The organism is Chitinophaga sp. SVR4-12A, assembly GCF_056754765.1.
On record NZ_JBPGWP010000001.1, the window covers coordinates 3,056,589 to 3,114,259 of the forward strand.

Annotated in this window: 55 protein-coding genes (2 of these 55 cut by a window edge); 23 read left to right on the forward strand and 32 right to left on the reverse strand. The window is 49.5% G+C overall.

Annotation, left to right across the window (positions count from 1 at the left end):
- Window positions 1-1,395 carry the 3' portion of a cytochrome c oxidase subunit I gene (locus ACR9Y8_RS12435; protein ID WP_481213570.1) on the forward strand. It extends 423 nt beyond the left edge of the window, so only the last 1,395 of its 1,818 coding nucleotides appear in the window; the start codon falls outside the window, past its left edge; its stop codon occupies window positions 1,393-1,395.
- Here the strand turns inward: ACR9Y8_RS12435 and ACR9Y8_RS12440 are convergent, their stop codons facing one another.
- The 12 genes from ACR9Y8_RS12440 to ACR9Y8_RS12495 all read right to left on the reverse strand — a co-directional run bounded on the left by ACR9Y8_RS12440 (window position 1,396) and on the right by ACR9Y8_RS12495 (window position 14,163).
- Entirely contained in the window at window positions 1,396-2,343 is a 948-nt protein-coding gene (locus ACR9Y8_RS12440; protein ID WP_481213571.1) for a phosphatase PAP2 family protein, read from the reverse strand. It abuts the gene before it with no gap.
- A gap of 2 nt (window positions 2,344-2,345) precedes the next feature.
- Window positions 2,346-2,966 carry a sterol desaturase family protein gene (locus ACR9Y8_RS12445; RefSeq protein WP_481213572.1) on the reverse strand — a complete coding sequence of 207 codons (621 nt, stop codon included), beginning with the start codon at window positions 2,964-2,966 and terminating at the stop codon, window positions 2,346-2,348.
- Between the two features lie 8 nt (window positions 2,967-2,974).
- Window positions 2,975-4,249 (reverse strand): DUF4833 domain-containing protein, encoded by a 1,275-nt coding sequence (locus tag ACR9Y8_RS12450; protein WP_481213573.1) that lies wholly within the window; start codon window positions 4,247-4,249, stop codon window positions 2,975-2,977.
- 61 nt (window positions 4,250-4,310) lie between these two features.
- Complete coding sequence (locus ACR9Y8_RS12455) at window positions 4,311-6,878, reverse strand: DUF5686 and carboxypeptidase-like regulatory domain-containing protein (RefSeq protein WP_481213574.1); 2,568 nt, start codon at window positions 6,876-6,878, stop codon at window positions 4,311-4,313.
- Entirely contained in the window at window positions 6,875-7,261 is a 387-nt protein-coding gene (locus ACR9Y8_RS12460) for a GtrA family protein (protein ID WP_481213575.1), read from the reverse strand. Before ACR9Y8_RS12460 ends, ACR9Y8_RS12455 begins: the two co-directional genes overlap by 4 nt.
- A 5-nt stretch (window positions 7,262-7,266) precedes the next feature.
- On the reverse strand, window positions 7,267-7,725 hold the full coding sequence (locus ACR9Y8_RS12465) for a phosphatidylglycerophosphatase A family protein (protein WP_481213576.1): 459 nt from the start codon (window positions 7,723-7,725) through the stop codon (window positions 7,267-7,269).
- Window positions 7,722-9,047, reverse strand: coding sequence for an inositol-3-phosphate synthase (locus tag ACR9Y8_RS12470; protein WP_481213577.1), 1,326 nt, complete (start codon window positions 9,045-9,047; stop codon window positions 7,722-7,724). The genes ACR9Y8_RS12465 and ACR9Y8_RS12470 overlap by 4 nt, the downstream gene beginning before the upstream one ends.
- Window positions 9,048-9,152: 105 nt before the next feature.
- Window positions 9,153-10,142 carry an NAD-dependent epimerase/dehydratase family protein gene (locus tag ACR9Y8_RS12475; protein ID WP_481213578.1) on the reverse strand — a complete coding sequence of 330 codons (990 nt, stop codon included), beginning with the start codon at window positions 10,140-10,142 and terminating at the stop codon, window positions 9,153-9,155.
- A 57-nt stretch (window positions 10,143-10,199) separates the two neighbouring features.
- On the reverse strand, window positions 10,200-11,375 hold the full coding sequence (locus tag ACR9Y8_RS12480) for a hypothetical protein (RefSeq protein ID WP_481213579.1): 1,176 nt from the start codon (window positions 11,373-11,375) through the stop codon (window positions 10,200-10,202).
- The gene (gene spt / locus ACR9Y8_RS12485; protein ID WP_481213580.1) at window positions 11,372-12,562 is read right to left on the reverse strand and encodes a serine palmitoyltransferase; all 1,191 of its coding nucleotides are present in this window, start codon (window positions 12,560-12,562) and stop codon (window positions 11,372-11,374) included. The genes ACR9Y8_RS12480 and spt overlap by 4 nt, the downstream gene beginning before the upstream one ends.
- A 384-nt stretch (window positions 12,563-12,946) precedes the next feature.
- A complete protein-coding gene (locus ACR9Y8_RS12490) occupies window positions 12,947-13,522 on the reverse strand; it encodes a YceI family protein (RefSeq protein WP_481213581.1) in 576 nt (191 codons plus the stop codon).
- Between the two features lie 41 nt (window positions 13,523-13,563).
- Window positions 13,564-14,163: a TetR/AcrR family transcriptional regulator gene (locus tag ACR9Y8_RS12495; protein ID WP_481213582.1), complete on the reverse strand. Its 600-nt coding sequence runs from the start codon at window positions 14,161-14,163 to the stop codon at window positions 13,564-13,566.
- Between the two features lie 258 nt (window positions 14,164-14,421).
- Between ACR9Y8_RS12495 and ACR9Y8_RS12500 the strand changes: the two genes are divergently transcribed.
- The 8 genes from ACR9Y8_RS12500 (at window position 14,422) to ACR9Y8_RS12535 (ending at window position 23,595) form a co-directional block, all read left to right on the forward strand.
- Window positions 14,422-15,021 (forward strand): TetR/AcrR family transcriptional regulator, encoded by a 600-nt coding sequence (locus ACR9Y8_RS12500; protein ID WP_481213583.1) that lies wholly within the window; start codon window positions 14,422-14,424, stop codon window positions 15,019-15,021.
- 332 nt (window positions 15,022-15,353) lie between these two features.
- Entirely contained in the window at window positions 15,354-17,876 is a 2,523-nt protein-coding gene (locus ACR9Y8_RS12505; RefSeq protein ID WP_481213584.1) for a TonB-dependent receptor domain-containing protein, read from the forward strand.
- 2 nt (window positions 17,877-17,878) lie between these two features.
- Window positions 17,879-19,084 carry a PepSY-associated TM helix domain-containing protein gene (locus ACR9Y8_RS12510; protein WP_481213585.1) on the forward strand — a complete coding sequence of 402 codons (1,206 nt, stop codon included), beginning with the start codon at window positions 17,879-17,881 and terminating at the stop codon, window positions 19,082-19,084.
- Window positions 19,068-19,778, forward strand: a complete 711-nt coding sequence (gene pxpB / locus ACR9Y8_RS12515; RefSeq protein WP_481213586.1) for a 5-oxoprolinase subunit PxpB — start codon at window positions 19,068-19,070, stop codon at window positions 19,776-19,778. Before ACR9Y8_RS12510 ends, pxpB begins: the two co-directional genes overlap by 17 nt.
- Window positions 19,775-20,776, forward strand: a complete 1,002-nt coding sequence (locus ACR9Y8_RS12520; protein WP_481213587.1) for a 5-oxoprolinase subunit C family protein — start codon at window positions 19,775-19,777, stop codon at window positions 20,774-20,776. Before pxpB ends, ACR9Y8_RS12520 begins: the two co-directional genes overlap by 4 nt.
- A 13-nt stretch (window positions 20,777-20,789) precedes the next feature.
- Window positions 20,790-21,503: a 5-oxoprolinase subunit PxpA gene (locus ACR9Y8_RS12525; RefSeq protein WP_481213588.1), complete on the forward strand. Its 714-nt coding sequence runs from the start codon at window positions 20,790-20,792 to the stop codon at window positions 21,501-21,503.
- Complete coding sequence (locus ACR9Y8_RS12530; RefSeq protein WP_481213589.1) at window positions 21,500-22,678, forward strand: NRAMP family divalent metal transporter; 1,179 nt, start codon at window positions 21,500-21,502, stop codon at window positions 22,676-22,678. The genes ACR9Y8_RS12525 and ACR9Y8_RS12530 overlap by 4 nt, the downstream gene beginning before the upstream one ends.
- A gap of 44 nt (window positions 22,679-22,722) precedes the next feature.
- Complete coding sequence (locus ACR9Y8_RS12535; RefSeq protein ID WP_481213590.1) at window positions 22,723-23,595, forward strand: DMT family transporter; 873 nt, start codon at window positions 22,723-22,725, stop codon at window positions 23,593-23,595.
- Between the two features lie 4 nt (window positions 23,596-23,599).
- On the opposite strand, the gene ACR9Y8_RS12540 is transcribed toward ACR9Y8_RS12535, so the two are convergent.
- Window positions 23,600-24,001, reverse strand: a complete 402-nt coding sequence (locus ACR9Y8_RS12540) for a DoxX family protein (protein WP_481213591.1) — start codon at window positions 23,999-24,001, stop codon at window positions 23,600-23,602.
- A 76-nt stretch (window positions 24,002-24,077) separates the two neighbouring features.
- Window positions 24,078-26,207, reverse strand: a complete 2,130-nt coding sequence (locus ACR9Y8_RS12545; protein ID WP_481213592.1) for an alpha-ketoacid dehydrogenase subunit alpha/beta — start codon at window positions 26,205-26,207, stop codon at window positions 24,078-24,080.
- Between the two features lie 73 nt (window positions 26,208-26,280).
- Here ACR9Y8_RS12545 and ACR9Y8_RS12550 point away from each other — a divergent pair, with 73 nt between their 5' ends.
- Entirely contained in the window at window positions 26,281-26,715 is a 435-nt protein-coding gene (locus ACR9Y8_RS12550; RefSeq protein ID WP_481213593.1) for a MarR family winged helix-turn-helix transcriptional regulator, read from the forward strand.
- A gap of 54 nt (window positions 26,716-26,769) precedes the next feature.
- Here ACR9Y8_RS12550 and ACR9Y8_RS12555 read toward each other — a convergent pair whose 3' ends face one another.
- The 4 genes from ACR9Y8_RS12555 to ACR9Y8_RS12570 all read right to left on the reverse strand — a co-directional run bounded on the left by ACR9Y8_RS12555 (window position 26,770) and on the right by ACR9Y8_RS12570 (window position 29,728).
- Entirely contained in the window at window positions 26,770-27,381 is a 612-nt protein-coding gene (locus tag ACR9Y8_RS12555) for a fumarylacetoacetate hydrolase family protein (RefSeq protein WP_481213594.1), read from the reverse strand.
- A gap of 52 nt (window positions 27,382-27,433) precedes the next feature.
- Window positions 27,434-28,015: an aminoacyl-tRNA hydrolase gene (pth, locus tag ACR9Y8_RS12560; RefSeq protein ID WP_481213595.1), complete on the reverse strand. Its 582-nt coding sequence runs from the start codon at window positions 28,013-28,015 to the stop codon at window positions 27,434-27,436.
- A gap of 139 nt (window positions 28,016-28,154) precedes the next feature.
- Complete coding sequence (locus tag ACR9Y8_RS12565; protein WP_481213596.1) at window positions 28,155-28,745, reverse strand: 50S ribosomal protein L25; 591 nt, start codon at window positions 28,743-28,745, stop codon at window positions 28,155-28,157.
- Window positions 28,746-28,777: 32 nt separating this feature from the next.
- Window positions 28,778-29,728, reverse strand: a complete 951-nt coding sequence (locus tag ACR9Y8_RS12570) for a ribose-phosphate pyrophosphokinase (protein ID WP_481213597.1) — start codon at window positions 29,726-29,728, stop codon at window positions 28,778-28,780.
- A gap of 215 nt (window positions 29,729-29,943) precedes the next feature.
- Here ACR9Y8_RS12570 and radC point away from each other — a divergent pair, with 215 nt between their 5' ends.
- Window positions 29,944-30,669, forward strand: a complete 726-nt coding sequence (radC, locus tag ACR9Y8_RS12575; RefSeq protein ID WP_481213598.1) for a RadC family protein — start codon at window positions 29,944-29,946, stop codon at window positions 30,667-30,669.
- A 65-nt stretch (window positions 30,670-30,734) separates the two neighbouring features.
- Window positions 30,735-31,718, forward strand: a complete 984-nt coding sequence (locus ACR9Y8_RS12580) for a Gfo/Idh/MocA family oxidoreductase (RefSeq protein ID WP_029464717.1) — start codon at window positions 30,735-30,737, stop codon at window positions 31,716-31,718.
- On the opposite strand, the gene ACR9Y8_RS12585 is transcribed toward ACR9Y8_RS12580, so the two are convergent.
- The 4 genes from ACR9Y8_RS12585 to ACR9Y8_RS12600 form a co-directional block, all read right to left on the reverse strand.
- The gene (locus ACR9Y8_RS12585; RefSeq protein WP_481213599.1) at window positions 31,715-32,389 is read right to left on the reverse strand and encodes a 2-C-methyl-D-erythritol 4-phosphate cytidylyltransferase; all 675 of its coding nucleotides are present in this window, start codon (window positions 32,387-32,389) and stop codon (window positions 31,715-31,717) included. The two genes, ACR9Y8_RS12580 and ACR9Y8_RS12585, sit on opposite strands and share 4 nt — an antisense overlap.
- A gap of 88 nt (window positions 32,390-32,477) precedes the next feature.
- Window positions 32,478-33,527 (reverse strand): tRNA preQ1(34) S-adenosylmethionine ribosyltransferase-isomerase QueA, encoded by a 1,050-nt coding sequence (queA, locus tag ACR9Y8_RS12590; RefSeq protein WP_029464719.1) that lies wholly within the window; start codon window positions 33,525-33,527, stop codon window positions 32,478-32,480.
- 90 nt (window positions 33,528-33,617) lie between these two features.
- Complete coding sequence (locus ACR9Y8_RS12595) at window positions 33,618-35,372, reverse strand: ABC transporter ATP-binding protein (protein WP_481213600.1); 1,755 nt, start codon at window positions 35,370-35,372, stop codon at window positions 33,618-33,620.
- A 39-nt stretch (window positions 35,373-35,411) separates the two neighbouring features.
- On the reverse strand, window positions 35,412-36,182 hold the full coding sequence (locus ACR9Y8_RS12600; protein WP_481213601.1) for an AMP nucleosidase: 771 nt from the start codon (window positions 36,180-36,182) through the stop codon (window positions 35,412-35,414).
- Between the two features lie 58 nt (window positions 36,183-36,240).
- On the opposite strand from ACR9Y8_RS12600, the gene ACR9Y8_RS12605 reads away from it, so the two are divergent.
- Entirely contained in the window at window positions 36,241-36,687 is a 447-nt protein-coding gene (locus ACR9Y8_RS12605) for a type I restriction enzyme HsdR N-terminal domain-containing protein (RefSeq protein WP_481213602.1), read from the forward strand.
- 51 nt (window positions 36,688-36,738) lie between these two features.
- On the opposite strand, the gene ACR9Y8_RS12610 is transcribed toward ACR9Y8_RS12605, so the two are convergent.
- The 4 genes from ACR9Y8_RS12610 to ACR9Y8_RS12625 form a co-directional block, all read right to left on the reverse strand.
- Window positions 36,739-38,157, reverse strand: a complete 1,419-nt coding sequence (locus ACR9Y8_RS12610) for a Glu/Leu/Phe/Val family dehydrogenase (RefSeq protein WP_481213603.1) — start codon at window positions 38,155-38,157, stop codon at window positions 36,739-36,741.
- Window positions 38,158-38,215: 58 nt separating this feature from the next.
- Window positions 38,216-38,455 (reverse strand): CcmD family protein, encoded by a 240-nt coding sequence (locus ACR9Y8_RS12615; RefSeq protein WP_481213604.1) that lies wholly within the window; start codon window positions 38,453-38,455, stop codon window positions 38,216-38,218.
- Window positions 38,452-39,114: a cytochrome c biogenesis protein CcsA gene (gene ccsA, locus ACR9Y8_RS12620; RefSeq protein ID WP_481213605.1), complete on the reverse strand. Its 663-nt coding sequence runs from the start codon at window positions 39,112-39,114 to the stop codon at window positions 38,452-38,454. Before ccsA ends, ACR9Y8_RS12615 begins: the two co-directional genes overlap by 4 nt.
- Window positions 39,115-39,334: 220 nt before the next feature.
- On the reverse strand, window positions 39,335-40,033 hold the full coding sequence (locus ACR9Y8_RS12625; RefSeq protein WP_481213606.1) for a heme exporter protein CcmB: 699 nt from the start codon (window positions 40,031-40,033) through the stop codon (window positions 39,335-39,337).
- A gap of 282 nt (window positions 40,034-40,315) precedes the next feature.
- Here ACR9Y8_RS12625 and ACR9Y8_RS12630 point away from each other — a divergent pair, with 282 nt between their 5' ends.
- Together ACR9Y8_RS12630 and ACR9Y8_RS12635 are read left to right on the forward strand one after the other, a co-directional pair.
- Window positions 40,316-41,800, forward strand: coding sequence for an acetyl-CoA carboxylase biotin carboxylase subunit (locus tag ACR9Y8_RS12630; protein WP_481213607.1), 1,485 nt, complete (start codon window positions 40,316-40,318; stop codon window positions 41,798-41,800).
- Window positions 41,801-41,855: 55 nt separating this feature from the next.
- Window positions 41,856-42,347: a GtrA family protein gene (locus ACR9Y8_RS12635; protein ID WP_481213608.1), complete on the forward strand. Its 492-nt coding sequence runs from the start codon at window positions 41,856-41,858 to the stop codon at window positions 42,345-42,347.
- 4 nt (window positions 42,348-42,351) lie between these two features.
- Here the strand turns inward: ACR9Y8_RS12635 and ACR9Y8_RS12640 are convergent, their stop codons facing one another.
- Window positions 42,352-42,921 carry a thymidine kinase gene (locus ACR9Y8_RS12640; RefSeq protein ID WP_481213609.1) on the reverse strand — a complete coding sequence of 190 codons (570 nt, stop codon included), beginning with the start codon at window positions 42,919-42,921 and terminating at the stop codon, window positions 42,352-42,354.
- A 164-nt stretch (window positions 42,922-43,085) separates the two neighbouring features.
- Here ACR9Y8_RS12640 and ACR9Y8_RS12645 point away from each other — a divergent pair, with 164 nt between their 5' ends.
- Complete coding sequence (locus ACR9Y8_RS12645) at window positions 43,086-43,892, forward strand: hypothetical protein (RefSeq protein ID WP_481213610.1); 807 nt, start codon at window positions 43,086-43,088, stop codon at window positions 43,890-43,892.
- Here ACR9Y8_RS12645 and ACR9Y8_RS12650 read toward each other — a convergent pair.
- Window positions 43,862-45,151 (reverse strand): 3-deoxy-D-manno-octulosonic acid transferase, encoded by a 1,290-nt coding sequence (locus ACR9Y8_RS12650; RefSeq protein WP_481213611.1) that lies wholly within the window; start codon window positions 45,149-45,151, stop codon window positions 43,862-43,864. The two genes, ACR9Y8_RS12645 and ACR9Y8_RS12650, sit on opposite strands and share 31 nt — an antisense overlap.
- Before the next feature lie 125 nt (window positions 45,152-45,276).
- On the opposite strand from ACR9Y8_RS12650, the gene ACR9Y8_RS12655 reads away from it, so the two are divergent.
- Genes ACR9Y8_RS12655 through rfbD form a run of 6 tightly spaced genes read left to right on the forward strand, consistent with a single transcriptional unit; the run spans window position 45,277 to window position 51,175 of the window.
- A complete protein-coding gene (locus ACR9Y8_RS12655; protein WP_481216225.1) occupies window positions 45,277-46,389 on the forward strand; it encodes a DegT/DnrJ/EryC1/StrS family aminotransferase in 1,113 nt (370 codons plus the stop codon).
- Between the two features lie 9 nt (window positions 46,390-46,398).
- Window positions 46,399-47,712 (forward strand): UDP-glucose dehydrogenase family protein, encoded by a 1,314-nt coding sequence (locus ACR9Y8_RS12660; RefSeq protein WP_481213612.1) that lies wholly within the window; start codon window positions 46,399-46,401, stop codon window positions 47,710-47,712.
- 13 nt (window positions 47,713-47,725) lie between these two features.
- Complete coding sequence (locus ACR9Y8_RS12665; protein WP_481213613.1) at window positions 47,726-48,670, forward strand: UDP-glucuronic acid decarboxylase family protein; 945 nt, start codon at window positions 47,726-47,728, stop codon at window positions 48,668-48,670.
- 9 nt (window positions 48,671-48,679) lie between these two features.
- Window positions 48,680-49,735 (forward strand): dTDP-glucose 4,6-dehydratase, encoded by a 1,056-nt coding sequence (rfbB, locus tag ACR9Y8_RS12670; RefSeq protein WP_481213614.1) that lies wholly within the window; start codon window positions 48,680-48,682, stop codon window positions 49,733-49,735.
- Between the two features lie 7 nt (window positions 49,736-49,742).
- Entirely contained in the window at window positions 49,743-50,303 is a 561-nt protein-coding gene (gene rfbC, locus ACR9Y8_RS12675; RefSeq protein WP_481213615.1) for a dTDP-4-dehydrorhamnose 3,5-epimerase, read from the forward strand.
- A 5-nt stretch (window positions 50,304-50,308) separates the two neighbouring features.
- Complete coding sequence (gene rfbD / locus ACR9Y8_RS12680) at window positions 50,309-51,175, forward strand: dTDP-4-dehydrorhamnose reductase (RefSeq protein WP_481213616.1); 867 nt, start codon at window positions 50,309-50,311, stop codon at window positions 51,173-51,175.
- A 119-nt stretch (window positions 51,176-51,294) separates the two neighbouring features.
- On the opposite strand, the gene ACR9Y8_RS12685 is transcribed toward rfbD, so the two are convergent.
- Together ACR9Y8_RS12685 and hscA are read right to left on the reverse strand one after the other, a co-directional pair.
- Window positions 51,295-51,528 carry a hypothetical protein gene (locus tag ACR9Y8_RS12685; protein WP_481213617.1) on the reverse strand — a complete coding sequence of 78 codons (234 nt, stop codon included), beginning with the start codon at window positions 51,526-51,528 and terminating at the stop codon, window positions 51,295-51,297.
- 124 nt (window positions 51,529-51,652) lie between these two features.
- A complete protein-coding gene (hscA, locus tag ACR9Y8_RS12690) occupies window positions 51,653-53,482 on the reverse strand; it encodes a Fe-S protein assembly chaperone HscA (RefSeq protein ID WP_481213618.1) in 1,830 nt (609 codons plus the stop codon).
- Between the two features lie 126 nt (window positions 53,483-53,608).
- Between hscA and tyrS the strand changes: the two genes are divergently transcribed.
- Complete coding sequence (gene tyrS / locus ACR9Y8_RS12695) at window positions 53,609-54,892, forward strand: tyrosine--tRNA ligase (RefSeq protein ID WP_481213619.1); 1,284 nt, start codon at window positions 53,609-53,611, stop codon at window positions 54,890-54,892.
- 108 nt (window positions 54,893-55,000) lie between these two features.
- Here the strand turns inward: tyrS and ACR9Y8_RS12700 are convergent, their stop codons facing one another.
- Together ACR9Y8_RS12700 and ACR9Y8_RS12705 are read right to left on the reverse strand one after the other, a co-directional pair.
- The gene (locus ACR9Y8_RS12700; RefSeq protein ID WP_481213620.1) at window positions 55,001-56,305 is read right to left on the reverse strand and encodes an amidohydrolase family protein; all 1,305 of its coding nucleotides are present in this window, start codon (window positions 56,303-56,305) and stop codon (window positions 55,001-55,003) included.
- Window positions 56,306-56,315: 10 nt separating this feature from the next.
- Window positions 56,316-57,671: the 3' portion of an amidohydrolase family protein gene (locus ACR9Y8_RS12705; protein WP_481213621.1), read on the reverse strand. 1,689 nt of this gene lie beyond the right edge of the window; the window shows 1,356 of its 3,045 coding nt (coding positions 1,690-3,045); its start codon lies off the right edge, out of view; it ends in the stop codon at window positions 56,316-56,318.

Genomic DNA, 57,671 nt, shown 5'->3' on the forward strand with positions numbered 1-57,671 from the left:
CCCTTTATGAACATGCTGAGCTACTGGTTCTTTTTCCTGGCCAGCATCGTGATGATGAGCTCTCTGTTTGTTCAAACCGGGCCTGCTTCGGGTGGATGGACCTCCTACCCGCCGCTGAGCGCCCTGGGAGATGCATCCATCGGCTCAAAGATCGGCATGGACCTATGGCTGGCCAGCATGGCCCTGTTTGTAGTATCTCAGCTATTAGGGGGCCTGAATTACATCACTACCATCCTCAATATGCGCACAAAGGGGATGAGCCTGAGCCGCATGCCGCTTACCATGTGGGCCTTTTTCTTTACAGCGGTGCTGGGTGTGCTATCATTCCCCGTGTTGCTCTCAGGCTTTATCCTGTTGCTGATGGACCGCCATGCCGGCACCAGTTTTTACCTGAGTGATCTTTTCGTGGCAGGCAAGGCCTTGTCTAACCAGGGCGGCAGTGCGGTGCTCTATCAGCACCTGTTCTGGTTCCTGGGGCATCCGGAGGTGTATATTGTGATCTTACCGGCGATGGGCATTGTGTCTGAAGTATTGGCCGTTAATGCGCGCAAACCTATTTTTGGCTACCTGGCCATGGTGGGCTCGCTGTTCGCCATTGCCACCCTTTCCTTCCTGGTATGGGCACATCACATGTTTGTAAGTGGCTTGAACCCTTTCCTGGGATCATTCTTTGTGCTGCTCACACTGTTGATAGCCGTTCCGTCTGCCATTAAAGTATTTAACTGGCTGGCCACCATCTGGCGTGGTAATATACATTTTACACCGGCAGCCCTTTTCAGTATAGGGTTTGTGAGCACTTTTATTTCAGGAGGCTTAACCGGTATATGGCTCGGAAACTCTGCAATAGATATTCATGTGCACGATACTTATTTCGTTATTGCACACTTTCACTTAGTGATGGGCGTGTCTGCCATCCTGGGAATGTTTGCAGGTATTTACCACTGGTTTCCCAAGATGTATGGTCGTTTCCTGAATAATACCATGGGCTACATTCATTTCTGGATCACGCTGATAGGCGCCTACCTGATCTTCTGGCCGATGCACTATATGGGCCTGGCGGGAGTGCCCAGGCGCTATTATGATTTCAGTAACTGGGAGTCTTTCAAGCAGTTTGCGGATCTTAACCACTTTATCAGCTTTGTGACCATCATTGTGTTCCTTACACAGCTGCTGTTTGTGTTCAATTTCTTTTACAGCCTGTTCAAGGGAAGAAAGCTTACCAATCCAAATCCATGGAATGCCACCACGCTGGAATGGACCACACCCATTCATCCGGGGCATGGCAACTGGCCGGGCGAAGTGCCGGAAGTGCATCGCTGGGCCTATGATTACAACAAGGGAAATGCGGATTTCCTGCCGCAAACAGCGCCCGTAACGGCAGAAGAAAACAAATGATCAGGAAGCGTGCCTGTATAGATACTGAAGAAAACCCAGGAAGAAGTACCTCCTGCATAACACTTTCTCATAGAGCAGGATGCCTGCTGCGGCACATAAAATACCCGCCAGCACATCCAGGATATAATGGTGGCTGGTGTATACTGCCGCAAACCAGATACCCGGCGTTACAATAGCCGCCAGTACCTTGAAGAAGATGCTCCTGGTCCGCAAGGCAAACACCAGCACGATCAGCGGATAGGCGGAGTGCAGCGAAGGCATTGCAGCAAATACATTGGAGCCTTTGGCATACAGGCCCTGGAAGATACTTACCTGGAAGAACTGGTCAAACCTGATCAGGCCAGCCGTATTGCCCGGTGTATGGGGCTGCAGCTCAAAACCATGCAGCTGCACATACCAGGGCGGAGCAGCGGGGTAGATGTAATAGATCACAAAACCGATCAGGTTCACCAACAGGAAAATGAGCATAAAGTGAAAGAACTGCATCCTGTTGCTGTAGAACAGGTATACCGCAAACACCAGTGGCAGCGGTATCCAGCAGAGATAAAAGAAACCGCACAGCACGTCCAGGAAGGTGGTACTGTGCAGGCGCCAGTATTCATTAGGCGTTAACAATACCCCCTGAGAGCTAATGCCGAACATACTCTTTTCTGCATGATAGATGCTGGCGATATGTACATCCGCAAACTCATAGTTCGGGAAGGCCTTCATATAATCATACAGGATCCAGTAAACAATGAAAATGGAAAAACCTATGATGAACTTGCGCGTGCCGCGGGTAATATAGAACAGGGCGTTGAACAGTCCCACCAGTACCAGCTGATCTGTTTTAAAACCCACCAGCAATGCCGACAGCAGCAGGTAACCTACGCTGATCAGGCTGGTGAGCAGTATTGTTTTACGACTATAGAAAGGAGTTGTGCCAGTTACCGTTGAGAGCGTGTCCATCATCATTTCTTTATAAAATCCGATCTGAAGATCTTATCCCAGAACGAAGAGCTTACACCGTATCCCTTATCGGCATCCTGGTAGTGGTGCAGCATGTGGTGCTTTTTGATCTTCAGCCAGATACCACTATTGATATTAACATGATGTATAGCATAGTGGATGATATCATAGAACAAATACCCGGTTACAAACCCCGGAAACACCCCATACAAATAAGGAGGATCGATGAATGCGGCAAAAAGAAAATAAAAGCCAAAAGCCAGCGGGATGCTCACTGATGGCGGCATTACCAGGCGCAGCCTGTCTTTCGGGTAATCATGATGCACGCCATGGAATATAAAATGGATCCTTAATCCCCATTTGGATTTAGGCACATAATGAAATACAAAACGATGCAACACATATTCTGTCAACGACCATAAAAACAGGCCGCCAACGTAACAGCCAATAAATGGCAGTATTCCCATTTCCATCTGGAACAGTCCTTTCCAGGAAAAGTAAAGAACAACGGGTACATAGATGATCAGCGGTACTGAAAAGTGCACCTTAGATAAGCTCTCCAGGAAGCCATTTTTGAACATCCTGGTTGATTCACTTGAATTGGATATATAATTCTTAGGCATATCTTCTATTATGGTTTAAAACGCTCCAGTTTTTCTGCACCTGTAGCGGGGTCAACCCCCTTCATCTCAATGTACACCACATTGGGCACCCAAAAAGAGCCTCCTTCAATCTGGATCCAGATGCTGCTGAGGGCTGCCATGGTATCCCCTATCTTGGTGAAGATCTGGTATTTGCCTTTATCGGATTTCATCAGGTACATAGGATGTTTGTCATATGCCACGGATTTGATCTCATATTTTTCATCCGACAGCTTTTTCACCTTTATTCCGTACGCAAATTTACGTTGTATAAAGTTTAGTCCTTTTTTTACACCACCTTCCGTATAGCGAATCCAGTATACGTTCACCGGCTCATCCACATCCAGTTTACCATCCTTGTCTACATTGAGATCATATACGATGGTATTAGAGTTGGGCGTACGCTGCAGGTAGAACAGCATATTGGGAATGCCGCTGGGAACAGGGAATTTAGGTCTTTCCGGGCCGCCCGCGAGAGCAGATGTCCCTGTAAACAGGATCATAAACAAACCTATCCAGGCAATCAGCTGTTTGCCGGCCGGTTTGCTTTTACGCTCTTCCTGCTGTTGCTCCATTGACCTTTTTGCATCCCTCAGGCGGTTGATAGCGGTAATATTGCTCATAATTGCCAGAATAGTGATTGGGATCGTAAAGATAGACATGGTTTCGAACACATGAAAGGGTATTCCGGGAATAAACAGTTTATAATCGCCTCCTATATAATGGCCGGCTACCCCACAACCAATGGCAGACAGGGCTATCAGCACTACCCGCTCGGGCCTTTGCATCAGCCCGCCTTTGCACTCAATACCTAATCCTTCCGCACGGGCCCTGGTATAGCTTACCATCATGGAACCGATCATGGCTATAAACGCAAATAATGAGCTTAAGAAATAATGGTGCGCCACTAGGTAGTAACAGATGCCCAGGAACAGCACCAGCTCGCTGTAACGGTCCAGTACGGAATCGTATAAGGCGCCGAATTTGGAGCTCATCTTGCCCAGCCGCGCCACCTGTCCGTCCAGCATATCAAATAACCCGGCAAACAGGATCAGGGCGCCTGCCCAGCCTACATAGCCCAGTTCGCCCCTGTTGCTCTTCTCTGCTCCAATGATAAATATGGCTGCCACTCCGATATTCAGGATCAAACCAATGGTTGTCACAGCGTTAGGAGTAAGGCCTATCTTTATCAGTCCCTTTACCAAAGGGTTTATGATCACATAGATGCCCTGCTGTAGTTTATCTCTGAAAGTGCTCTTTTTCATACATAATACGCATAAAGTTGATCATCATTAATTACACAAATATCCTGATAATATATGCGTTCTAAAAATCAAATCGTACACGGGTTCTTATACCCCAGCTGGAAATATCAGGATGATCCAGGTAGGTAAACCGCTTTACGAGGTCCACCCTCACTAATCTGAATATATTGGCAATACCCACGCTGCCTTCTACGTAAGGCCCTTCGCTAAGGGTATAGGTGGACGCTATACCGTTCTTATCCACCGGGAATTTGAACAGGGAAGGATTATTCTCCGGCCTGTTCTCGCTGCGCACGCCGCCTACCAGTACCTTCACGGCAGCCACCTCACGCAGCTTCAGCCGCTTCATGAGCGGTATCTTGTTAAAGATAAAGCCGTTAAAGTGGTGGTCTATGTTCAGGCTGGCGTAGTGATCGCTCACAAATTCCAGGAAGTTCATCAGGTTATAAGACTCCAGCTGGTAAGCGTAGGTTTGGTTCGCATGGTGGATGGTTAGCAGCGGGAACGGCACCTTACCGAAGGTATAACCGCCTTCCAGCACCACTTCGCTGTAGCCGATAGGCGACAGGTACATCATTTTATAGATGTTCAGCTGCAGGTTCTGGTAGTTGTATTGTCCTCCGAACAGGCCTTTCGCCCCAACGGTTCCTGTTAACGAAACGATCGGGTATTTGTTGGGGATAGGCACCCTGAAATTTTTACCGGAGTAGAATTGTTCGTGCGGCGCCCACCTGAACTGCAAAGAAAACTCCGTAGTAGTGATCCGGTGAACGCTGTCTGTCGTTGTTGGCGCCTTGATATAAGCCAGGCTGCCGGCCGGCTGCTGCCGCCAGTTCTTAAAGCCCAGCCGGAAAGACGTGTGATTCAGCAGCTCGTGCAGGTAAGTAATGTTATAAATATCGTTATATAACCACTTGTCGTTATTACCCCGCTTGAAGGACAAGAGGAAGTTATCCTCCTGCACAAATTGCAGTTCCTGGCCCGGGATCTTCATGTCGTGCTGATAGTTGGCAGACAATGAGCGAACCGGGAATTCCCAGATAGAACGGTGGGTGAAGGAATAGGTACCTCCGAAGTAGTATTTCCACTTTTTATCCTTAAAACCGTAAGCGCCGTAAGATTCCAGGTAAATGCTCTTGTTGAACCTTGGAGTGGTACGGCCACCCAGGCGCAAACGGAAGCCTTCTACAGGATTAAAGCTGTAAAAGGTGTTCACCGGTCCAACTTCGATAGGCCCAAACTGCTTGTAACCTGCCAGTAAGAGGGTAATGATATCCATGGTACGCCTGAAAGAGCGCATGTGCTGCAGGCTGTCGATATTGGCATATACTTTTGACTCCGGACCGCTCAGCGTGTCGTGCCGGTTCTCTACCCAGAAAGACTCCGGCACCTGGGTTACACTATCCGGTTTTACCTGGGCAGGGCCTTTATAGAAATCGTCGGGCAGCTGCTTGTTGATCTGGAAGTCTTTGACAGATACGGTGCGTTCTCCGTAAACACCGCCTTTACTGTTGGCAAAGAGGGTAAAGTCTGCCAGTAAGGTTTTCTTGCTGGTAAAGAACCTGCCATCAGGCGCCTTATCGAATTCCTGGATAGCACGGAAATCTTTTACCCAGTTAATGTTCTGGCGTTTATTACCGGTCATGTCCGCTTTCCGGATCGCATAGTTCCCATCCAGCGTTACGTATAATTTACCCTGCAACAGGAGGTCTGTCTGGTTCCTTGGCACAAACTCCATTTCCACCAGTTTGGTACCTTCCTCGTTCACAATGGTGTCCGTAATAAAGTATTTATAAAAAGTAGGTCCCGCATTGGCGATGGGGCTCAGGAACTGGTTGGTGAACAACATCAGGTTGTTGTCATAGATGTCAAAGTCCTGGTAGATGTGGTTCAGGTACTGGCTCAGCCCCTGGCTGTCAATATAATCCTCGAAGCTTACTTTTTTCTCGCCCTTTACGATCTCTTTCTTTTTCTCAGGGTCTTTGCGGTAGTACACGTCGGAAGAGATCTCCTCCAGGTAAATAGGCAGCAATGCCTTGCCTTCTACCTTGGTAGTGTCCCTGTTATCGAATATGAACTTATACTTCTTGAGGAAGCGGTTCTTTTGGATCTTGTCGAGGCTGTTACTCAGCGCAAACTCCAGTTTTTCGTACTGGTTATACTGTGTGTAATTGTAATGCTCGATACGGTTCTTGTCCCTGTTGTCGATCACCAGGCGGATCAGCTCCACCGCGGGATTATCCTTATTACGGTAGCGTTCGCGCTTGCCGCTCTTCACCACTACTTCACCCAGCATGCGGGAAGTAGTTTCCAGCCTTACATTGATCACCTGGGTGGTGCCATTATTGATCTTCATCCTGAAGGTCTTGTAACCCAGGCTGGCAAAATGCAGGCTGTCGCGGACACCGGTGAACTGAAGGCTGAATTTTCCGTTTACATCCGTTTGCGTACCAATGTTGGTACCCGGAATAAATACGTTTACAAAGGGCATAGGGGCCTTCTGCTTTGCGTCTGTGATGGTACCGCTAACAGTAGTGGTTTGCGCGGCTAATCTTACCGAGCAAACAGTTAATAAAAATAAAAAGATCAGGCTTATCTTTTCCAAGCTATGATCCATACGCTTCTTCATCTGAAAACAAATTTCTTTTGCAACACATAATTATATCCTATGCCTACCACAACTGATGTAATTACCTTGGATATCACATAAGTAAGCCCTATGTATTGCGTGATAATGAATACCCCCGCTGCATTCAGCAGGAGGTTGCCAGTCCATACCAGCACATATTTAATAAACTGCCACTCGATCTTTCCTTCTGCGGCATCGAATGCCCACAGCCTGCCGATCATAAAATTGAGCAAACCGCCGGCAATAGTTCCCGTAATACTACCTGCCAGATACCACCACCCGAATACATTCACCAAAACGATTGTGGTCAAAAAGTCGAAACATGTGGCAGCCAAAGAGGCGGCCTGCGCTTTGATAAAGGTCGCTTTTATAAAGGTCGCCATTTATTCTAAAACAGTTTAGACCGGAATACGATCTGTAAAAGCAGGTTAGCATACAGCCCTGCCACTATATCATCCAGCATTACACCCCAGCCACCTGGCAGGTGCTCTGCTTTCCGGATATACAACGGTTTAGCGATATCAAAAAAGCGGAACAGCACTAGTCCTGCCGCTATATATGGTAAACTTGGTGGCAGCATCAGCAGGCTAATGCACATGCCCGCCACTTCGTCTATCACTACTTTCTGATTGTCCTTTCCCCAATTCTTTTCTACTTTACCGGCACTCCAGGTGCCCAGCACCACGATCAGGAGGGTGATCCCCCATTGCATGGAAATATTGGAGATCTCTCCAGCCTGGAGCATGTACCAGGCAAATGCTGTTACCACCGCAGCTACCGTTCCCGCTCCTTTGCCAATGTACCCTATACCCAGGCCGGTAGAGATCAACTGATGAAATCTGATCATGATTGTTCTACGGTGTCCTCGTAATAATCCAGGCCTAAGTGGGTGATCAGGTCTTCACCCATCATATGGCGCAGGGTATTCTCGAGTTTGATCAGCTGTTTGAAAATATCGTGTTCCGGTCTCAAACCAGGCGCAGTTTGCGGCGATTTGAAGTAGAAAGACAACCATTCCTGTATGCCAGACATACCGGCCCTTTTGGCCAGGTCTACGAACAATGCCAGGTCAAGCACAATGGGCGCTGCCAGGATAGAATCACGGCATAGGAAATTGATCTTGATCTGCATCGGATAGCCCAGCCAACCGAAAATGTCGATGTTATCCCAGCTCTCCTTATTATCCCCACGGGGCGGATAATAGTTGATCCTGATCTTGTGGTACAGGTCACCATACAGCTCCGGGTTAAGATCAGGACGGAAAATATCCTCTAATACCCCTAGTTTGGATACTTCTTTCGTCTTGAAATTATCCGGATCGTCCAGAACCCATCCGTCGCGGTTACCTAAGATGTTGGTAGAGAACCACCCTTGTACACCGAGGGCCCTTGCATGCAAACCTGGTGCCAGAATGGTCTTCATGAGCGTTTGTCCGGTTTTGAAGTCCTTTCCGCCGATGGGCGTTTCTGTTTCTCTTGACAGTTCTACCAGGGCCGGAATATCTACTGTCAGATTGGGCGCGCCATTGCAGTAGGGTACGCCCAGTTTGAGGGCCGCATAGGCGTAGATCATGCTGGGAGCAATACGGCTGTCATTATCTTTCAGGCCCTGCTCAAAGCTTGCCAGACTGTCATGCACATCGGATGCCTCATGAAAGATCTCGGTAGAGCCGCACCATACCATTACGATACGGTCGCAGTGGTGCTTTGCCTTGAAGGTCTCGATATCCTTCATTACAGCGAGGGCCAGGTTGTATTTGGTATCGTATTCCTTGATGTTGGTACCATCCAGGTTCTTCACATAGTTCTTATCAAAAGCCGCTTTCATGGGAACCAGGGCTTCGAGCTCCGGCTGAATGGCTTTTAGCAGGTAGGGATCCAGCACGCCTGCCTTTACGGCAGCTTCGTACACATTGTCTTCATACACATCCCAGCCGCCAAATACTATGTCATTTAAATCTGTGAGGGGTACAAAATCCTTGATTTTGGGGCTTCTGTTCTCGGTTCTTTTTCCAAGGCGGATACTGCCTGTTTGGGTAAGGGAGCCGGTTGGTTGGGCCAGGCCTTTTTTTACGGCCTCCACACCGGCTATTACGGTAGTTGCTACAGCGCCGAGCCCGGGTATGAGGATACCCAGTTTACCCTTTGCTTCCTGAACTTGTTGTTTCATCCGATTAACATTTGTTTGTTTTTAATTACCGGACGGAACTTGCGCTTACAAACCTTCTGTAAGTAAAGATCCATACGGGTGCTTGTCTTTTTTTAGATGTTGTTGCTATAACCATTTGTTCTCTCTGTACCATTGCAGTGTTTCGGCCAAACCTTTTTCAAGGTCATAGTCCGGTGAAAAATGCAGTTCTGTCCTGCTTTTTTCAATGCTACAGTACCAGTTCGGCGCAGTAAGCTCATTCAGTTTTTCTCTGTTGAGCGCGGGCGCCGTTTTACCCCTGGAAGGCATTTTCTCCAGCGTGCTGGCTATTACCTGCACAATTCCGAAAGGAATATGCACTTTCCAGGTGTGCTTGCCCAGCAATCGTTTTGCAATGTCTGCAAGGGCATAGCGGTCATACACATTTCCGTCTGACAAGTTGTAGGTGCCTGTACTAGGCGATGTAAGCGCTTCTATGGTGGCTTTTGCCAGGTCTTTCACGTACAGAAAGCTGAAGCGTTGCTGCTTTCTGCCGATATATGGTTCAAATCCGCGGCTGATCAGTTTGAACATAATGAAAATGTCCTTATCGCGGGGACCGTAAACAGCAGTAGGGCGGAGTGTGATCAGCGGAAGCCCTTCGATCTGCTGTAAATATTGTTCGGCTAGTAGTTTACTTCTTCCGTATCCTGTAACCGGCTTTGGGTCGCTGTTTTCAAAGATGGGAGCCTGCGCGTCGTAGGCGATGGGCCCTAATGCCGCCAGACTGCTGATAAAAACAAATTTTTTCAGCGGGGCGTTTGCACTTTTAACGGCCATCGCCAGCTCTTTAGTATACCCGGCGTTTACCGCATTGTATTCATCATCTGAAAAAGCTTTCGTGATACCGGCCGCATGTATCACATAATCATACTGTTTATCTTCCAATACTTCCCTGATGGAAGCTGCATTGCTAAAATCCGGGGAAACATAATGCACCTGGTATCCCTGCAAATGATCGATACGGCTGGATGCCCTTACGGCTGCATGTACTTCCAGCCCTGCTTTCAATGCCGCCTCGATCAGATGAAACCCCACAAACCCACTGGCGCCTGTGATAAGAACTTTTTGTTTCACTTTCAATTATTTGTCAGGGGTTGAACGTTTGACGCCTGGATAGCCATCATCTAACGTTCAAATCGCCTTTTCGAATATCCTGTACTTCTTGTATACTTTTCCATTCACGCTGTTCTCGATCCCTTTGTTCATCATCTCATTGGTTTCCAGCACCCAGCTTGCTTCGCCCCATTTTATGCCTTTTTTCAGGCCGTTCTCCATTACCGTACCGTAAAAAACGGCTTCGATACCCAGCTTCCGGTATTCTTCCAGCACACCCAGCACCATGATCCTGAGCGCATTGATCTTCTTCTTGCCAAAGAGCAGTTTGAAAATACCGGTAGGCAGTAACCTGCCTCTTTTTACATTGATCAGTATCTGGTTAATATCAGGTATGCAGATGGTAATGCCGATCACTTTGCCCTCATGCTCTGCCAGCAGCACAAAATCGGGATCCACGATCATCTTCAGGTCCTTGGCTGTATAATCAAACTCCTCGTTGTTCATCGGCACAAATCCAAGGTTCTTATCCCAGGCAGCGTTATATACTTCCCGGATCTTATCAGCATCTTCCTTGAACCTTTTCATGTTGATCTTCCGGATAGTGATATTACGCTGCTCGAGGCGTTTACGCAGCAGCTCCATCATTTTCCGCGGCTTATCGCTCACGGTATCCGATGTGATCTTGTGGGCAAAGGTATCCACCTTCTTCACAAAACCTGCTTGTGTGATGAGGTCCAGGTAATAAGGCTTGTTATAGGTCATCATCGCCATCGGAGGCGTATCAAAGCCTTCGATCAGCAAGGCGCAGGTTTCATTGGTAGAGAAGTTCACCGGCCCTATCATGGTTTTGGCGCCCTTCTGTTTGAGCCAGGTTTCTGCCGTGCTGAATAAAGCGTCGGCCACTACCTGGTCGTTAATGCTGTCAAAGAAACCAAAGAAACCGTCCTGCGCGTTATTAAACGAATTATGACTGTTGTTCTGGATAGCAGCTATCCGGCCTACTATCTTACCTTTTCTCCAGGCCAGGAAAAGCTGTAGTGTAGAATGTTTATGAAAAGGATGCTTACCGGGTGTAAGCAGATCGCGTTGTGCTATAAATAGCTCAGGTACATAACAGGGATCGTCCTTGTAAAGGTCATGCGGGAAGTCAATGAACTGCCCCATCTCCTTCCGTGACTGCACCGGTTTTACCTCCACCATCTCTTCTGGCGTGAGCGCCTTGCGCTGCTGCACCGGCGTTGCCTCCATCATATTTTTTCTTTTATTGTGATGATGTTCAGTTTTCTGAATGCACGCTGCATCTTTTCTACGGCTTCTTCAATCTGTTCGAAGGTATGTGTAGCCATCAGGGAGAATCGCAGCATGGTAGCTTCAGCAGGAACAGCAGGGGGCACTACAGGGTTTACAAACAACCCATTGTCCTGCAGCAGTTTTGCTATCGCGAAGGTCTTTTCATGGTCTCTTACAAACACCGGGATGATCGGGGATGCAGTGGGGCCGAGTTCAAAACCGGCTTCGGTCAGCAGGCCTTTGGCATAATTGGTATTTGCCCACAGCTTCTCGATATGCTCAGGTTCTGTTTCGATGATCTCGAGGGCTGCCATTACACTGGCTACAGAAGCCGGTGTCATGCTTGCGCTGAAGATCAAAGAACGTGCGCTGTGCTTCAGGTATTCGATGGTATCCGCATCGCTGGCAAGGAAGCCACCCAGGGAAGCAAATGATTTACTGAAGGTGCCCATGATCACGTCTACCTTTTCGGTCAGGCCGAAATGGGAAGCCGTACCGGCGCCTTTATCACCTACTACACCCAGACCATGCGCATCATCTACCATGATACCGGTGTTGTACTTCTCTGCAATATCCACGATCTCGGGCAGGCGGGCCAGGTCACCTTCCATGCTGAACACACCGTCTACTACGATCAGTTTGTTCACTTCAGGCGGCAGGCCTTTCAGCTTAGCTTCCAGATCTTCCATATTGTTGTGGCGGTACTTAATCACCTTGGAGTAGGATAAGCGGCTGCCGTCAAGAATAGAAGCATGATCATACTCATCCAGGATGATATAATCGTTACGACCGGTCAAACACGACAGTGCGCCCAGGTTGGCCTGGAACCCCGTGCTGAACAGGATCGCCTTCTCCTTGCCAACATAGCGCGCCAGCCTGTCCTCCAACTCGATGTGAAGATCCAGCGTGCCGTTCAGGAACCTGGAACCGGCGCAGCCTGTTCCATAGGTGTCAATTGCCTGCTTTGCCGCCTCCTTGATCTTGGGGTGATTAGTAAGCCCCAGATAGGAGTTGGACCCAAACATGAGCACCCTTTTCCCATCAATTATCACCTCTGTGTCTTGCGCAGATGATATCGGCCGAAAATATGGATATATACCTTTTTCCTTGGCAATAACTGCCTCTTTTACAGGTAGCCTCTTGTACATTAATTTTTATGCTTATGCTGTGAAAATCGTACGCGTATTATGCTTTATCGCTTGCCGTAAAGACTTCCAGTCTGTTCGACCGAAAAAGTTTTAATGTCCAAAAATACAATTCTTAAACATTTCTTAACAAAAAATTTTGTGCCCGGATTGCTTTTATCATAGGGATATAGCTCATTTTCAATAGGTTAAATATTTTTTTTAATTATTTTGACAAGCCCCGATCCGGGTACATATATATTAATAATTATCCGAATAAAGAAATGTTTTCTTGGCTGAATCGCGGATAAAAATAATCACAAAAATAAAAACGAATTACACAAATTGTTGTTACACAATAGTGTAATTCGTTGTAGTAGTTATTCACATTGCATTTTAAGCTGAAAATCAACCTTTTATGAACTCCGTATTGGCAGTAATGGTCACTTCATCGCTCAGCATCGCGTTCGGGAACTTGGTTCCGAAGGAGAAATCTGCACGTTTGATAGCACCTGTTACTTTAAAGCCGGCTACTGTTTTCTTGTTCATTGGGTTCACGGCGGTGCCCCTCAGGGTAGCATCCAGGGTAACGGGCTTGGTAACGCCATGCAGGGTCAGGTCGCCAGCTACTTTGTACTTGTTCTCACCTACTTTCTGGAAAGATTTGCTTTTGAAAGTGATGGTGTTGTATTTGGCTGCATCAAAGAAATCTTCACTCTTCAGGTGACCATCGCGTTTTTCGTTGTCGGTGTTCACGCTGTTCACGTCTGCAGTCAGTTCTACTACTGCATCGCTGAAATCGTCTTTGGAAGAAGTGATCTTGGCGTCAAATTTTGAAAACTGGCCGTCCACATCAGAGATCATCATGTGTGTTACGGTAAAACCTAATTTAGAGTGTGCAGGATCCAGTGACCAGGTAGACTGTGCAAAACCTGCCAGGGATAAAACAGAGCATACTGCAAAGAGTAAGGCGGTCTTTTTCATTGTTGATGTTTTTTATTTTTGGTTTTTAATGACTAAATGGCTCATGCGGTGCATCCTTTGATAAAGCCCGTTATCAGGTCTTTCAATACCAGGCGGTTAAGGTCTTCCTTATTGGCCGGGCCTATCATGTTAATGGATACCAGTCCGTGAATCATGGACAGAAACGCATGGAATTTTAAATAAGGGTCTGCCAGCACGTTCCTGTATTTTTCGATGATCTGGCGGATAGTACACTGGATCACATCCATACAGGCGCTTACCTCCGGTATCTTGCGGGCGCTTTCACAGGTAGGCACTCCCAGGCTGAACATCAGCTGGTAGTATTGTTTGTTCTGAAATGCAAAGTCCCAGTAACCCGTTCCAATCGCCTCCAGCTGCTCCTCCGGCTCCTTATATTGTGCTTTCACATCTTTCAGTTCATTACCCAGCAGCTCAAACCCTTTTTTATTGAACTCTGCTATAATCGCGTCCTTGTTCTCAAAATGGTCATAAACAACCGGAACGCTGTATTCTATCGCGTCCGCTATCTTCCGGATAGAAAGCGCGTGCCAGCCCTCTTCGTTGACGAGCTTCCAGGCCGCTTCCAGTATCCCGGCCCTCACTTCCTCCCGCTGCCGTTGTTTACGTTCTGTTATTCCCACTGTTATAAAAATCTGTTAATATGTATGTTGGTTGCATGCACTGATCCAAACACCTCTTAGAAAACCTAACACTGTTAGCAAATGTAGTTGGAATTATTTGTTTCAACAAATATTTCCATATTAACTTCACATGAATTCGGAAAGGAACAGGCAAATGGTGTTTTCGACTATTCAAGCATTTTAGTCCGAAAGTCCGGAAAAAATTGGGCCTTGTCACTTTTTCTCTCTAGTTTTGAGCAGACTGACTTCAAACCTACAATGACAACACTGGCCAAAGACGAGGTGATCAAATCCGATATACTGGATGAAGCGGCGAAGCTTTTCCGGCACTATGGTTTACAGAAAACTACGATGGAAGATATTGCCAAAGCTGTAGGGAAAGGGAAAAGCACGCTCTATTACTACTATAAAAACAAAGAAGAGATCTTTGACGCAGTGATCCGTAAGGAGAAGAACATCATCTTCCGGAACATCCAGGAAGCAGTAAGCAAGGAAGACAGCGCTGTTAAAAAGCTGGAAGCCTTTACCCGCAGCAAGATGCGGGAGATCAAAAGGATGACCACCCTCTACCAGGTGGTGGTAAGTGATTTAAAAGCCTGTAACGAACTGGAAATCAGCATCCGCAGAAACTACGACTGCACGGAAACCGAAATTCTGAAAAGCATTCTCCAATACGGGGTCATTACCGGGGAATTCCCTAACTATGACCAACAGGAACTGGATATCCTGGCCTTCCTGCTGGCCAATGCGCAACGGGGAGTGGAAGCGGCCCTTATCATGGATAAAAAGCTGGATGAGATCGGCGAAAAGATGGACTTTTTAATCTCTGTTCTTATGAACGGCATCCGGAAATCCTGAATTTTTTTAACTGATAATCGACCAAAAAACGATAATATTCTAATTTTTCACAGTATATAATTGCTGTTACAACAGTGTAACAGTTGTAGGTTTAGGCAACAAGCCGGAATAGTCCTGTTCCGGCTTTTGTATTATTTTAACTGGTTTCTCCTTGTGTTCTCCTTGTCTTCTCCTTGTGTTCTCCTTGCAATATCGTTGCTCCGAAGCATTTTGTTAAAATAGTATCATTTAAGGTTTTTCCCTTTTGCGCAAAAGAATTTCCCGATTGGAGTACTAACAACTAATATCTCACCGTTCCTTTGCGCCATCAAAACAAGCACACTTCGAGTACCATGTCAATTTTTACGAGCAGACAGGCTTTGACCGCAGCATTTATTTTATTGTCTATCAACGCTTTGGGACAAACAATCAGGGGAACAGTAAGGGACATCAACAATTCGCCTCTGCAGAAAGTAAGTATTCAACTCGCCAACAAACAACACAGCACCGCTACCGATACCAGCGGTGAATTCATCTTTACCGGCCTGCCGGCAGGCAAATATATCATCCGCTTTTCTCATACCGGTTTTGAAGCCGACCAGAAAACCATCACCCTCGCCAATGGCGAAACCCGCGTGGTAGATGTGGTAATGGTCCCATCTACAGAACAGTTACAGACCGTAGAGATCACGGGCCGTAAAGAATCAGGCTATAAGAACACCAACTCCTTCATAGGCTCTAAAACGGCTACCCCTTTACGGGAGGTGCCGCAGGCCATTTCATACGTTACCAAAGAGCTGATGCAGGACCAATCTGCCGTACGTGTAGGCGACGTGGTAAAGAACTTCAGTGGTGTGAACCAGTTCACCTTCTACGATGACCTTACCATCCGCGGCTTCCGCATCAACGGTGGCAGCACAACCCAGCTGCTCAATGGCATGCGTACCTTCTCCGGTTTCTGGAAACAACCCATGGTCAACTACCTTGAAAGAGTGGAAGTGATCAAAGGCCCTGCCTCTGCCCTCTTCGGCAATGCCTCTCCCGGCGGCACGGTGAACAGGGTAACCAAAAAACCGCTCGCTGAATCCCGTAAGTCGCTGAGCTTTACCACCGGCAGCTTCAACACCACCCGCGGCCTTGCCGACTTTACCGGCCCGCTGAATGATGAAAAGACCATCCTGTACCGTCTCAATCTGGGTTATGAAAATGCACAGTCCTTCCGCGACCTGCAGTTTGACAAGAACCTGGTAATAGCGCCGTCTATCTCCTTCCTGCCTACGCCCAAGACAAGGCTGAACTTTGATGCGGTATATAACAAATCCAACAGCCGGCTGGACCGCGGACAATCCGTATTCGCCGGTACGGATCAAAAGGCCCTTTATACTACGCCAATATCCTTGTCGCTGGCCGCGGTAAATGACTACCTCAACGAGGAAACCTATACCGTGATGACCTCCTTAACGCATGAGTTTTCCAGCAAACTGGCATTTAACCTGTCATACCTGCGTACCGGTTATTCACAGGACCTGCTGGAGCATAGAAGCTCTAACCTCTACGCGGTAGACTCATTAGGGCATCCTATTCCCAACCTCGTGGCAAGGCAGGTGTTTATCCGCAAATCAAAAGAGTTTGTTGACAACGCATCCGCTTATTTCACTTATGATATGCACACTGGAAAAGTATCGCATAAACTACTGGTTGGCTATGACTATGCACAGGACGTATTGCCTCCCGGCTCTTCACAGCAAACTGCTAATAACTACCAGGCCAGGAGCGGAGGTAATGCTGTACCCTACGATTCGGTTAATTCACCCAAAAACCCCGGCAAATATGTATACTACAATTATGTTATAAGGGATAAGAAAGGGAATCCCTTAGACACAATCAATATCCCCAAACCTAACGTTTCCTCGTACGATCTGATCCTGAGAAACAACCAGCTGGAAGATATATCCAAATACACTTTCGTCACTGCTGTAAATTCCGCTACCCTGCCTGTCTTCTCTGGTCTGAGCGGCTTTTACATACAGGACCAGGTGAAACTGGGCCCGGTACAGCTCTTAGCCGGATTACGGTATGAAACCTTTACCAACAAGCTGTACTATAAAACTGATAGTACAAAAAACGTACGCCAGCACAAGCTGCTGCCTCGTATAGGCGCCGTATACACTATCAACAAGAACATCAATGTGTATGGCGTGTATACCGAAGGTTACAATCCACAGGACGCTGCCACACAGGCCAATCCCCTGGCAGGAGGTCCCTTCGATCCTATTACCAGCAACCTGATAGAAGGTGGTCTGAAAACAGAATGGCTCAGCGGCAGGTTAACGGCTAACGTGGCGGTATACCGCATCCGTCAGAAAGGTACGCTGTATAATGCATCTGCCCCCGGCAACCCCGATCTGCAAATACAGATCGGAGAAGAAGAAGCCAAAGGCGTGGAACTGGATGTTACCGGCCGCATCATGCCCAACTGGGATGTGGTTGTAACCTATGCCTACAACGATGCAGTGATTACATCTGCGGGCAAAACAGACCTTGACCTGGTGGGTCAGCAAAAACCCAATGCTCCCAAAAACCAGGGCAGCATCTGGACCAAATACACCATTCCTTCCGGCGCGGTTAAAGGCTTCGGCATCGGCGCCGGCGGCAACTTCGTTACAGAAAGGAACGTCAGCTTAAGCAAAACACAAACGCTTCCCGGCTATGCCCTGCTGAACGCAGCACTGTATTACAAAGTGAACAGGGTGCAGGTACAGTTTAACATGAATAACCTGACGAACAAAATTTATTGGGTGGGCGGATATGATTATCTTCGCCTCTTCCCGGGTGCGCCCCGTAACTGGCAAGCCACCGTATCTTATACTTTTTGATCATGATGAAGAAGATCATCGGCTGGCTGCATTTATGGTTAGGGATCGGTTCCGGTCTGGTAGTGCTCACAGTAGCGCTCACCGGCTCTATCCTGGTGTTTGAAAGAGAACTGGAGCCCCGGCTCAGCCCGACCTTCAGCTATGTGGAGGTTCCGGCAGGCGCAAAGGCCGTCCCCCTGGAAACGCTCTCCAATACCGTACTTACCCGCTACAAGGAGTATAAATTACGTGAGATCATCATCGAACCTGTCGCCAACCGCAGCATCATCTTCAATATCAATAAAGGCAAAAAAGACGCCTTGTCTGTTGCCGTTAACCAGTACACCGGGCAGATCATCAAGGCGGTTGATGAAGAGGGCCGTTTCTTTGCAGTAGTGCTCAACCTTCACCGCTACCTCTGCATGGGGACCACCGGGAAGGCTATTACGGGCGTCTCCTGCTCCATCTTCCTTATCATGGTCATCACCGGCATTGTGTTGTGGTGGCCCAAACGCAACTCCCGCAAACAACGTATGCGTGTAAAGTGGGACGCTTCCTGGAAAAGGCTCAACTGGGACCTCCATGCTGTACTGGGTTTTTACGTGCATATCATCATTTTCCTTACAGCGCTTACGGGCCTTACCTGGGCCTACCAGTGGGCAAACAATCTTATCTTCTATGCTTTCGACGGGAAACCCATGAAGAAGATGACAGCGCCACAGACACCTGTTGTGAACACAGCCCCTACCGCCTACCTGAGCCGCATTATGCACAGCACAGACAGCATCCTTCATTATACCGGGCCGGTAAGGATCCGTTTTGCCGAAAAGAAAAACTTCGCAGAAAAGAAAAACCAGGCCATCACCGTTATCAAGCGTAACGATGATGCCGCCATCGATAATATCGCCAGCACCTTGTACTTCGAGCCGGGCACCGGCAGCCTGGTACAGGCCCGCCTCTACGAAAACGAGAGCCGCGGCATGAAAGTAAGAAGGCTGGTATACCCCATCCACACCGGCAGCCTCCTGGGCTGGCCCACCAAATTGCTTGCCCTGATAGCCGCCCTGGTTGCCGCCTCCCTGCCTGTAACCGGTTTTTACATCTGGCTAAACCGCAAAAAGAAAAAGAAACCAGCCGCCAAAGACAATAAAACTCCTGCAGTACAATCCATCCCGGTCCGGAAAGATTCCGTATCTTCCCTGCAGGGATATCATGAACACAACTTTTAGCATAACTCCACTGGGCGATAACGCCGTCATGATCGAATGGGAACAACGGATAGACCCCAACATCCATGAACAGGTAATGAAAGCTTTTCATTACCTGCAGTCATTAAAGCTTTCCTACATCACAGATCTGATCCCCGCTTATGCCTCCCTTGCCGTTCTCTATGATGCGGCAGGTATCCGGCAAAAGATAAAACGCCCCGCCAGGGCATGGATCAGCGCTTTTATTACCAACGCCCTGCAGCAGGCAACAGATACGGTAACGACGGCATCGCGCAACCTGCAGATCCCGGTGTGCTATCACCCTACCCTGGCGCCGGACCTTACAACGATGGCGCAGCAAAAAGGGATCTCTGAAACAGCGCTTATTAACCTACATACCGCGCAAACCTATACGGTATATATGCTTGGCTTTCTGCCGGGCTTTCCCTATATGGGCAAGGTGGATGATCAGCTGGCCAGCCCGCGGCTTAAACAGCCCCGTACACAGGTACCGGCCGGTAGTGTAGGCATTGCCAGTGAACAAACCGGGATCTATCCGCTGGCTTCGCCCGGCGGCTGGAATATTATCGGGCAAACACCCATCCGCCTGTTTGATCCCGCCGCCAAAGATCCCTGTTATTGCAGGCCCGGTGACCAGGTACAGTTTGTGCCCATCACACTTGAAACATTCTATCAAATGCAACAACATTCATGAGCATACGCGTATTGCAACCTGGCCTGCTGGATACGGTGCAGGATGGCGGGCGTCACGGTTACCAGCACCTGGGCATTAATCCCGGCGGTGTAATGGACCGTATAGCCATGCAGGTAGCCAACAGCCTGGTGGGTAATCCACCCGGCGAAGCCGTTATAGAACTGCATTTTCCCGCTGCCGCCTTCCTGTTTGAGACACATGCCATGATCGCCTTATCTGGTGCAGACCTGGGCGCCATGATCAATGACCAGCCGATTCCCATCAATAAACCGCTGCTGGTATCCGGCCAGACCGTACTACGTTTTACCAGGCCCGTTAGCGGCGCCTGCTGCTACCTGGCCATCCGTCATGGCCTTTCACTTGAGCCCTGGCTGAACAGCTATAGTACCCATCTTAAAGCCGGCGCCGGTGGTTTCAAGGGCAGGGCCCTGCAAAAGAATGATGTACTGCCCTTCTGCACGGCCACCTCCTACACTATAGTACTGGGGCGGCAGGACGTAGTAGAATTGCCATGGACAGCCGGCGTGGCTGAGCTATACGGTCCGCCGGGTCAGTTCCATATTACCGAAGGCAGCGGGTTTGCATTACTGGATGCACATGCGCAGCAACAATTAACAAACACCACATTTGATATAGGCCCGCAAAGCGACCGGATGGGCTTCCGCCTCCGCGGCCCTTCCCTGAAAATGACGGAATACCGCGAACAGATCTCCGCCGGCGTAACCAGGGGCACCATACAGCTGTTGCCCAACGGGCACCTGATCGTTCTGATGGCCGACCATCAGACCACCGGTGGCTACCCGCGGCTGGCCCACGTGATCACTGCCGATCAGCCGGCCCTTTCGCAGTTAAAGCCCCGCGACGAGCTCCGCTTCCTCATGATCCCCGCCGAAGCCGCAGAAGAACTCCTCTGGCAGCAGGATCAGCGTTTGCACTTTCTCCAAAATGCCTGTAAATTACGGTTGGAAGAATGGCTATCCCACTATGGCTTACATTGACCTAAACTGCGACATGGGCGAAGGACTGGACACAGATGCAGCGATCATGCCCTTCATCAGCAGCGCCAATATTGCATGCGGCTATCATGCCGGCAGTCCGGACACCATGCAGCGTACCGCCACCCTGGCTGTACAGCACCAGGTAGCCATAGGCGCCCACCCCGGCTTTGCAGATAAACAAAACTTCGGCAGAACGGAACAACAGCTGTCAGATAATGCATTGTATGATCTGGTGACCACGCAGGTCTTTGCACTGCAGGTGATCTGCCGCTCACTACATACCTCCCTGGTGCACGTAAAACCACATGGCGCACTGTATAATATGGCAGCCAAAACCCCGGCCATGGCCAGAGTGATTGCCAAAGCAGTGTATGATGTTGACAAACAACTATGCCTCTTTGGGCTTAGTAACAGCTGGCTGGTACGCGCAGCACAGGAAGCCGGACTGAAAACTGCCAGTGAAGTATTTGCAGACAGGACTTACCAGGACAATGGCTCGCTTACACCCAGGAGCCAGCCCAATGCCATGATAGACACGGAAGAGAAGGCCATACAACAGGTGCTGCAGATGATAACACAGCAAAAAGTAACTACCGTTAACGGCCAGACGATACCGCTCACTGCAGAGACTATCTGTATTCACGGCGATGGCCCGCATGCGGTTACATTTGCCCGTGCTATTCATACCGCCTTACAGGATCACCATTTAACTATCCGCCGCCCTTGAAGCAACAACGATCTTCTGCCCTGCTGGGCGCCGCTTTCCTGATGGCCACTTCTGCCATCGGCCCCGGCTTTCTTACACAAACCACGGTATTTACCCGGCAGCTGTCTGCCGCCTTCGGCTTTGTGATATTAGTTTCCATACTGCTCGACATTGGCGCACAGCTGAACATCTGGCGGATCCTCACCGTAACAAACCGCCGTGCACAAGACCTGGCCAATGAACTGCTGCCCGGCATGGGATATCTGCTAGCCGCATTGATCGCACTAGGCGGCCTGGCGTTCAATATCGGGAATATTGCGGGCTGCGGCCTCGGTATCGAAGCATTAAGCGGTATGGGCACTACTTATGGGGCTTTGCTCAGCTGCGGTATTGCCCTGTTTATTTTCTGGATGAAGGAGGCCGGTAAGGCTATGGACCAATTTGCAAGGTGGCTGGGCATCCTGATGGTGCTGCTTACGCTCTACGTGGCTATCAGCTCTCACCCGCCACTGGGAACGGCGCTGCAGCAAAGTATATGGCCCAACGTGATAGATACCAAAACCATTGTTACACTGGTGGGCGGAACCGTAGGCGGCTATATCAGTTTTGCAGGCGCGCACCGCCTGCTGGATGCCGGTATCAGCGGCCCATCACAGATGAAATATGTTAACAAAAGCGCGGTAAGCGGCATCGTTATCACCGGCATTATGAGAACGGTGTTGTTCCTGGCAGCTTTGGGCGTGGTGATGCAGGGCGCTACACTGGCCAGCAACAATCCACCTGCATCCGTATTCCACTTTGCCGCAGGAGAGATCGGCTACCGTTTCTTTGGCGTCGTTATGTGGAGCGCTGCCATCACTTCAGTAGTAGGAGCCGCATACACTTCGGTTTCTTTCATGAAAACCTTGCATCCTTTCATCGCTTTATATGAGCGTTGGTTCATTTCCTTTTTCATTGTATGCTCCACGCTGATCTTTATTGCAGTAGGGCAACCCGTACGCCTGCTGATCATAGCCGGCGCCCTCAATGGACTTATACTTCCGGTGGCATTGATGATTATATTACTGGCTGCTACCCGTAAAAGGCTAATGGGCGATTACCGCCATCCCTTATGGATGCAGCTGGCCGGCTGGATAGTGGCGCTGGTGATGGCCTGGCTGAGCATATTAACCATCCGCCAGTGGCTGTCATCCTGAGCATTAATAATTATCATCAGGGAATTGTAACTTGCACGGTTTTTATGAAACAGCTATTCGCCGGATTTCTTTTTGCAGCCTTATGGGCATCCGCCGCCGTGGCCACCAAGATAGGCATCAAAGCAGCAGACCCGCTGGTATTGGCCAACGTACGCTTCCTGCTGGCCGGTACACTCATGTTAACCTTTGCCTATGTTGTGCTAAAGAGCAAACGATATGCATTGCCAAGAGGCATTGAATGGCGTCAGCTGGCCGTCTTTGCCCTGCTCAATACCACCATTTACCTGGGATGCTTTGTGCTGGCCATGAAGGAAGTTTCTGCTGGTATAGGCAGTCTTTCTACCGCTACCAGCCCGCTGTTCATTATGCTGATATCTGCCGTTTGGCTCAAAAGAAAGCTACGCTGGTATGAAATAACAGGGGTGATCCTGGGGCTTGCCGGTGTGGGACTGGCCACCTACCCGCTGTTGCAGGATAGTCACGCTACCATCAGGGGACTGGCCATCCTGCTTACAGGGATGATATCCGTTTCAGTAGCCACGGTATATTACAGCCGGGTAAAATGGCAGGTGCCTAATCTTGTTTTTAACGGATGGCAGGTATTGCTGGGCGGGTTTATGCTATTGCCCTTCACGGTGCTTACTGCCCGTGCAGGCGCCACGCATCTTACGCTACCCTTTTGGGGAGCTGTGTTCTGGCTGATCGTGCCGGTGTCTGTTATTGCATTGCAGCTGTGGTTCTACCTGGTAAAGCTGGATACCGTACGTGCCTCGTTCTGGTTATTCCTCTGCCCTATCTTCGGCTTCATCTATTCTTCGCTGTTGTTACATGAACCCATCACCGCATATACTTTTGCGGGAACGGCATTGGTGATAGGAGGACTGTACCTGGCCCAACGGGAAAAGTTCAGTAAGTAGGTCGTTATCTCCTTTTCGTCGTCATCTTTTCATCGACGCTCAGCGGCCCGGCGCCAAAATAAGTGATCAGCAAGGCTCCACCGATAAGGCCAATGTTTTTCATGAACATTACCATGTCCATGCGTTGCGCCGTAGGGTCGGTAACTTTCCAGAAAGCATGCATATAAAGCGTTACCGGCACCAGGAAGATAATTATCAGCCAGGCGCCCAGCCTTGCCTTATAACCAAAGACAATACTTAGTCCTCCTGCAAAGGCAATGATGCCTGAAAGCGGCACCAGGAAAGAAGGAGCCGGTACACCGTGGGCGGCTGCATAACCAATCAGCTGAGGAGAAAAGTGCCCTGGTATTGTGAAGAGAAAGATCAGAGAAAAGAGAACACGGCCGAGTAATACAGCGACTTTCATGATGCAATAATTTTTAGTGTGAGAATTATTTCGCTCAATGAAATCTGCTATCCGAATTTACTTCTTTTTGTTTGCTTTAATAGGCCAGTAATTCCCTGATCACGGCAATTACCTTTTCGGTAGTCGGCAACATCGCCTTTTCCAGTTCCGTATTAATAGGAACGGCAGGCAGGTCCAGTGCGCCGGATGTATACACGGGCGCATCCAGCCGGGTAAAACATTGCTGCTGTATGCGTGCCGCCAAAGCCTGTGCAAAGGAATTGTTCAATTGCTCTTCCGTAAGCACCAGGCATTTACCATGCCTGTTCACTGTCTCAAACACCAATGCTTCATCCAGCGGGTATAAGGTGCGCAGGTCCACGATCTCCACGCAGCCCGGGAAAGCCTTTGCTGCGGCCAGTGCCCAGTAAACGCCCATGCCATAGGTGATGATGCAGATGCTGTTGCCCCGCTGTACATCTTTTGGGTGTGCAGCCAGCACTACCCTGCCTTTCCCCAGCGGCACCATATAATCACCGGACGGCTCCACCGTCATAGCTTCCTGCGTGCCGGGCACTTTGCTCCAGTAAAGCCCCTTGTGCTCCAGCATTACAACCGGGTTGGGATCCAGGAAGGCCGCCTTCATCAGGCCTTTCATATCTGCGCCGTTGGAAGGATATACCACTTTGATGCCTTTAATGCTCAGCAGCGTGGTTTCTATACTGCCTGAGTGATAAGGGCCGCCACCGCCATATGCGCCTATGGGCACCCGTATCAGCGTTTGTACGGGGAACTTGCCAGCACTGAGGTAACAGGATTTTGATATCTCTGTTACCAGCTGGTTAAAACCGGTATAGATATAATCGGCAAACTGCACTTCAACAATAGGCTTAACGCCCACTGCGGACAGGCCCGCAGTAGCGCCAATAATGTATGCTTCCTGTATAGCGGTATTATATACACGATGGTCTCCGAATTTTTCTGCCAGGGTAGCTGCTTCCCTGAACACGCCACCCAGGCGGCGGCCAACATCCTGGCCGTAGAAGATGGCCTCCGGGTACTGTTGTAATATTTCTTCAACAGCGTGTAGTGCAGCATCCACCATCACTACCCTGGCGCCGTTTTCGGGACTGCGGGTACCTGTTTCACTGGTAACCGGCGTGGGCGCAAACACATGCTCCCTTACTGTACGGGGATCCGGTTCCGGGGCGTTCACGGCTGCTTCAAAAGCGCTGGCTATTGTACGTTTGGCTGCTTCTTCTATTGCAATGATGGCGGTTTCACTGATGCCATCCGCCAGCAGTAATTGCCGCAGCAAGGGCATTGGGTCGCGGCGGGCATGAGCCGCCAGGTCTTCTGGCGTACGGTACCATTCTTTCCGCACGCCGGAAGTATGGTGGCCCAGCAACGGCACTTTTGCCTGCACCAGGATCGGCTTTCTTTCGGTACGTGCAAAGTGTATGGCTGCCTGCATGGCCTGGTAACATTTCTCAAAATCGCTGCCATCAACACGCATGCGTTCCAGTCCTTTAAAGCCGGCAGCATAGTCGTAGGCGTCCATCGCCCGTGTTTCTGCACCGCTGGCTGAAATGCCCCAGTCATTATCCTGTACCAGGTAGATCACCGGCAGCTGCCACAGTACAGCAAATTGCCAGGCTTCGCTTACCTCTCCCTCCGTAACGCTGCCATCTCCCATGGAGCATAGTACAACAGGAGCTTCCCCATCCGGGCCGCTCCGCAATGTTTTGGCTTCTATACGCTCCAGGTAACGAATGCCCTGCGCCATGCCGGTAGCCGGTATGACCTGCATACCGGTGGCGCTGCTCTGGTGCGGGATCAGGGGCCTGTTTGGCTGGCGGCTGCTGGGATGGCAGTAGTACGACCGTCCTCCTGAGAAGGGGTCGTCTGCCCTGGCCAGGAGCTGCAACATCAGCTCAAGGGGACTAAACCCCATGGCCATCAGCATGCTGTCGTCCCGGTAATAGGGACAGGCATAGTCCCATGGCCGCAATTGCAGGCCGGCGGCTATCTGTATGGCTTCGTGCCCACTGGAGGCGGAGTGTACATATTTGCAAATGGAGCGGTTGGCCTCATACGTGGCGGCCATATCACGGGCCTGGCACATTAAGCGGTATGCCTCCTGTAGTAATTGCTCCCTGTTTGTAAGGCGTTCCTGGCTGGTGTCGGGGGTTTTTAAAGTTGGAACGCTTGTATTATCTTTAAACACGTAAAAATGTTTTGGTCTTTAGCTATTCCATAATAGTTGCTAATACAACTATTGCTATTGCAAATTACTAAATATGCCCGATACTTACGTCACGAACCCATCTTTTTTTAAGCTGGATGCCACCCTTAAAAAGATCCGCAATTACTGGCAGCAGACCTTCGATGCCCACCAGAAAGACATTACTGTAGATCAATGGCTGTTGCTTGAAAACCTGTACAAGCACAAAAAGATCACTCATAACGAGCTGGCCCGTTTCACCTCCAAGGATATTACTACCGTATCACGCATTATAGAGCTGATGGTGAAAAAGGGGTTGGTACAGCGGGAAGCCGCGGTTACAGACCGGCGTAAAGTGTTTCTGCAGCTGACCCCGCCGGGTATTGAAAAGTATAAGGAAGTAAGGCCCCTGGTGCTGGAAATGCGTAAAACGGGCTGGAAAGACCTTACAGAAAAGGACTTTTTGGAATTAACCAGGATACTGGACGTGATCTATCACAATATCCCTTAAGCTGAACGCTTAACGCACAATTCGGCATTCTGCATTAAGCGCTCAGCATTAAGCTTATTTTACCATAAACTCCAGCAGGCTGTCGTTCTCAATAAAGGCCTCTAATGTGTCCCCTATCTCTACGGGCCCTACACCAGCAGGTGTTCCGGTAAAAATGAGGTCGCCGATATTCAACGTAAAGAATTTTGAAATATAGGAGAGCAGGAAGTCAAAAGTAAAAATGAGGTCTTTTGTACTGCCTTTTTGCGCTATTTCCTTGTTTTTATAAAGGCAGAAATTAATATCCTTTTTGTCCAGCTCCGGGGTAATCGGTATGAACTTGCCTACCACTGCAGAATTGTCGAATGATTTAGCGATCTCCCAGGGCAGTCCTTTTGCTTTCTGCTTGTCCTGCAGATCACGTGCTGTAAAATCGATCCCTACTGATATGGCGTCATAATATTTGTCTGCAAATTTCTCCTGTATATGCTTTCCGTTTTTACATACACGCAACACCAGCTCGCATTCATAATGCAAATTGTCAGTAAAATCAGGGTAATAAAAGGGATGATTGTTTTGCAGCAATGCATTTTTAGGTTTCATAAATAAGACTGGTTCCGTTGGCAGCTCATTGTTCAGTTCTTTTGCATGTTCGGCATAGTTTCTTCCAACGCAGATAATTTTCATGATGCGTGCATTTAAAAGGTTAAATAAAATGGCTCCGTTCCTGCGCTCAAAGTTACTCAGCCGCAGGGAATGTCAAGTTATTATAATTATTCATTGTTCTTTCAATACCAGTAGTGGCAATGGCCTCTATGATCTCTACAGATTTTTCAATTTTTTGTTTTACTACAACTAATTCTTTTTCTGCCCACTTGCCCAGCACATAATCAACCTGCCGCCCTTTGGGATAGTTATTGCCTATTCCAAAGCGCAGGCGCGGGTATTGATTGGTGCCCAGCAGTTCCTGGATACTTTTAAGCCCGTTATGGCCGGCATCGCTGCCTCCGGGCCGTAATCGCAGCACATTCAGCGGCAGGGCCAGCTCGTCCATGATCACCAGCAGGTTCTCCAATGGCACCTTCTCCTTGTCTACCCAGTACTTTACAGCTTTTCCGCTGAGGTTCATATAGGTAGTGGGCTTTATCACGACGAACACTTTTCCTTTCCACTTGCACTCTGCCACGTCTGCCAGCCGGTCGCTACGGAAAACACCGCCATGCTTTGCCACAAAGGCATCTGCCACGTCAAAGCCTATATTGTGGCGGGTATGTTTGTATTCTTCGCCTATATTTCCTAGTCCGGCTATTAAATATTTCATCCGTTAATGTTCGGCTTCTAAAATTCAGTCAAAAATAGAAATTTAATCCGCATGCGCCTATAAACCAGGGGCCGTGGCATAAAAAAACCCTGGCCGCCTTACGGGACCAGGGTTGCTGTGAAATATCTGTAAAAAGCTATTATTTCTTCTTAGCGTCTTTATCACCTGATGCTTCTTCCTGGCGCAGCTGACGGGTCATTACCACAGATGCGATGGGAATACGGGGAGAGTTCAGGATCTCGAAGTTCTCATCTTTTACATCTTCAACACGGATGTTCTGGTTCAGGTCCAGGTTATCGATGTTCACTTCGATGTTCTCACGCAGGTATTTAGGCAGGGTCTTTACCTTCAGCGCTTTCATTTTCACTACCAGTTTACCGCCGGCTTTTACACCAACAGACTGGCCTACCATTTTCAGCGGCAGGGTAGCTACCACTTTTTTGTCCTCTACCAGCTCCATAAAGTCGATGTGGGCCAGTTCATCGGTCACCACGTCAAACTGTATGTCTTTCAGAATGCAATTGTAAGTTTTGCCGCCTACTTTAATCTCGGCCAGCTGGAAATCCGGAGTATACACCAGGTTCTTGAAATCCTTTAACGGAGCAGAAAAGCTGATCGTATCGGCACCCCCATAAATAACGCAAGGCACTTGCTCCTCAGAACGAAGTTGGCGGGTGGCTTTTTTGCCTAAGTCGCTCCTGAGTTGTCCTTCGATGGTTATTGTCTTCATTGTTTAAACATTTATGTTAATTGAAAAAATCCTTATAATCCTCTCCGGTGGCTGTGTACGAACAGGCTGGTAATCGACTTGTTCTCGTACATGTTCCGGATGGCCACGGCAAAAAGCTCTGCTACGCTAATCACCTTGATCTTGGAACACTCCTGTTTCAGCGGCATTGTATCACATACTACCAGTTCTTTGAGCACGGAGTTTTCGATATTCTCAAACGCCTTGCCGCTTAATACCGGGTGTGTACAAAAGGCCCGAACGCTCTTGGCTCCCTTCTCCATCAACAGGTTGGCCGCTTTGGTAAGGGTGCCCGCCGTGTCAATGATATCGTCTATCAGCACAATATCCTTATTCGCCACATCGCCTATCACCACCATGGAAGCGATCTCATTAGCGCGTTTACGGTGCTTGTCGCATATCACCATTTCCGCATTGAAATAAGACGCTACTTCCCTTACCCGGTTGGTGCTGCCCACGTCAGGGGACGCAAAGGTAAGGTTTTCCAGCTTCAAATTCTCTATGTACGGGATGAAAATTGCGGAACTGTCCAGGTGATCCACCGGTATATCAAAGAAGCCCTGGATTTGGGGAGCATGTAAATCCATGGTAATCACCCTGTTGGCGCCTGCAGAAGTAAGCAGGTTGGCTACCAGCTTGGACGCGATGGCTACCCTGGGCTTATCCTTCCTATCCTGCCTGGCGAAGCCGAAATAGGGGATCACGGCGGTAATATACCCGGCAGAAGCCCTCTTCGCCGCATCGATCATTAGCAATAGCTCCATCAGGTTGTCTGCAGGAGCATTGGTGCTTTGTATCAGGAAAACATAATCGCCACGGATACTTTCCATGTACACCGGCTGAAACTCGCCGTCGCTGAACTTCTGGATCTGTAATTTACCCAGGCCGTTGCCATACCGCTTGGCTATTTTCTCGGCCAATCCGGGGTTGCTGTTGCCCGTAAAGATTTTTACTGATGGTTGCATGACTGTGGAAAAGAGTTCGCAAAACTATAACTTTTGCTTCGTTCTGCGCTCTTTTTTTTGCCAGCCCCGGCATCTGGGCACACTTTCTCTTTTCTCTGTATGAATAAATGCAGCAATATCAAGACCTTTAGCCTGTTGCTGCGGCATGTGCATTAAAATATTTGCTGCAACGGTGCTAAAGCCCGTAAATTTATATGCCAGATATTCAAAAGATTATGGAAGTAAAAGTTAACCTCTCCCAACCCGTTCTTTCAGACAGCTATGTTTCCCTGAAAAAGCTGCCCACAGATGACAAACCCCGGGAAAAGCTCATCCGCAAAGGCCCTGCCGCCCTCAGCGATGCCGAGCTGCTGGCCATCCTGCTCAATAATGGCACTAAACATAAATCCGCCATAGAGCTGGGCAGAGAGGTACTGCGGGCAGCCTCCAATAATCTCCCCGAACTGGGCAAGCTAAATGTACGGCAGCTCAAAAAGCTGCGCGGCATCGGCGATGCCAAGGCAGTTACCATCGTGGCCGCCATGGAACTGGCCAGGCGTAAACAGGCCGGCTACATGCGCGAAAAACAAGTGATCAGCCGGGGCGCAGATGCAGCCCTGTTCTTTAAGCCCTTGCTCGCTGATAACGCCCACGAGGCTTTTTATGTGCTATACCTCACGCATAATTGCCGTGTGCTGCATTACCGTTGTATCAGCTCTGGCGGCATTAGCAGCACCGTCGTAGATTCCAGGCTGATCTTCCGGGAAGCCCTTGAAACAGGCGCAGCCCGCCTCCTGCTCTGTCATAATCATCCCTCCGGCAGCCTCTCACCCAGCTTTGCCGATATCGGGCTAACCCGCAAAATCAAAGAAGCAGGGCGCCTCTTCGATATCGAAGTAATAGATCATATCATCGTATCAGAGGCCGGTTACTACAGCATGGTAGAAGAAGGAGTTATATAGCTAAACTTTTGGATATAATAATTGCCTTTTTCCTTACATTCGCAATTATTTCATTAAAATCTGCTATGCTGAAAATTGGAATTTTTGGTGTTGGACATTTAGGCAGGATTCACCTTTCCCAGCTGATGACGATGAAGGATGTTGAAGTAGTAGGGTTTTACGATCCAAGTAATGCCAATGCTGCGAGCGTGACAGAGCAATACCAGATTCCGCGGTATACCATTGCTGAAGAACTGATACAGGCTGTAGACGCCATCGATATAGTAGCTCCCACCACCCAGCACTTTAAACTCTGCGAAATAGCGCTCCGCAACGGTAAGCACATCTTCGTGGAGAAACCCATGACCAATACCATGGATGAGGCCAAAACACTGGTAAAACTGGTGGAAGAGGCCAATGTTAAATTCCAGGTAGGTCATGTGGAACGCTTCAACCCGGCTTTCCTCGCCCTGCGCGGTTATCACCTGAAGCCCATGTTCATCGAAGTGCACCGCCTGGCCGAATTTAACCCGCGCGGCACGGATGTAAGCGTGATACTGGATCTGATGATCCATGACATAGATATCGTACTGAGCATCGTACAATCCACCATTAGCCGTATCTCTGCGAGTGGTGTGGCTGTAATGAGCGATACGCCTGACATTGCCAACGTACGCATCGAGTTTCACAACGGTTGCGTTGCCAACCTGACCAGCAGCCGCATCTCCCTCAAAAAGATGCGTAAAATGCGCCTGTTTCAGAAAGATGCTTACATCGGCATCGACTTCCTGGATAAAAAAACAGAGATCATCAAGCTGAAAACACCGGACGACGCCGGACTTTTTACACTGGATATAGAAACCAATGCCGGTAGAAAAACGATCGCCATTGAGAACCCGGAAGTAAAACAGTCAAATGCCATCCGCATGGAACTGGAACTGTTCCGCGACAGCATCCTGCAGAACAAACCGGTAGCCGTGAATGTGATCGATGGTTTGCAGGCCCTGGATGTAGCCCATCAGATCCTCCAGAAGATCGGCCGCAACCAGTCTACTCCTACCGCATCCTAACCCTTCAGTAAGGCATGTGCGATCACCAGGTCCAGCGGACGGGTGATCTTAATGTTGCGCTCCTCCCCTGCCACCAGGTGGATCCGGTGGCCCAGCCTTTCTACTACCGTAGCCTCGTCTGTGAATAAGGGATCATAGGGCAGTTCAAATGCAGGCAACAGCTGTTCCGATAGAAATGTCTGCGGCGTTTGTATGATCTTAAACAATTCCCGGTTCACGGCCTTGTTGCCCTCCTCCGTCAGCTCCCGTATACTATCTTTCATATCCGTTACAGGAATGGCGTTGCCATGCACCAGCGTCGCTTCATAACAGGCGTGTATCAACGCAGCAGACAACAGCGGACGCACGCCGTCATGTACAAACACTACAGACCTCTCCTGCACCTGCTGTAAACCGTTCTTTACGGAGTGGAAACGGGTTTCGCCACCTTTTACCAGTGTAACCGCCGCCGGTGTGTTAAAACATCCCAGTACCTGCTGCGCAGGGGCAAAATGCGCTTCCGGCACTACGAGCACCACCTGCATATCTTCATAGGCATTGATAAAAGCGGCAATGGTATGGTATAATACGGGCTTGCCCGCCAGCTCCAGGAACTGTTTAGGCATTGTACTGCCCATACGGGTACCGGAGCCCCCCGCCACAATGATGGCTATCTTTTTGAGTTGTTCCATGCGGTCCCAAAAATAAAAAAGTCTCACCGCAGTGAGACCTTTTTAAAGATTTAAATGTGAAGTAAATCACAACAAATTTAAAATATGCTTACAGGATCAGCATGGCGTCGCCATAGCTGAAGAAACGGTATTTCTCCTTAATAGCCTGCTGGTAAGCTTCCATGATCAGGTCATAACCTGCAAAGGCGCAAACCATGATCAACAGGCTGGTCTTGGGCAGGTGGAAATTGGTCACCAGCGCATTCGGAATTGAAAAATCATAAGGCGGGTGAATGAAGGTGTTGGTCCATCCTTCTGCCGCCTTCAGATGATTCTGTGCAGTTACGGAAGACTCCACCGCCCTTACGGTAGTGGTGCCGATAGCGCAGATCTTGCGGTTCTCGTCCTTCGCCTTGTTCACGATCTTAACGGCATATTCGTCTATATGGAAATACTCTGCATCCATTTTATGCTTGCTGAGATCTTCCACTTCAATAGGCCTGAACGTGCCTAAACCGGTATGCAGCGTAACTTCGGCAAACTTGATACCCTTTATTTCAAGGCGTTTGATCAGCTCACGGCTAAAGTGCAAACCTGCCGTAGGTGCCGCTACCGCGCCTTCAAACTTTGCATAAACGGTCTGGTAACGCTCTTTGTCCTCGTCTTCCGGCTTACGCTTGATATACTTCGGCAAAGGAGTTTCACCCAGCGTATCCAGCACTGCCTTGAACTCATCATCGTTGCCCTCAAACAGGAAACGGATGGTACGGCCCCTGGAGGTAGTGTTGTCAATCACCTCTGCTACCAGCGATTCGTCATCCCCGAAATACAGCTTGTTACCCACCCTTATTTTACGTGCAGGGTCTACTATCACGTCCCACAGGCGGTTTTGCTTGTTCAGCTCACGCAGCAGGAATACTTCAATCTTGGCGCCTGTCTTCTCCTTACGTCCATACAGCCTCGCAGGGAACACCTTCGTGTTGTTCACGACCATTACGTCCTTATCATTAAAGTAACCGATAATGTCCTTGAATACTTTGTGCTCGATTTTTCCCGTGGCACGGTTTACTACCATTAAACGGGACTCATCTCTTGTTTTGGAAGGGTGCTGCGCGATCAGATTTAAAGGGAGATCGAATTTGAATTGCGATAATTTCATATTACGGTATGAATGAATTTAAAGGTTGCAAAGGTACTGATATCTCACCAGGTTACCAAAAAAACATTCCCGAATGTAAGAAGCAGTACCTTATGTATATGTATTTTTCGGAATGGCGGATATCAGCTGCCGGGTGTACGAACTCGTTGGATGCTCATAGATTTGCCCTGCCGGACCGCTTTCCTCAATTTTCCCCTTGTTCATCACCATCATACGATCACTCATAAACCGTACCACGGAGAGGTCATGAGAAATAAAAATATACGTAAAGCCGTATTCTTCCCGCAGCCTGATCAGCAGATTCAGCACCTGCGCCTGTATACTTACATCCAAAGCCGCCACTGATTCATCACAGATAATAAAGGAAGGATGTACTGCCAAAGCCCTGGCGATCACAATACGTTGCCGCTGCCCCCCGGAAAACTCATGCGGATACCGGTAAAAATGCTCCGGGCGGAGATTTACCTTTTCCAGCAGCTCCAGCGCCTTTTCCTTACGGCCCCGCTCCGTCCCGTACAGCCCATGTACCTGCATAGGCTCCATAATAGCCTCCCCCACTGTTAACCGGGGATTAAGAGATGAATAAGGATCCTGGAAGATGATCTGCATATCTTTACGAAGATCGCGCAACTCTGAAGCCGGCAAACTGCTCAATTCTTTTCCTTTATAAACAATATTACCACCGGTTGGTTCTACAAGGCGCAACAATGTACGGCCCAGGGTGGTCTTTCCGCAACCCGATTCGCCCACCAGTCCCATGGTTTCCCCCTGGCGCACGGTAAAGCTTACGCCATCCACGGCCTTCACCCATCCCCGTACCTTACCAAAAAGGCTGCGGGAAGCGGGGAACCAGGTCTGCAACTGCTCTACCTGCAATAAGGGCGGACTTTGCTGCAACTGGCGCTCCCGGGCAGCCACCTGTTCAGGCGATACCGTGAGGCTGTTCACCAGCTCTTTTACGGCAAAAGGTTTTTCCCTGATATTGCCCATGGCATCTACTTCCATAAAATCAGGGGTTACCGGCAAGCGGTATAACTGCTTATCCAGCGGCGGGCGGCAGGCCAGCAATCCTTTCGTATAGGGATGCCGCGGCTGGCGGAATATTTCTTCCACTTTGCCCTGCTCTACGATACGGCCTTTGTACATCACCACCACCTCGTCGGCTATCTCTGCTATCACGCCAAGGTCGTGGGTAATAAATACAACGCTCATACCTGTTTGCTGCTGCAATTCTTTGAGCAGCTCAAGAATGGCCTTCTGTACGGTCACGTCCAGCGCAGTTGTTGGCTCGTCTGCTATCAACAGCCTGGGCTGACAGGAAATGGCCATGGCGATCATCACCCGCTGTTTTTGTCCGCCGGAAAGCTCATGGGGATAACGATGCAGCAGCTTTTCCGGGTCAGGTAGCTTTACCTGCCGGAAAAGATCAATAGTTTGTTGTCTGGCAACTGCCGTGGATACTTTTTTATGCTGCCGGATGGCTTCCGCCACCTGCTGACCGCAGGTATGAAGGGGGTTCAGTGAGGTCATGGGTTCCTGGAAGATCATCGCTATCTCATTGCCCCGCCAGTCCTGCATTTGACGGGAAGATAACTGTAAGATATCTACCGGGGCTTGTTGGGGAGCCTGGTAAAGGATGCGGCCCCTGGCTATTTTGCCCGGTGATTGCACCAGGCGCATCAGGGATAAGGCGGTTACAGATTTGCCCGAGCCCGACTCTCCTACGATGCCCGTAATACTGCCGCGTGGAATATCCAGTGAGATATTGTCCACCGCTGTCACCGTTTCCTGCTCTACAGAGAAGGTCACAGTGAGATCCTGAATGGAGACCAGATGATCGGGCATACACGATTTTAGATAAATCTACGATCTAAAATCATAATTCTAAAATCGTAGATGCTTTACCGTTTGGTGGCTGTTGATCAGGTTCTTCAGGGAGTCTATCCCGATTCTCAGGTGCCGGTCCACAAACTCCGTGGTCACCTTCTTGTCGCTTTCCTCTGTTTTTACGCCTTCCGGCACCATGGGCTGATCACTTACCAGCAGCAGGGCTCCTGTGGGGATCTTGTTGTAAAAGCCAACGGAGAAGATGGTAGCTGTTTCCATATCCACCGCCATTGCCCGGATCCTTTCCAGGTAGCGTTTAAACTCCAGGTCATGTTCCCATACCCGACGGTTGGTGCTGTAGCAGGTACCTGTCCAGTAATCACATCCATATTCGCGGATACTGGTAGAGATGGCCTTTTGCAGTGCGAATGCAGGCAGCGCAGGCACTTCCGGGGGGAAGTAGTCGTTGGAGGTACCCTCGCCGCGTATAGCCGCAATAGGTAAGATCAGGTCTCCGATGTTGTTCTTTTTCTTTAAGCCGCCGCATTTGCCCAGGAACAATACCGCTTTGGGGTGGATAGCGCTGAGCAGGTCCATTACGGTGGCGGCGCCGGGACTGCCCATCCCGAAGTTGATGATGGTAATGTCTTCTGCAGTGGCGCATTGCATAGGGCGGCCAATGCCTACTATCTCGGCATCATTCCATTCTGCAAAAGAGGTAACATAATTACTGAAATTGGTGAGGAGGATGTGAGAGCCGAAATTTTCGAGCTTTTCTCCTGTGTAGCGGGGAAGCCAATTAGCTACAATTTCTTCTTTTGTCTTCATAGCCTTTTGACACGCAAATGTACACCTTTTTGGCGACATTTTGCGTTAGCTTTGTGTTATGATCGCCATTGAGTTCCCAGCTCCTGATTTTAAAGTGGTACGGGAAGATAATAAAGACCTGATCTTTGATCGCTACCGTAAAAAATATGTAACGCTTACACCGGAAGAATGGGTAAGACAGAATTTCCTCCAATACCTGGTGAAAAGCCTGCAATACCCCGCCTCACTGATAGGCATTGAAAAGGAGATCTACCTGGGAGAACTGAAAAAACGTTGTGACATTGTTGTATATGACCGCAACATGCAGCCCTGGATGATAGTGGAATGTAAGGAGATGAACGTGCCGCTAAGCCTTTTAACCGTAGAGCAGATCATCCGTTACCATATGGTGCTGCGGGCAGTGTACCTGGTGATCACCAACGGCGTGCATACCTGGTGCAGCCTGTATCGGCCCGAAAAAGAAGAATGGGAGTTTGTGGGGCAGATACCGGAGTACGGACATTAATTGATATATGGAAGGTCCTATCCGCCTGGAGGCGGATAGGACAAAGGATAATCACGGGAAAATGCCTAATTGCTCATACGCCGCGCCTACTTTATCGATAGCGCAAACATAAGCGGCAGTACGCATGTCATGGATCTTGCTATTGGATACCATGATCTCGCGCACTTCGTGTAAAGCAGCATGCATGGTCTCTTCCAGGCCGGAATATACCAGGTCTACTTCATCAGCGCCATGTGCAATGAACTTTCTTTCCTGGTCTGACACCTTCTTACCGGTAAGGTCTTCTATGGTGCTCAGGATATGTATGTTCATATTTTCGTCAAAACGCTTGCCCAGACGGCCGTAACGCACGTGGCTCAGGTTCTTCAGCCATTCGAAATAAGAAACGGTTACACCGCCGGCGTTCAGGAACATGTCAGGCACTACGATCACGCCTTTCTTGTTCAGGATAACATCCGCATCAGCCGTTATCGGGCCGTTGGCGGCTTCGCCGATGATCTTTGCCTTGATATTGGGCGCATTATCCTTATGGATCACGCTTTCCAGCGCGGCCGGTATCAGGATGTCGCATTCCATCTCAAGACCGTCTGTATTTTTCTTCAGGTTGGTGGCGCCGGGGAAGTTAACGATGGAACCTGTTTCGTTCCGGTGTTTCAGCACGGCATTGGGATCCAGGCCTTTTTCATTGTAAATAGCGCCGTCCCACTCTATCAGGCAAACTATAACAGCGCCTGCTTCGTGGAAATATTTAGCGGCATGGTAACCCACGTTACCCATACCCTGAACGATCACTTTCTTACCTTCCAGGCCGGGTTCCAGTCCCAGCTTCTGCATATCTTCCTTGATGTTGCACAGCTCGCGCAGACCATAGAACACGCCCAGACCGGTAGCTTCTTTACGGCCGCGTACACCGCCCTGTGAAACAGGCTTACCGGTTACACAACCGTAACCATCTATTTCTCCGGGACGAAGGCTCATGTAGGTATCCAGGATCCAGCTCATTTCCCTTTCGCCGGTGCCATAATCGGGCGCAGGCACGTCTACACCAGGGCCGATGAAGTTCTTCTTCACCAGTTCCGCAGTGTAACGGCGGGTAATATTTTCCAGCTGGAAAGGTGTGTAATTGCGGGGATTGATCTTGATACCGCCTTTGGCGCCGCCAAAAGGCACGTTCACGATGGCGCATTTGTAAGTCATCAGCGCGGCGAGGGCCATCACCTCATCCTGGTTCACTTCTTCGCTGAAGCGGATACCACCTTTACAGGGCAGCTTGTGGTGAGAGTGTTGTACACGGTAAGCCTCGATCACTTCGATCTTATCTCCTACCCTTACCGGAAATTTGATGCGATATACGGCGTTGCAGGCTTTGATCTGCTCCAGGATACCCCTTTCCCATTTAGTGTACTGAGCAGCTTTGTCAAAGCTCCTCTCAACACTCTCAAAAAAGTTATAATGCTGTTCTTGCGACATAAAAAATTGTTTTGGAGATCTATTGTTTTGGTTATTGATAGCAAATCACAAGTTATGACTATGGCTTAGACTGTTGTTGATGTTCCAGTTTACTGATCTTGCGGTCCAGCCGGACCAGGTACAGTATGATAAAGATGAAGATGATCACCAGTACGGTCACTACCACATATATTTTTCCGTTGCTGCGCAGCATCTGGTTAACGGGACCTGTCTCGGTATTTTGCTGTTGCGCCTGCGCCAGCAGGGAAGTGCACAGTAAAAAAAGGGTAAAGAAGAAGTAAGACGCTCTGTTGATCATTTAAAAATATTTTTTAGCTCTAGTCTCTTATAGCGTACAAGCAAGGTATAGATCCATACGCCCAGCAATGTCCAGCCTGTAAAAGCGGGATAGAATACCATCATCAGCGTGCCGTCTGTATCTTTGGAACGGAAGCCCGGACTGCTTGCACTGCCCGGATGCAGGGAATCTACCATACGGGGGATGATGTAGGTCAAAGGTATTAACATTGCAAAGGCAAATATGTTGTAAATGGCCGATACTCTTGCCCTTTTATCGATGTCATGAATAGACAGGCGCAGCACCAGGTATGCCAGGTAGATCATCAGCGCCACCGCGGTAGCAATCTGCTTGGGATCATTGGTGATCGTACTGCCCCAGGTATAAGTGGCCCATACAGATCCTGTAACAAAGCCCATAACGCCGAACAATACGCCCACATTTGCCGCCGAACTGGCCAGTACGTCTTTCTTCAGGTCGTATTTAGTGAGGTAAAGAACGGAATTGATTACGGAGATGGTGAACAGCGTATACATGCTTATCCACATCGGCACATGAAAGAAAAGATTACGTGTGGATTGTTCGTTATTCTCGATCGCTGGTATCTTCACCAGGAACCCGGCTATGATTGTAAATAAAAGCAATAGTACCGCCAGCGCTTTCCACCAATGTTTTGCCATTTTTTTGTCATCTATATTGGGGGCAAACCTACAGGTTTTATCACGAATCACAAAATATTACAGTTATAAGTCGTCAGTGGTCAGTCGTCAGTGGTCAGTGGTCAGTTGTCAGTGATTGAAGCGATTATCATCTCCGGGTTTTAACTGACGACTGACCACTGACGACTTATAACTGACGACTGACGACTGACAACTGACAACTAACAACTGACAACTTTCTTCAATCCTTCCACAAGAATGGAAAGAGGATCATGGCCAGCCCGATGATCAATACATCCATTCCCAGCAGCAGCAGGAACATATTGGGCAGCCCCGGTTGAAAAACCGGCACAAATGCAGAGCGGGCTATATTGGCCAGCAGCATCAGCAGGGGCATCATGATCGGAAACCCCATGATGGCCATCAGTGCCGCATTCTGGTTGGCTTGTGCAGCAATGGCCGCCAGCATGGTAAATAACAGCGAAAGACTGATACCACCCAACATCACCACGCCTACAAAATACCATACATTAATAATGGGGTTACCTAAAAATATCATACAGCTTACCAGCGCTATAATGCTCATAAGGGACATTAACAGTATGTTATACAGCAACTTGGCCGCAATAAAGCTCCGCGGATGCACCAGCGAATAGAAGTAGAGCAGCCGGCCCCGGCTTTCCTGCAGAAAGCTTTTGGCAATGGCGTTAACAGACACGAACAGCTGCACCACCCAGAACTGGGCATTCCAGATCTGCTCTTCCGGGTGGCCCATCATCATATTGATAACGAACACAGTGGAAATAATGTAAAGGAGTACGCCGTAAAAAGCATATTTCTGGCGAAGTTCCAGCAACAGGTCCTTCTTTACCAGCGTAAGCGTTTGGTGGAGAACAGTAGTATGTTGTGCCATTTCGGTGGCAAAAATAGGATGTTTCACTGATACAATTTAAACCCGGATCAAGTCCACCTCAAGTCCACCTCACATCCAGCTCACCTTCAGTTCTACATAGGTTTTGCTGGCCGTTTACACGCCGAATGCTCCTGGTGTTAATTTAGTACCAGCTTAGTGAGTGCTTAGTGAGTGCTTAGTGGGTTCCTCCCCTGACCTTAGTAAGTGCTTACTGCGGGCCTGGTTACTACCGTTTACCATCCTACTTAGCGCTTAAGCACAAGTATTTGTGATTTGTGCCTATATTCGCTCCCTAACAATCACAACAGCATGCAAAAAATACTGGTGGCGAACCGCGGAGAGATCGCTTTGCGGGTAATGCGTTCTGCAAGGGAAATGGGGATCAAAACAGTGGCAGTCTTTTCAGACGCCGACCGTACCATGCCCTTTGTACAATATGCAGATGAAGCCATCTGTATCGGACCTGCGCCTTCCAGCCAGTCCTACCTGCTGGGTGATAAGATCATCGAAGTGGCCCGCCGCACCGGCGCTGATGCCATCCATCCCGGTTACGGCTTCTTAAGCGAAAATGCCCGTTTTGCCCACGCCGTAAAGGATGCCGGCCTGATTTTCATCGGCCCCAGCGCCCCTTCCATAGAGATCATGGGCAGCAAGCTGGCCGCCAAACAGGCCGCCCAACAGTTTGGGGTACCCATGGTGCCTGGTACTGAAACGCCGTTGCGCGACCTCGAGGAAGCACAGCAGGTGGTACGCAAAACAGGATTTCCCATCCTGATCAAGGCTTCTGCCGGTGGTGGCGGTAAAGGCATGCGGGTGGTGGAGAATGAAACAGAATTGCCGGAGCAGATCAGGCTGGCCAAAAGCGAGGCGATGAACGCCTTCGGGGATGATGCCGTATTCATCGAAAAATACGTGGGAGCGCCCCGCCATATAGAGATCCAGATCCTGGGCGATCAGCATGGCAACTATGTGTACCTGTTTGAGCGCGAGTGCAGTATACAACGCCGGCACCAGAAGCTGATAGAAGAAGCCCCTTCCTCCTGCCTAACGCCCGGCATACGGGCCGCCATGGGAAAATGCGCGCTGGATGTGGCCCGCGCCTGTAATTACTACGGCGCCGGCACAGTAGAGTTCCTGGTAGACGAATCCCTGAATTTCTACTTCCTGGAGATGAACACCCGCCTGCAGGTGGAACATCCCGTAACGGAAATGATCACCGGGCTGGATCTGGTAAAAGAACAGATCCGCATCGCCAGGGGAGAAAAATTAAGCTTCACACAGGAAAGCCTGCAGATCAACGGTCATGCAATAGAATTACGCCTCTGTGCAGAAGACCCTTCCAATAACTTTTTACCCGATACCGGTACACTGGAAACCTATATCCGCCCCCAAGGCTACGGCGTAAGGGTGGATGACGGCTATGAGCAAGGCATGGATATCCCTATCTACTATGACCCTATGATCGCCAAGCTGATAGCCTGGGGCAGCGACCGCGAAGAAGCCCGTTTGCGCCTCATACGTGCAATAGACGAGTACCAGGTGAAAGGCATCCATACCACCCTGCCTTTTGGCCGCTGGGCGCTGCAACATCCCGCTTTTATTGAAGGTAAATTTGATACTCATTTTATTGGCAAGTATTTTGCCCCCTCCCTGCTGAAAAAACCTGACGAAGCAAGCATCCGGGCTGCAGCCATCCTGGCCGCGCAGATCTGGCAGGAGAGCAAGTCTGCTCAGTTACCGGTCAACACAACGGCCGCGGACCACAACTGGAAAAAAAGAAGAACACTTAGATAACATCCTGCAGTTGGCTTACAGGCAAAAAGCGTTAAATTTGTAGTAATTTTGTAATATGAAGAACCTTATCCTTCAAGTAATCGATTTCTTCTACCGGCCCTTCGCCAGGCTAATGCCCCTGCAGACATTCCGCTACCTGGCCTGCGGCGGTGGTAACACCTTGCTGGATATTATTCTTTATTACATCATGTACAATTTTGTACTGCACCAACAGGATGTACATCTCCCTTCTCTGACCATCACTTCGCCTATTGCAGCGCTGTTCATGGCCATGTCTATCACGTTTCCCACCGGTTTCCTGCTCAGTAAGTACATCGTATTTTCTGAATCGAACCTGCGTGGCCGCATTCAGCTGTTCCGCTACTTTATGCAGGTGGCCGCCTGCCTGCTGCTGAACTACCTGTTCATGAAACTCTTTGTTGAGTATCTCCACATCTATCCCACCATTTCGAAGATCATCACCACATTCTTTGTAGTTTGCTTCAGCTACCTGACGCAGAAGAAATTCACATTTAAGGTGAAATCTGAAAAGTTAAAAGTTTTCTAAAATTTCACTCCACTTCATAGTAACAATACCTGCAGCGGGGCTCATATTTATCCTGCTCGCCCAATAGCACGGTTTCCTTGCTGGCTGCCTTACGGTAAGAGAAGCTGGCAATATTACCGCACTTCACACAGATAGCGTGCAGTTTGGTAATGTAATCTGCTTTGGCCAGCAGATCAGGCATCACGCCGAAAGGGCGTCCCTTAAAATCCATATCCAAACCGGCCACAATCACGCGTATACCGCGCAGCGCCAGCTGGTCGCAAACATAAGGCAGCTCCGCATCAAAGAACTGCGCTTCATCTATTCCTACCACATCCACTTCCTGCGCCAGCAGCAATATTTGCTGGGAATTATCGATCGGAGTAGACACTACTTTATTTTCATCGTGCGATACAATGTTCTGCTCATCATAACGCACATCTATACCCGGTTTAAATATCTCAATCCTCAGGTTTGCTATCCTGGCTCTTTTCAATCGCCTTATAAGCTCTTCCGTTTTTCCGGAAAACATGGAACCGCAAATCACTTCAATCCACCCTCTTCGTTCTCCGGCCAGGGAAGGTTCAATAAACATATCATCAGTTTTTATTAGTAAATGCGCTAAAAACGCTAACTTTATGCAAATAAAATAAATTCTGCTACACAGCGTTAACCAATTACAGATTGGTTGTAATTACCTTCAATAAGTTGTGATTTACTATCAATAATTAAAGCATGATTTGTGCACTACCTGACACTATGGAAAAGATCAATGCATTAATTGACAGATTACAGGAATTGAAGAATTCCAACGCAGACCTGCAAACTATCTCCTACTATGCGCAACTTTTGCAGGTAGAGGTATTGCATGCCCGTACCCTACAGAAAGCAGAGGAGCAAACACAAAGACCGTCCCAGCGCACAATAGCGGTGATCATGCCGGCCCAACCGGCCCAGGCCATTGCCGCAGCAGCTACCACAAATGGCGCTCATCACCATAACGGACATACGAATACAAATCACCTTCATACTGCTACTGTCGCACCGGAAAAACGCAGCATACCTGCACCTGAACGCATACAGCCAGAGCCGGTACAGGCCGCGCCGCCACCGCCTCCTCCACCACCGCCTCCGCCGCCATCTGCACCGGAGCGCAAACCAGTGGCCGCCACTTTGTTTGATGTAGAGAAACCTGCGGCAGCGCCTAAGGCAAAAGAAACCAATGCCCTGCGCAGGGAGATCAATGAACTGGTATCACAGAACAGCACCTCCCTGAACGACAGGCTCAAACAAAGTAAAACTGAAGTAGCTGACAGGCTGGGCGATATGCCGGTGAAAGACCTTAAACAGGCCATCGGCATTAACGACAAATTCCAGTTTATCCAGGAACTGTTCCGCGGTGATGTAGACATGTACGAGCGTTCCATCAAAACGATCAACGAATGTCACACCCTGCAGGAAGCAGAATACTGGATAGAAAGGGAATTAAAGATCCGGCAGGGATGGCTGGATGATACCCGGCCGGTACAACATTTCTATTCTTTGGTTAAAAAGCGCTTTTCCTGAATATAAGCCAGGATCCTGGCTGTAGCTCCCTTGTTGTCTGCAACATACCTGCTGGCCACATTCCCTGTTTGCGTGCACAAATCGTCATTCAGCAGTAACTGCTCCATCTGCTGCGCCAAAGCAGGATCATTAGGTACGGTAAATGCCCCGCCCGATGCCAGCAGTTCTACCGCCTCAGCATATTTATCATATACAGGCCCAAACACCACCGGCTTGCCGTAAGTGGCAGGTTCCAGTACATTATGGATGCCACCGGGGTCAAAGCCTCCCCCTATGAACGTTACACAGGCATAGCGGTACAGGGAGGAAAGCATGCCTACATTATCAATGATGAGCACCATACCCGGATGTTCTCCCTCATAACCGTTGTGCTCCACCCTGGCGCCGGCCAGCTCTGAATAACGCACCGCGCCCGGGAACAACTCCAGCAACTTTTTAATATGCTGCTCGTTCACTTCATGCGGTGCAATGATCAGGCGCCTGTCGGGCTCATAATGGCCTGCCCACCAGGCAGCAAGGGCACTTTCATCGCTTTCCCAGGTGCTGCCGGCCACAATGGTCCGCTTGTTGCCGATGAACTGCTTTACCAGTGGCAATTCTACCGCCTCCTGTGCCAGGGCCCACACCCTGTCAAACCGGGTATCCCCGTTCACAGTAACATGCTCAACCCCAATCTCTTGCAATAGTTGCCGGGAGTCCTGGTTCTGTACAAAAATATGGGAGAGCCGGCGCAGCAGCTGCCTGAACAGGCCTCCGTACCATTTAAAAAAGGCCTGCTCCCTACGGAAGATCCCCGAGATCAGGATAGATGGTATCTGCCGCTGATGCAACGTGGTCATAAAATGATACCAAAACTCATATTTGATGAAGATAGCGAGGCTGGGCCGGGCAATCTCCAGGAAACGCCTGGCATTGGCGCGCGTATCCAGGGGAAGATAATAAACGTGGTCAGCGCCTTTATAATCCTTTTTCACCTCATAACCCGAAGGCGAGAAAAAGGTAAGCAGCAGACGGCAATCCGGGTACTGCGCGCGCAGCCCTTCCATTACCGGTCTTCCCTGCTCGAATTCTCCCAGGGAAGCGGCATGTATCCAAATCAGGGGCCCGGTTTCGCCTTCCAGGTCCTTTTTCATCCTGGCCGCCCAGCCTTTACGGCCCTCCAGCCAGAGACGTGCTTTTCGGTTGCCGGTTGCCGCGGCGATATTTACGCCGGCCTGGTATAGCCGGATGCCCAAGTTATATATGAAGGTTTCCACCATGCTGATCTTCAGTTTTATCTATATTTTATTGTTCAACAAAGATAATCGCCTTCCAACGCCAATTTTTGTAAATTTGCACACTTTAAAACAATTTAAAATACCTATTCCGCATGGTTCCTATTCAAATGGTGGACTTGAAACGTCAGTACGCTAAGATCAAACCGCAGGTTGACGTTGCTATCCGTGAGGTGTTAGAGAATGCAGCTTTTATCAATGGCGCCCCTGTTCAGCAGTTTGCCCAGGAGCTGCAGCAATACCTGGATATAAAACACGTAATACCCTGCGCAAACGGTACAGACGCGCTGCAAATAGCCATGATGGCATTAGGTTTACAACCCGGTGATGAAGTGATCACCCCTTCCTTTACCTTTATCGCCACCGCAGAAGTGATTGCGCTGCTGCAACTGAAACCGGTGTTTGTGGATATAGATCCCGTAACGTACTGCCTGGATCCTGTTGCGGTTGAAAAAGCTATCACTCCTAAAACCAAAGCCATTGTACCGGTACACCTGTATGGACAGAGCGCTGACATGGAGCCGCTGATGGCCATCTCTGAAAAATATAACATCCCCGTCATAGAAGATAATGCCCAGGCAATTGGCGGTACCTATACCTTTAAGAACGGAACCGTTAAGAAAACCGGTACCATCGGCCATATCGGCTGTACCTCCTTCTTCCCTTCCAAAAACCTGGGATGTTACGGAGATGGCGGCGCTATCTTCACCAATGATGATGCACTGGCCGCACAAATGAGAATGGTGGCCAACCATGGTCAGTCTGCCCGCTACTACCACGATGTAGTAGGCCTGAACTCCCGCCTGGACACCCTGCAGGCAGCCGTACTGCGTATAAAGCTGCCCCTGCTGGATGAGTATATCAATGCCCGCCGCGCCGTAGCAGACGCCTACGATGCAGCCTTTGCAAATGTGCCGCAGATCACCACGCCGGGCCGTGTTCCTTACAGCTATCACGTTTATCACCAATACACTTTACAATTGAACGGCGCCAGCAGAGACGAGCTTCAAAAGTACCTGCAGGACCGCAATGTCCCCTCTATGATCTATTACCCGGTGCCCGCTCACCGGCAAAAAATGTTTGCAGACTTTGGGGGAGCTGCATTTAATTTGCCTGTCACAGATGCATTGACCACCAAGGTCATTTCCTTACCGATACACACTGAAATGGATCAGGATCAGCTTGAGTACATCATTAATTCAGTTAAATCATTCTTAAACTAAACTTCCCCAATGAGAATCACCGTAGTAGGAACCGGTTATGTAGGCTTAGTTACCGGCACCTGTTTTGCAGAAACAGGGAACAATGTAACGTGTGTAGATATTGACGAGAACAAGGTTAAAAAATTATCCTCCGGACAAATCACTATCTATGAACCCGGGCTGGAGAAATTATTTGAGCGTAACCTCAAAGAAGAGCGTTTACAATTCACCACTAAGCTGGAAGAGGGAATCCGCGATGCGCAGGTGGTCTTCCTGGCCCTGCCCACTCCTCCCGGGGCAGACGGTTCTGCAGACCTCTCATTTGTACTGAAAGTAGCAGAGCAGCTGGGCAAAATGTTGACAGACTACAAGGTAATTGTAGACAAAAGCACCGTACCGGTAGGCACTGCTGAAAAGGTACATGCCGCTATCGCTAAAAACTGCAAAGTTGAATTTGACGTGGTATCTAACCCCGAGTTCCTGCGCGAAGGCGTGGCCGTAGAAGACTTTATGAAGCCTGACCGTGTGGTGATCGGCACCACTTCTGAAAGGGCCCGTAAGGTAATGGGCGATCTGTATGCTCCCTTTGTACGGCAGGGCAATCCCATATTATATATGGACGAAAGATCCGCCGAGCTGACCAAATATGCCGCTAACTCATTCCTTGCCACCAAGATCTCTTTCATGAACGAAGTGGCCATCCTCTGCGAAAAACTAGGCGCTGATGTGGATATGGTACGCAGGGGCATCGGCAGCGATGACCGTATCGGAAAACGCTTCCTCTTCCCCGGAATCGGGTATGGCGGCAGCTGCTTCCCGAAAGATGTACAGGCGCTGGTAAAATCCTCCCAGGAAGTGAGCTACGATTTCAAGATCCTGAATGCGGTGATGGACGTAAATGAAAAGCAGAAGGTATTCCTGATGCCCAAAATAAAAGCTTACTATAATGGCAGTCTTCAGGGTAAGCGCTTTGCGCTGTGGGGACTGGCATTTAAACCCAATACAGACGATATCAGGGAAGCTCCGGCCTTGTATATCATTAACGCACTGCTGGCCGAAGGCGCCGAAGTATGCGTATTCGATCCTGAGGCTATGCCCAACGTACAACAGGTGGTAGGCAACAAGATCCGGTATGCAGATCACCAGTATGACTGCCTGGAAAATGCAGATGCATTGATCATTGCCACAGAATGGAGCGTGTTCAGAACTCCTGATTTTGATAAGATCAGAGAGATCCTGAAACATAAAGTCATCTTCGACGGTAGAAACCTGTTTGACGTACAGCGTATGCAGGAGCTGGGATTTCATTACGAAAGCGTAGGCCGCGCAGTAGCAAAACCCTAAATCTTAAACTGTTATGAGTAAAAAGCGCGTATTAATAACCGGCGCTGCCGGATTCCTGGGATCACATCTTTGTGACAGGTTCATCAAGGAAGGATTTCATGTAATAGGCATGGATAACCTGCTGACCGGCAATATCAGGAATATTGAGCATCTGTTCCCCCTGCCTGAGTTTGAATATTACCATCACGATGTCACCAAATTCGTGCATGTTCCGGGAAATCTCGATTATATCCTGCATTTTGCATCGCCGGCCAGCCCGATAGATTATCTGAAAAAACCGATCCAGACCCTGAAAGTGGGTTCTCTCGGTACACATAACCTGCTGGGCCTCGCCAAAGAAAAAAAGGCACGCATCTTGGTTGCATCTACCTCCGAAGTATATGGCGATCCTACGGTACACCCGCAAACGGAAGAATACTGGGGCAATGTAAACCCCGTAGGTCCACGCGGTGTTTACGATGAAGCCAAAAGGTTCATGGAGTCCATCACAATGGCCTACCATAACTTTCACGGAGTAGAAACCAGGATCGTAAGGATCTTCAATACCTACGGTCCCCGTATGCGGCTCGATGATGGTCGTGCACTGCCTGCCTTTATGAGCCAGGCGCTGACCGGCCAGGATCTTACCCTGTTCGGCGACGGTATGCAAACCCGCTCTTTCTGTTATGTGGATGACCTGGTAGACGGCATTTACCGCCTTCTGCTCAGCGATTACCACCTGCCGGTGAATATCGGTAACCCGGAAGAGATCACGCTGAAGCAGTTTGCAGAAGAGATTATCGAACTGACCGGCACCAAACAACAGATCGTATATATGCCGCTTCCCAAGGATGATCCTAAACAACGCAAGCCCGATATTACCAAGGCTAAACAGCTGCTGGGCTGGGAGCCTAAAGTAAGCCGGAAAGAAGGGTTAAAGATCACCTTCGAATATTTTAAGGAGGCGTTAAATAAATAATTAAATGCTATGGAACGTACTTTATTGATTACCGGAGGTGCAGGTTTTATCGGATCGCATGTAGTGCGGTTATTTGTTACCAAATATCCTGAATACAGGATCGTTAACCTGGACGCACTTACCTATGCCGGCAACCTGGAAAACCTGGTGGACATAAAGGACAAGCCGAACTATATTTTCGAGAAAGGTGATATAACAGACGAAGCCTTTGTTGACCAGCTCTTTGCCACCTACCAGTTTGACGGGGTGGTACACCTGGCAGCCGAAAGCCATGTAGACCGTTCCATCATGGATCCGCTGGCCTTCATCAAGACCAACGTACTGGGCACCGCCATCCTGCTGAATGCCAGCCGCAAATACTGGCAGGAAAATATGGAAGGCAAGCTGTTCTACCATGTGTCTACAGATGAAGTATACGGCACCCTGGGCGCTGAAGGCCTCTTCACAGAAGAAACGGCTTATGATCCGCGCTCTCCGTACTCCGCTTCCAAAGCCAGTTCTGATCACTTTGTGATGGCGTATCATCATACCTACCACATGCCCGTGGTCATCAGCAACTGTTCCAATAATTATGGTTCCCACCATTTCCCGGAAAAGCTGATACCGCTGGCTATCAGCAACATCAAGCAGAGCAAGCCCGTACCGGTGTACGGTAAAGGAGAGAATGTGCGCGACTGGCTGTGGGTGGAAGACCACGCAAGGGCCATAGACACGATCTTCCACAAAGGCCGCATTGGCGAAACCTATAACATAGGCGGCTTCAATGAGTGGAAGAACATAGACCTGATCAACCTGCTGTGCATGATCATGGATAAGAAACTGGGCCGCGCACCCGGCACTTCCGCCCAGCTGATCACCTTCGTGAAAGACAGGGCCGGCCATGATCTGCGCTACGCTATTGACGCCACAAAGCTTAGTAAAGAACTGGGCTGGCAACCATCCCTCCAGTTTGAAGAAGGACTGGAAAAAACAGTGGACTGGTACCTGGCCAACGAAGCCTGGCTGAATCATGTAACCAGCGGGGCCTATCAACAGTATTACGAAGATCAATATCAAAAAAGATAAAGCAACCATGCCTTTTACGGAAACAGGAATACCGGATCTGCTGATATACGAGCCCAGAGTTTTTGCCGATAGCAGGGGATATTTCTTCGAAAGTTACAATGCAAACACTTTTGAACAGGAAGGTCTGCGCCTTCCTTTCGTGCAGGATAACCAGGCCCGCTCTACCTACGGCGTATTGCGCGGGCTGCATTTCCAATTGGAGCCTTATGCCCAGACAAAACTGATAAGGGCCCTGGAAGGCCGCATACTCGACGTGGTGGTTGACATCCGGAAAGGATCGCCCACTTACGGAAAGGTTTTCTCCATAGAGCTGAGCGCAGAGAACAAACTGCAACTGCTGGTGCCTAAAGGCTTTGCCCACGGCTATTCCGTATTGAGCGAAACCGCAGAGGTAATGTATAAGTGCGACAACTTTTATCACAAGGCAAGCGAAGGCGGTATCATTTATAATGACCCTGCGCTGAACATAGACTGGGGTATTGATCTGAAAGACGCCGTGGTGTCTGATAAAGACCTGGTATTGCCAACATTGGCGGAAAGTCAACATAATTTCGTCTATAATTCTTAATGCACATGCAAAATATTCTGGTAACAGGCGCTAACGGTCAGCTCGGACAGGCTATTAAGTTAATAGCAGGTAATTACCCTGCCTTTAACTTTATCTATACCGACTACCAGGAACTGGATATCACCAATGCCTCCGCTATAGCCGATTTTTTCTCTCAGCAGACGATCCATGCCTGCATTAATTGCGCTGCCTATACAGCAGTAGACAAGGCAGAAGCAGAAGAAGAAAAAGCCTTTCAACTCAACTTTGAAGCTGCGCTGAACCTGGCCGAAGCATGCCTGCAGCATAGCGCCCAGCTTGTGCATATCTCTACGGATTATGTATTTGACGGTCGTTACTACCGCCCTTACACCGAAAGTGACGAGGCAAGCCCCCAAAGCATTTATGGCGCCTCCAAGCTACGCGGAGAAGCGGCTGCCCTCGGCGCCAACCCTGATACAGTGGTGATACGTACTTCCTGGTTATATTCCCAGTTTGGCGTAAACTTCGTAAAGCGCATGAAGGAGCTGATGCAGGAACGCCCGTCCCTGAACGTAGTATTTGACCAGGTAGGCTCTCCCACCTATGCAGTAGACCTGGCCCAGGTGATCCTGCAAGTGCTTACCCAGCGCCAGGAAAACCCCGAAGCAGCGATAGGCGGCGTTTATCATTACAGCAATGAAGGGGTTATCAGCTGGTATGATTTCGCCGTGGCGATAAAAGAGTTGACCGGATCGGCCTGCGAGATCTCGCCTATCACCTCCGACCAATACCCTACCCCGGCCCAACGCCCGGCATATAGTGTATTGAACAAACAAAAGATCAGGGAAACATTCGGTATCAAAATACCTTATTGGAGAGATAGCCTGCAGCAGTGCCTGAAACAGCTGTAAGCAATCCATATCATTACAATAGAACAGCCGCTCCGTCAATACAGAGCGGCCGTTTCTTTTTTGGGGCTAGACTATCTATGTGAAAACTAAACAGCTTAACTGCTATTAAAACGTACAAATCACTGAAAAGTACTACTCTGATCTTCTTCTACTTCCGCATTTCCCCAGCCGCCGTAAAAAATATCCAGTATATCTGCAGAGCGTACGTAGAAAGACCCATTGCTGAAAACAATGTTCACGGCCGGTGCGGGGCGCTTGAACGCCGGTTTTGAAGCGGGCCGGTAGCTGGTGGTAGCGACATTTGAAGACCTGTTTACCGGAAAAATATGTCCTGCACAAAGTTTACCTATCATCACTTAAGGGGTTGTTATTATTAAATAATCTGGTAACGGGTGCAAAGATGCACCTGTAATGGGGCCTAGGATACAGTAGTAAAGCTGAATTTCGTAAAATACGTAGTTGTACGGAGCGCGCCGCCTACTTTTTCCCGGTCATGGCGGCTTTCAGGGCTTTATCCATCAGTCTTTCCGCAAAGGGGCGGCTGATGTCGTTCAGATGGGCGATCTTTTCCTGGATAGCGTCCCTGTCACCGGTACCGATGATATCCTGCAGCGCATTCATAGCTTCCCGGGTGCACTGCTGTTCCTCTTCCGTGATCATTTCACTGTTCTTTTCCAGGAAGGTGGCCGTGACATCCAGCAATTGCTGGGCTTCTGTCTGGGCTTCTACCAGGGCGCGGGTCTGTATATCCTCCTGTGCATAGGTAATAGAGGCCAGCAGCATCTTTTCTACTTCTTCGTCGTTAAGGCCGTATTGCGGTTTCACTTCAATGCTTTGTTCCACCCCACTGCGCAGCTCTTTGGCTTTTACCACCAGGATGCCATCCGCATTAAGCAGGAAAGAGATCTGCACTTTAGGCAAGCCAGCGGCCATGGCAGGTATGCCGGTAAGATTGAACTCCGCCAGCTTGCGGTTATCTTTTACCAGGTCGCGTTCTCCCTGGTATACGGCTATTTTCATGCCCTGCTGCCCGTCTTTCTGGGTGGTATAGCTGCGGCCTATGCTGCAGGGGATCTTGGAGTTGCGGGGTATCAATACGTCCATCAGGCCGCCCATGGTTTCAATGCCTAAGGAGAGCGGCGTTACATCCAGCAGCAGGAAATCCTTGTTATTACCGGCCAGTATATCGGCTTGTATGGCCGCGCCCAGGGCCACCACTTCATCAGGGTTCAGGCTGTCATTTACCGGTTTTCCAAAGAAGGCGGCCACGGTTTCTTTTACCAGTGGCACACGGGTAGAGCCTCCCACCATGATCACGGTATCAATGTCCTTTACGCTGAGGTTTGCGTCTGTTACGGCCTTGCGGCAGCTCTCGATGGTCTTCTCTACCAGGGGCCTGATCAGCTCTTCAAACTGTTCCCTGGTGAGCTGCAGCTCGTAATTGTGCAAGCGGGCGTCGTAATACTCTGTTACGGATAACTGTTTTTTAGCCTCTTCCGCTTTCAGGCGAAGGGCCTGCGCCAGTCCCTTGTTACTGCCCAGGGCTTCCGGGGATATTTCGTGCAGCCAGGCCCAGTGCTCCACAATGGCCCGGTCCAGGTCATCCCCGCCCAGGTAGGTGTCACCATTGGTGGCCAGCACCTCAAAAATACCCTTCGATATCTTCAGGATGGAAATATCGAAAGTACCGCCGCCCAGGTCGTATACGGCAATGGTTTTGTCCTCATCCGGCCCTAATCCCAGCCCGTAGGCCAGGCTGGCGGCAGTAGGCTCGTTTATGATCCGCAGCACATCCAGCCCCGCCAGCTTGCCGGCATCGCGCGTGGCCTGCCGCTGGGCATCGTTAAAATAAGCTGGTACCGTAATAACTGCCTTGGTGACAGGCATTTTCAATATATGCTCGGCCCGGGCCTTCAGCTCTTTCAGTATATAGCCGGATAGCTCAATAGGCGAATAGAAGCGCTGGCCTACCTGTACCTTCACCAGGCTTTCCGTATCATCATCATGGATGCGGTAAGAAAAATATTCGGCCTTTTCCCGGATGTCGTTGTAAGATTTTCCCATCAGGCGTTTGGCGCTGTAGATGGTTTGGCGTGGATGGGTGATTAGCAGCTCCCGGGCATTATCCCCCACTATAATGGCGCTTTCTTCCGTAAAATGCACCACAGAAGGCATCAGTGCGCTGCTGTTATATTCCCGGAGGGTAACAGGCTGCCTGAGCGCAGGATGTATAATAGCAACCAGGCTGTTCGTAGTGCCGAGATCAATACCGACGATCATTTCTTGTTGTGAACCTTGGTTTGCCATACTCAAAAGTAACTATTAGCTGTGGATCAATCATCAAAGAGCGGGCCAAGCGCTAATGGCCAATAGCCAACAGCTAATAGCTAATTATTTATTAGGTTTGCACAAATTTTAATATCAACAGCACTAATGAACCTGATAGAAGAATTGCGCTGGCGTGGCATGTTACAGGATATTATGCCCGGTACGGAAGAGCAGCTGCAAAAAGAAATGACCACCGCTTACGTGGGTTTTGACCCCACTGCAGATTCCCTGCACATCGGCAGCCTGGTACCTATCCTGCTGCTGGTGCACCTGCAGAAAGCCGGTCATAAACCCCTGGCGCTGGTAGGCGGGGCCACCGGCATGGTGGGCGACCCTTCCTTTAAAGCGGAAGAACGTAAAATGCTGGACCTGGACACCCTGCAGCATAACCAGCGCGGTATTAAAGCCCAGCTGGAAAAATTCCTGGATTTCGACGCCGCAAAACCCAATGCCGCCGAAATGGTGAATAACTACGACTGGTTCAAGGATATCTCCTTTCTGCACTTTATCCGGGATGTGGGCAAGCACATCACCGTTAACTATATGATGGCCAAGGATTCTGTAAAGAAAAGACTGGAAGGCGACAGCGGCATGTCTTTCACAGAATTCAGCTACCAGCTCATACAAGGGTATGATTTCTACCATCTGTACAAAGCAAAGAACTGTAAACTGCAGATGGGCGGATCCGACCAATGGGGCAATATCGTAACCGGCACCGAGCTGGTCCGCCGTATGGCCGGCGGTGAGGCATTCGCTTTTACCTGCCCACTGGTAAAAAAGGCCGACGGCACCAAGTTCGGTAAGACCGAATCAGGCAATGTTTGGCTGGACCCGGCGCGCACCTCTCCATACCTCTTCTACCAGTTCTGGATCAAGACCACAGACGAAGATGCAGAGAGCTATATCCGCACTTTCACGTTCCTGGACCAGCCGACCATAGATGCGTTGATCGCTGAGCACCGGCAGAACCCCGGCCTGCGCCAGTTGCAGAAAAGACTGGCAAAGGAAGTGACCATCTTTGTTCACGGTGAAAAAGAATATGAATTTGCCGTGCAGGCTTCCGAAATGCTGTTCCGTAACGATACGGCAGCTATACTTCAATCGCTCACCGAAGAACAGCTGCTGGAAGTGATGAGCGGCGTGCCCCAGGTAGATGTGGCCCGCATAGAACTTGAAACCGGCAAGGACATTGTCAGCTTCCTGGCAGATACTAAAATACTGCCCAGCAAGGGGGAAGCCCGCAAGATGTTGCAGAATGGCGGCATCAGCATCAATAAGAACAAAGTAGAGACCCAGGAGCTGGTGGTAAATGCTACTTTACTGCTGCGCGATCAGTATCTCTTGGTGCAGAAGGGAAGGAACAATTACTTCCTCGTAAAAGCAATATAAGATCAGGAAATTTCAAAATACAAATCCCAAACTCAGACTTACCGAACGTGATTTATACACCTGGCAAGATTTGGAATTTGGGATTTGTGTTTTGGAATTTATTTCCTGTTACTTCAACCCATATTTATACTTATATCTCTCGTACAACTGTTTCTGCTTATTATCCAGGTTTACTTCACGGCCCTGTATAAATGCATGCGTCACCTTGTTCGATTTCATATCCAGTATATCACCTGCGCTTACCGCAATATTGGCGTCCTTGCCAACCTCAAGTGAACCAGTGACTTTATCAATACCCAGTATCTTAGCGGTGTTCAATGTAATAGCGCTCAACGCTTCTTCTTTGGTCAGGCCATAGGCGCTGGCCGTACCGGCTTCAAACATCAGGTTGCGCTGCTGCCAGAAGCCTTCGTTGCTGATGCAAAAGAGCACACCGGCTTTCTGCAGCTGTGCGGCTGTTTTATAGGGCTGGTCTACATCATCATCCTGCGTGACAGGCAGGCTGTGAGGCTGTGCCAGTATCACCGGTATATTTTGCTGTTTCAGGATATCCGCTACCAGCCAGGAATCTGCCCCGCCTACGATCACGGCGTCCAAACCGAATTCCTTTGCTATATCGATCCCTAACAGGATCTCCTTTACCAGGTTGCAGTGTATGTACAGCTTCTGTTCTTTGGTAAAAAGCTTTCGCAGGGATTCAAACTTCAGGTTGGTCTCCGCATGCTTGCTTTCCTGCGCATATGCCTGCGCCTCACGTAAAAAGGCGCGCAGCTGCTCTATCTTTTCCAGCGCATCTTTTACCCTGTCCCTGGCAGGCGTTTGCTGGGCAGCCTGGAAAGGATTGGAAGAAGGCAGTAACTGCGGCATGTACAGATGCTGGCCGTCGTCTGCTTTATAGGCAGCATCTTCCCAGTTCCAGGCATCCAGCTGTACTACAGAAGAGGTGCCTGACAGCATTCCGCCTTCCGGAACAGTTTGTGCCAGCAGTATACCGTTGGCGCGTAGGGTGTTGATCACTTTTGAATCGGTATTGTAGGCTACCAGGGCACGTACGGAAGGATTGATCTCCCCTACTTCACTGTAGTCATTAGTAGAGCGTACGGCTTCCACCTCGGTCAGGCCCAGGTCGCTGGCGGGTGCAATAATGCCGGGATAGATATGCTGGCCCTGTAGGTCTATTACCTGTGCGCCTGCAGCGCCCTGCGCATTGGCCCCTACCGCCGTGATCTTTCCATTGGCAAAAGCAATGCTGCCATGTTCTATTACCTGCCCGTTGCCCACGTGTATAGTGGCATTGGTCAGCACCACAGCCTTCTGCTGTGCCGCGGCCGGGTAAATGGTTTCCTGCGCAAAGGCGTTGGTACCGCTCAATGCAGCCAGGCATGCTATATATATGAAGTTCTTCTTTACCATAGTTGTTGTTTTATTGTTCATCATCGCCAATGATTATACCGTGCTGGTGCCCGCTTTCCATATCTTCACAGTTCCAGAGATCGTCTTTGGTGGGCGTGGCCTTCTGTAGCGGCGCGCCTTTCTTTTTCTCTCCGAGCATTTTCTGGATCAGGCGGTTGCGTTCTTCGGCAATACGTTTGCGCAGCTCCAGGTCACGGTCGCGGTCAAAATAAACGATACCGTCTACGATGGTCTTGTCTGCTTTCGCATAGATGCTGAGGGGATGATCAGACCACAGTACTACGTCGGCATCTTTACCGGGCTTGATGCTGCCTACCCTGTCTGCCACATGCAGCAGCTTGGCCGGGTTCAGGGTCACCATCTTCAGCGCGTCTTCTTCTGCCATACCGCCGTAAGTAATGCTCTTGGCGGCTTCCTGGTTAAGACGGCGGGCCATTTCAGCATCGTCTGAGTTAATGGCTACGGTAAGGCCTACTCCGCTCATGATATTGGCATTATAGGCGATGGCATCCTGTACTTCCATTTTATAGGCCCACCAGTCGGCAAAGGTAGAGGCGCCTGCACCATGCTTTTTCATCTTGTCAGCTACTTTGTACCCTTCCAGTATATGCGTGAACGTATTTACAGTAAAACCAAAGGTATCTGCCACATGGATCAGCATGTTGATCTCACTCTGCACATAGGAGTGGCAGGTAATGAAACGTTTTTTGTTCAGGATCTCCACCAGGGCGTCCAGCTCCAGGTCGCGGCGTTTACCGGCGGCCTGGTGCTCATAGTCACGTGCACGGGTAAACGCATTGGTGAGTACCTGCTCAACACCCATACGTGTTTGCGGAAAACGGGAGCGCTGGCTTTCACCCCAGTTAGATTGCTTTACGTTCTCGCCCAGGGCGAATTTGATGAAAGGATCCCATCCTGTAAACTTCAGCGCTTCGGCATCTGCACCCCAGCGCAGCTTGATCAGCTGTGTTTGTCCGCCGATGGTATTGGCAGAACCATGCAGCAGATGGCTGGAAGTCACGCCGCCGCTCAGCTGACGGTAGATATTGATATCATCAGGATTCAGCACATCGCCGATACGCACCTCTGAGGTAACAGACTGTGTGCCTTCATTCACACCCCTGGTGATAGCGATATGAGAGTGCTCGTCTATCACACCGGGCGTGAGGTGCTTACCGGTACCATCTATTACCAAAGCATTGCCGGCGGCGAGGTTCTTACCGATCTGGGCGATCTTCCCGGCTTTGATCAGTACATCGGTATTCTCCAGTTTGCCCTGCTGTTCATTGGTCCATACCGTTGCATTTTTGATCAGGATATCTTTTTGCTGCGGTAGTGTTTCCCAGCCATAGCCGTTGAAGGGATA

Bases quoted from the DNA above. Each gene is read 5' to 3' on its own strand.
- ACR9Y8_RS12500 (WP_481213583.1), top strand. From the start codon at position 14,422: ATGACAACACTGGCCAAAGACGAGGTGATCAAATCCGATATACTGGAT.
- ACR9Y8_RS12445 (WP_481213572.1), bottom strand. From the start codon at position 2,966: ATGCCTAAGAATTATATATCCAATTCAAGTGAATCAACCAGGATGTTC.
- ACR9Y8_RS12525 (WP_481213588.1), top strand. From the start codon at position 20,790: ATGGGCGAAGGACTGGACACAGATGCAGCGATCATGCCCTTCATCAGC.
- pxpB (WP_481213586.1), top strand. From the start codon at position 19,068: ATGAACACAACTTTTAGCATAACTCCACTGGGCGATAACGCCGTCATG.
- ACR9Y8_RS12640 (WP_481213609.1), bottom strand. From the start codon at position 42,921: ATGTTTATTGAACCTTCCCTGGCCGGAGAACGAAGAGGGTGGATTGAA.
- ACR9Y8_RS12665 (WP_481213613.1), top strand. From the start codon at position 47,726: ATGAGTAAAAAGCGCGTATTAATAACCGGCGCTGCCGGATTCCTGGGA.
- ACR9Y8_RS12700 (WP_481213620.1), bottom strand. From the start codon at position 56,305: ATGGTAAAGAAGAACTTCATATATATAGCATGCCTGGCTGCATTGAGC.
- tyrS (WP_481213619.1), top strand. From the start codon at position 53,609: ATGAACCTGATAGAAGAATTGCGCTGGCGTGGCATGTTACAGGATATT.
- ACR9Y8_RS12655 (WP_481216225.1), top strand. From the start codon at position 45,277: ATGGTGGACTTGAAACGTCAGTACGCTAAGATCAAACCGCAGGTTGAC.
- ACR9Y8_RS12605 (WP_481213602.1), top strand. From the start codon at position 36,241: ATGATCGCCATTGAGTTCCCAGCTCCTGATTTTAAAGTGGTACGGGAA.
- ACR9Y8_RS12555 (WP_481213594.1), bottom strand. From the start codon at position 27,381: ATGAAAATTATCTGCGTTGGAAGAAACTATGCCGAACATGCAAAAGAA.
- ACR9Y8_RS12460 (WP_481213575.1), bottom strand. From the start codon at position 7,261: ATGGCGACCTTTATAAAAGCGACCTTTATCAAAGCGCAGGCCGCCTCT.
- ACR9Y8_RS12565 (WP_481213596.1), bottom strand. From the start codon at position 28,745: ATGAAGACAATAACCATCGAAGGACAACTCAGGAGCGACTTAGGCAAA.
- ACR9Y8_RS12505 (WP_481213584.1), top strand. From the start codon at position 15,354: ATGTCAATTTTTACGAGCAGACAGGCTTTGACCGCAGCATTTATTTTA.
- ACR9Y8_RS12650 (WP_481213611.1), bottom strand. From the start codon at position 45,151: ATGGTGGAAACCTTCATATATAACTTGGGCATCCGGCTATACCAGGCC.
- queA (WP_029464719.1), bottom strand. From the start codon at position 33,527: ATGAAATTATCGCAATTCAAATTCGATCTCCCTTTAAATCTGATCGCG.
- ACR9Y8_RS12685 (WP_481213617.1), bottom strand. From the start codon at position 51,528: ATGATAGGTAAACTTTGTGCAGGACATATTTTTCCGGTAAACAGGTCT.
- ACR9Y8_RS12610 (WP_481213603.1), bottom strand. From the start codon at position 38,157: ATGTCGCAAGAACAGCATTATAACTTTTTTGAGAGTGTTGAGAGGAGC.
- ACR9Y8_RS12615 (WP_481213604.1), bottom strand. From the start codon at position 38,455: ATGATCAACAGAGCGTCTTACTTCTTCTTTACCCTTTTTTTACTGTGC.
- ACR9Y8_RS12465 (WP_481213576.1), bottom strand. From the start codon at position 7,725: ATGATCAGATTTCATCAGTTGATCTCTACCGGCCTGGGTATAGGGTAC.
- ACR9Y8_RS12660 (WP_481213612.1), top strand. From the start codon at position 46,399: ATGAGAATCACCGTAGTAGGAACCGGTTATGTAGGCTTAGTTACCGGC.
- ACR9Y8_RS12470 (WP_481213577.1), bottom strand. From the start codon at position 9,047: ATGAAACAACAAGTTCAGGAAGCAAAGGGTAAACTGGGTATCCTCATA.
- pth (WP_481213595.1), bottom strand. From the start codon at position 28,015: ATGAAATATTTAATAGCCGGACTAGGAAATATAGGCGAAGAATACAAA.
- ACR9Y8_RS12630 (WP_481213607.1), top strand. From the start codon at position 40,316: ATGCAAAAAATACTGGTGGCGAACCGCGGAGAGATCGCTTTGCGGGTA.
- ACR9Y8_RS12645 (WP_481213610.1), top strand. From the start codon at position 43,086: ATGGAAAAGATCAATGCATTAATTGACAGATTACAGGAATTGAAGAAT.
- ACR9Y8_RS12480 (WP_481213579.1), bottom strand. From the start codon at position 11,375: ATGATGGAGGCAACGCCGGTGCAGCAGCGCAAGGCGCTCACGCCAGAA.
- ACR9Y8_RS12455 (WP_481213574.1), bottom strand. From the start codon at position 6,878: ATGAAGAAGCGTATGGATCATAGCTTGGAAAAGATAAGCCTGATCTTT.
- spt (WP_481213580.1), bottom strand. From the start codon at position 12,562: ATGTACAAGAGGCTACCTGTAAAAGAGGCAGTTATTGCCAAGGAAAAA.
- hscA (WP_481213618.1), bottom strand. From the start codon at position 53,482: ATGGCAAACCAAGGTTCACAACAAGAAATGATCGTCGGTATTGATCTC.
- ACR9Y8_RS12550 (WP_481213593.1), top strand. From the start codon at position 26,281: ATGCCCGATACTTACGTCACGAACCCATCTTTTTTTAAGCTGGATGCC.
- ACR9Y8_RS12570 (WP_481213597.1), bottom strand. From the start codon at position 29,728: ATGCAACCATCAGTAAAAATCTTTACGGGCAACAGCAACCCCGGATTG.
- ACR9Y8_RS12510 (WP_481213585.1), top strand. From the start codon at position 17,879: ATGATGAAGAAGATCATCGGCTGGCTGCATTTATGGTTAGGGATCGGT.
- ACR9Y8_RS12635 (WP_481213608.1), top strand. From the start codon at position 41,856: ATGAAGAACCTTATCCTTCAAGTAATCGATTTCTTCTACCGGCCCTTC.
- ACR9Y8_RS12535 (WP_481213590.1), top strand. From the start codon at position 22,723: ATGAAACAGCTATTCGCCGGATTTCTTTTTGCAGCCTTATGGGCATCC.
- rfbC (WP_481213615.1), top strand. From the start codon at position 49,743: ATGCCTTTTACGGAAACAGGAATACCGGATCTGCTGATATACGAGCCC.
- ACR9Y8_RS12520 (WP_481213587.1), top strand. From the start codon at position 19,775: ATGAGCATACGCGTATTGCAACCTGGCCTGCTGGATACGGTGCAGGAT.
- ACR9Y8_RS12580 (WP_029464717.1), top strand. From the start codon at position 30,735: ATGCTGAAAATTGGAATTTTTGGTGTTGGACATTTAGGCAGGATTCAC.
- rfbB (WP_481213614.1), top strand. From the start codon at position 48,680: ATGGAACGTACTTTATTGATTACCGGAGGTGCAGGTTTTATCGGATCG.
- ccsA (WP_481213605.1), bottom strand. From the start codon at position 39,114: ATGGCAAAACATTGGTGGAAAGCGCTGGCGGTACTATTGCTTTTATTT.
- radC (WP_481213598.1), top strand. From the start codon at position 29,944: ATGGAAGTAAAAGTTAACCTCTCCCAACCCGTTCTTTCAGACAGCTAT.
- ACR9Y8_RS12450 (WP_481213573.1), bottom strand. From the start codon at position 4,249: ATGAAAAAGAGCACTTTCAGAGATAAACTACAGCAGGGCATCTATGTG.
- ACR9Y8_RS12540 (WP_481213591.1), bottom strand. From the start codon at position 24,001: ATGAAAGTCGCTGTATTACTCGGCCGTGTTCTCTTTTCTCTGATCTTT.
- rfbD (WP_481213616.1), top strand. From the start codon at position 50,309: ATGCAAAATATTCTGGTAACAGGCGCTAACGGTCAGCTCGGACAGGCT.
- ACR9Y8_RS12440 (WP_481213571.1), bottom strand. From the start codon at position 2,343: ATGGACACGCTCTCAACGGTAACTGGCACAACTCCTTTCTATAGTCGT.
- ACR9Y8_RS12600 (WP_481213601.1), bottom strand. From the start codon at position 36,182: ATGAAGACAAAAGAAGAAATTGTAGCTAATTGGCTTCCCCGCTACACA.
- ACR9Y8_RS12490 (WP_481213581.1), bottom strand. From the start codon at position 13,522: ATGAAAAAGACCGCCTTACTCTTTGCAGTATGCTCTGTTTTATCCCTG.
- ACR9Y8_RS12595 (WP_481213600.1), bottom strand. From the start codon at position 35,372: ATGCCCGATCATCTGGTCTCCATTCAGGATCTCACTGTGACCTTCTCT.
- ACR9Y8_RS12585 (WP_481213599.1), bottom strand. From the start codon at position 32,389: ATGGAACAACTCAAAAAGATAGCCATCATTGTGGCGGGGGGCTCCGGT.